The sequence below is a fragment of the Streptomyces subrutilus genome, from assembly GCF_008704535.1.
GTDB classification, from domain to species: Bacteria; Actinomycetota; Actinomycetes; order Streptomycetales; family Streptomycetaceae; genus Streptomyces; species Streptomyces subrutilus.
Window position 1 is genome coordinate 793964 of sequence record NZ_CP023701.1, and the last position, 56734, is coordinate 850697.

The following is a 56734-nucleotide window of genomic DNA, read 5'->3' on the forward strand; positions in this document are numbered from 1 at the left end:
GAAGTACGTCTTGCCGTGCCGGGCGTTGAGGCGGCGGCAGCGGTCGAAGGCGGCCCGCAGCGCGGGGTCGGTGATGGCGGCGGCGTCGAGTTCGCGTCGGGTCATGCGGGGCTGCCTTTCGTCGCTGCGGGCGGGGGGCCGGGGGTGCGGGTGCGGGGCAGGCCGGTGATGCGGGCGGCGGCGAGGCGGCCGGAGATCAGGACGGTGGGGACGCCGACGCCCGGGGTGGTGCCGCAGCCGGCGAGTACGGCGTTGGCCGCGCCGCGGGGGAGGTTGCGGGGGCGGAAGGGGCCGGTCTGCGGGAAGGTGTGGGCGACGGAGAAGGGAGTGCCGGCGGCGTGGCCCTGGCCGGTCCAGTCGGCGGGGGTGACGAGGACCTCGGTGTCGATGGCGTCGCCGAAGCCGGTCAGGCCGCGGCGCTCCAGTTCGCGCACCAGGCTGTCGCGGTAGCGGGGTCCGAGGTCCGTCCAGGAGGCGGCCGACGGTCCGACGGTGGTGTTGGGGCAGGGCGCGAGGACGTAGTGGGTGTGCTTGCCGGGCGGGGCGAGGCCGGGGTCGGTGGCGGTGGGCCGGGTGACCAGGAGGGAGGGGTCGCTCATCAGGCGGCCGGTGCGGGTGAGTTCGTGGAAGGTCTGCTTCCAGGCGGCGCCGAAGGAGATCGTGTGGTGGGCGAGCTCGGGCCAGGTCCGGTCGGTGCCGGCGTGCAGGACGACGGCCGACGGGGAGTGGCGCAGGGCGAGCGGACGGCGCGGCCGGGCACCGAGCAGCCGGTAGGCGACGGGCAGGTCCGGGGTCAGGACGACCGCGTCGCAGGGGATGCGCTGCCGGTCGGTGACGACGGCGGTGATCCGGTCGCCGGTGCGTTCCAGGCGGGTGACGTGCTGCCCGTAGTGGAGGGTGGCGCCGGCGTCGGCCGCCGCCGCGGACAGGGCGGTGGGTACGGCGTGCATGCCGCCTTCGGGGAAGTACACGCCGGCGATGGTGTCCATGTAGGCGATGACGGCGTAGGCGGCGAGGGCGCGGGCCGGGGGAACGCCGGCGTAGAGGGCCTGGAAGGAGAAGACGCGCTGCAGCCGCTCGTCCGTGACGAACCGGCCGATCGCCGGCTGGAGGCGGCCGAAGCCGCCCAGTGCGGCGAGCCGGGCCAGGTCGGGGTGCAGGAGGGAGAGGGGCGAGTCGAAGTCGGCGTCGATGAAGCGGCCCATCTGCGCCCGGTACAGGTCGTGCAGCCACTGCCGCAGGCGCCGGTAGCCGGCCGCCTCGCGGCCTCCGGCGAAGCGTTCGATCTCCGCCTCCATCGCCAGCGCGTCGGTGTGGACGTCGAGGCTGCTGCCGTCCGCGAACCGGGCGTGGTAGGCGGGGTGGAGGGGGTGCAGGGTCAGCAGCTCGGACATCGTGCGGCCGACGGCGGCGAAGGCCTCCTCCAGCAGGTGCGGCATGGTCAGGACGGTGGGGCCGGTGTCGAAGCGGTGGCCGTCGCGGGCGATGAGGCCGGCCCGGCCGCCGGGCAGGGGGTCCCGTTCGACGAGGGTGACGGCGCGACCGGCGCCGAGGAGGTGGAGGGCCGCGGAGAGGCCGGCGAGGCCCGCGCCGACGACCACCACGTGGTCGGTGCGGCCGGTGACGGTCTTCATCGGGCGGCTCCGTGGTGGCCGGCGGGTCCCGTGGCGGAGGTCGTGTGCCGCGGGGGTGAGGCGATCTGTCGCAGCAGTGCGGCCAGACGGCGGGCGGCGGGGCCGTGCAGGTGCGCCGCGGCGAGGTGGCGCTCGGACGCGCGCGTCAGGCGTTCGATGTGCCGTTCGACCTGGGCCGGTGCGCCGGTGGAGTGCAGGGCGTCGCGGATCCGCGTCAGCTCAGGGTCGGAGAGGGCGCTGTTCCCCCGGCGGTTCTGGAGGAGGTCGACGACGTCGGTGGCGCCGGTGGCCCGGGCCCGTGTCTGGGCCAGGGCCAGCAGGTAGGTCGCCTTGCCGGAGCGGATGTCGTCCCCCGAGGGCTTGCCGGTCACCTCCGGGTCGCCGAACGCGCCCAGCAGGTCGTCCCGGAGTTGGAAGGCGATGCCGGCGCAGCGGCCGGCGGCGGTCAGGGCCCGCGTGGTGGGCTCGTCGGCGCCGGCGAGCGTCGCGCCCAGGGCCAGCGGGCGTTCCACGGTGTAGCGGGCCGTCTTCAGGCAGACGGTCCGGATGGCCTGGCCGGCCGAGCGGGAGGAGGTGGCCTGGCCGTGCAGGTCGAGGTACTGGCCCGCGATCATCTCCGTCCGCATGGCCCGCCAGATCCGCAGGACCTCCGTGCGGACGGCGGGGTCGAGGTCGGCTCCGGCGGCGAGGTCGTCCGCCCAGCACAGGGCGAGGTCCCCGGCGAGGACCGCGACCGACTGGGCGAAGGACGACGGGCCGCAGGCGCGCGGGGGTGCGGTCGCCGGGAAACGGAGCGCGATCTGGGCGTGGAAGGAGGGTCTGCCGCGGCGCACCGCGGACTGGTCCATGACGTCGTCGTGGACCAGGGCGCAGCTCTGGATGAGTTCGAGCGCGGCCGCGAGGCGCAGGGCCCCGGCCACGTGGGGGTCGGTGCCGCCGCAGGCGCGTACGGCCCACCACAGGAACCGGGGGCGGATGCGCGAGCCGCCGTCGAGGGTGAAGGCGGCCAGCCGGTCCGCGACGTCGGTGGCGAAGACCGGGTCGAGCGACCGGCTGTACGCGGTGAACTCGGCGAGGCTGCGTTCGAGTTCACCGGTGACGGCGCCCGGCACGTCGGCGTCGACGACGGCTGCGGAGGTGGGTGGTGGGGGGTGCGCGGCCTGCGGTTGTGAGGGTGTGACGAGGTGTCGGGCCACCGACTTCGCGTGCATGCAGACCTCCGTGTCGTGAGGTGGTGCTCGCCACCTGTTCCGCGTTCCGCGGGCCGACGGATGCGCGATGCCGTGCTACCAGCCCGTACGAGCTATGCGTCCCCCGCCGGAGGAGCGGCTCAGACAGGCCGTCGCGCCCGTCCACCCGATGGGTGCATCGGACGGGGTCCTGCCGGGGCGCGTACCGGCCGGCCGCGTGGTTCACCCCGTTCGGGGGCGATAGTCCCGCATCGGGCGGGCAGCAGCGGGGCGGGGGCGCTTCGGACCGCGTCCCCCGCGGCGACGGTCCGTCGGCGCTCCGCACGAGGAAGAGGATGTTCATGTCGCAGGTAGAAGAGTCCATCGAGGTCGACGTCCCCGTCCGCACGGCCTACAACCAGTGGACGCAGTTCGAGACGTTCCCCCGCTTCATGGACGGCGTCGAGAAGATCACTCAGGTCAGCGACACCCTGACCCACTGGGAGACCAGGGTCGCGGGCGTGGAACGCGCGTTCGACGCCGAGATCACCGAGCAGATCCCCGACGAGCGCGTCGCGTGGACCACCGTCGCGGGCGAGGCCAGGCAGGCCGGCGTCGTCACCTTCCACCACCTGGCCGACCACAGGACCAAGGTGATGCTCCAGCTCGACTACGACCCGGAGGGCTTCACCGAGAACGTCGGCGACAAGCTCGGCTTCGTCAAGCGCCGGATCACCGGAGACCTCAAGCGCTTCAAGGAGTACATCGAGTCCCGCGGCGCCGAGACCGGCTCCTGGCGCGGCGCGGTCTGACACCGCCCCCTCGGCCGTGCCCCCGCCGTCGACGGCGGGGGCACGGCCGCGCCGCGGGTCCGTTCAGGTGTCGAGCGCGTGCAGGCCCCGGGTCCAACGGGTGCGCCGCTCGTCGGCGCTCTGCTCCCACCACGGCACGCCGCGTTCGCCGAGCGCCACCTTCGCCGTCTGCACGCGGTCGCGGGCGGCGCGCTCGGCCCGGGAGTCCTCGTGGCGGCGGGCCGCGGCCACGGCGCGCCGGGCCGCCATCAGGTGGCCGCGCAAGCGCTCTCCGACGTCGGCCGGGACGGCCGGATCGGTAGCCCGCCAGCGACGCCCGTGGACGATGACGTGGTGCCCGTCGGCGGTGGTGTCCGGTCCGGGTTTCGAGGTCACGGCGGGCGCCTGCCCACGGCGCCGTCGCCCAATCCTGTGGCTCGGCCGGCATCGCGGACGACGCGGCGGGGGCCGGAACCGGCACCGGCCGCGCACGTTTCGGGCCGCCACCGCGGACAATCGGCCACCCCCGGCCGCAGCGCCCCCGCCCCGGCGGGGCCCCGGGCCCCGGTGAACGGATCGGTGCCCGGCTCGAAGCCGGGCGCGCGGCCGGACGCGCCCCCCGCTCCGCCCGCCTCGTCCTGCGGGCCGGCCGCGCCCGGGTGACCTGCGAACATCCGGAAGGCCAATAGTCCGGCGCCCGCGCTTTCGACTTTCCCCCGCAACCCGATGGCCATTGAATTCACGTCTTTCATTCTCCGTGACGTGTGACGCTGCGGAACTGTGCTTTTCGGAATGGTCCGGTCTAATGCGCGGGCCCGCCGCCGGACGACCCCGGCGGATCAGGGAGGGAGCGTTGACCCTTCAGTAACTTGCCGCTAGTTTCGCTACGTCCGTCGAACAGCTCGAATTCCTGTTCCGGGCCGGCGCGCCCCTCTGCCTTCCTGCTGCTTTCGTATGGCCTAAATCCCCCCTCAGGCAATGCATCGCACATTCGGAGAAATATGACATCGCCAGCGCACGTCCCGGACCTGGTCATCGGATTGACGCCGTTCGGCGAGCCCGACGCACGGCTCGCGGCCGCCGTCACGCGCGGCGGAGGGCTCGGGGTGCTGGACCTCGGGACCGGGGACCGCGCGGCCCGTGAGGCCTGGAGGGACCTGCGCCGGTGGGTGCCGGGCCGCCACGGGGTGCGCGTGGGGCCCCGGTGCCGATTACCCGTGGCCGAGCTCGACCACGGGGGCGGCCTCCCGCACACCGTGGTGCTCGCTGCCGGAGCCCCCTGGCGGCCGGCGGAGCTGCCGGCGGGCGTACGCGTCCTGGCCGAGGTGACCGGCGCGGACGAGGCCCGGACCGCGCTGGACGCCGGCGTCCACGGCCTCGTCGCCCGGGGCAGCGAGTGCGGCGGCCGGATCGGCGAGCTCGGCACGTTCGTCCTGCTCCAGCTGCTGCTGGACATCGCCGGCCCCGACGGCCCGCCCGTGTGGGCCTGCGGGGGCATGGCCCCGGACACGGCCGCCGCCGCCGTGGTCGGCGGAGCCGCGGGGGTGGTGCTCGACACCCAGCTCGCGCTCCTGGCCGAATCGGCGGTCCCGGCGGCCGTCGCCTCCGTCCTGCGCGGGATGGACGGCTCCGAGACCACCGTCCGCGACGGCCACCGGTTCCTGCACCGCCCCACCCCCGGCGCCGGGCCCGCGGACGGCTCCCCCGGCGGGCCGGAGCGGGTCACGGCCCTGCTCGGCGGACGGGATCCGGATGCGCAGCTGCTGCCCGTGGGCCAGGACGGCTTCCTCGCCGCCCGCTTCGCCGACCGCTTCGGCGACGCGGCGGGCGCCGTCCGCGCCGTCACCGACGCGGTGCGCGCCGCCGGGGCGGGGCAGGGCGCGGCGGAGCTCCTGCGTCCGGGGTCGCCCATGAGCCGCGCCCTGGGCACCCGGCTGCCCGTCGCGCAGGGACCCATGACCCGCGTCAGCGACGGCACGGACTTCGCCCGGGCGGTGGCCGGCGGCGGGGCCCTGCCCTTCCTGGCCCTGGCGCTCGCCGGCCGCGACCAGGCCCGCGCCCTGCTGGCCGAGGCGGCCACCGCGCTGGCCGGCCGCCCCTGGGGGGTGGGCGTGCTCGGTTTCGCCCCGGAGGAGACCCGTACCGCCCAGCTGGAGGCCGTACGCGCCCACCGGCCCAGCCACGTGATCATCGCCGGAGGACGGCCCTCGCAGGCGCGGGCCCTGGAGGACGACGGCATCAGGGCCTTCCTGCACGTGCCCTCGCCCGGTCTGCTGCGGCAGTACCTGGAGCAGGGGGCCCGGCGCTTCGTCTTCGAGGGCGCCGAATGCGGCGGCCACGTCGGCCCGCGCAACGGCTTCCCGCTCTGGGCGGCCCAACTGGGGGTGCTCGGCGACTGGGCGGACCAGCACGCGGACGGCGCGGCCGGGATCGAGGTGTTCCTCGCCGGCGGCATCCACGACGCCCGCTCCGCGGCCATGGTCGCCGCCCTCGCCGGCCCGCTCACCGCGCGCGGCGGCGCGGTGGGCGTCCTGATGGGCACCGCCTACCTGTTCACCGAGGAGGCCGTCGCGTGCGGCGCCGTACGGCCCCTCTTCCAGCGGCAGGTCCTCGCCGCCGAGCGGACCGCGCTGCTGCACACCGCCCCCGGCCACGCCACCCGCTGCGTGCCCAGCCCGTTCAGCGACGGGTTCCGCGAGCTGGAGGCCGGGCTGCGCGCCGAGGGCGTCCCGGGGCGCGAGATCTGGGAGCGGTTGGAGCGGCTCAACGTCGGCCGGCTGCGCATCGCCAGCAAGGGCGTCGAACGCACCGCGGCCGGAGTCCTCGCACCGGTGGACGAGGCCCGCCAGTACGCCGAGGGAATGTTCATGGCGGGCGAGGTGGCGGCCCTGCGCACGGCGACCACCACCGTCGCCGCCCTGCACGCGTCCGTCACCGACGAGGCCGCCGACTTCCTCGGCCGGCGCTGCGCGGACCTCCGCGGCCGTCTCGCGGCCGGTGACGGCCGCGAGAGGGCGCCCGGGCCCGCACCGGCTCCGCTGGACGTGGCGATCGTGGGCATGGCCTGCATGTTCCCGCAGGCGCCGGACCTGGCCGCCTTCTGGGCGCACGTGCTCGACGGGCACGACGCCGTCACCGAAGTGCCCCCGGAACGCTGGGACCCGGCCGTGCACTACTCCCCCGAACCGGGGGCGGCCAGCTCCTCCCGGTGGGGCGGCTTCCTGCCCCGGATCCCCTTCGACCCGCTGCGCTACGGCATCCCGCCGGCCTCGCTGGGCAGCATCGAGCCCGTCCAGCTCCTCGCCCTCGAAGCCTCCCGGCGCGCCCTGGAGGACGCCGGGTACGGGGAGGAGGGCCGGGCCTTCGACCGGACGCGGGCGGGCGTCGTCTTCGGCGCCGAGGCGGGCAGCGACCTCTCCAACGCCACCACCCTGCGGGCCGTCCTCCCCTCCTACTACGGGCACGTCCCGGCGGCGTTGGACGAGCAGTTGCCACGGCTCACCGAGGACACCTTTCCCGGCATGCTCGCCAACGTCGTCTCCGGGCGGGTGGCCAACCGCCTCGATCTGCGCGGCGCCAACTACACCGTCGACGCCGCCTGCGCGTCCTCCCTGGCCGCCGTCGACGTGGCCTGCAAGGAGCTGGTGCTCGGCACCAGCGACCTGATGCTGTGCGGGGGCGCCGACCTCCACAACGGCATAGCCGACTACGCCCTGTTCACCTCGGTGCACGCGCTCTCCCCCACCGGCCGCTCCCGGGCCTTCGACGACTCCGCCGACGGCATCGCCCTGGGGGAGGGCGTCGCGTGCGTGGTCCTCAAGCGCCTGGCGGACGCCGAGCGCGACGGCGACCGCGTGTACGGGGTCATCAAGGGGGTCGGCAGTTCCAGCGACGGCCGGTCCCTCGGACTGACCGCCCCGCGACCGGAGGGCCAGCGCGCCGCTCTGGAACGCGCCTACCGCAATGCCGGGGTCTCGCCCGCCCAGGTCGCCCTCGTCGAGGCCCACGGCACCGGCACCGTCGTGGGCGACCGCACCGAACTGCGCGTGCTCACCGACGTGTTCACGCGGGCGGGCGCGGTGAGCGGGGCGTGCGTGCTGGGGTCGGTGAAGTCGCAGATCGGGCACACCAAGTGCGCCGCGGGCCTGGCCGGGCTCATCAAGACCGCGCTCGCCCTGCACACCGGTGTCCGGCCGCCGACGCTGCACCTGGAGCGGCCGGTCTCGGCCTGGAAGGAGGACGAGAGCCCGTTCGTCTTCCACCGGGAGGCGCTGCCGTGGCCCGGCGCGCCCGAGCGGCGGCTCGCGGGCGTGAGCGCCTTCGGCTTCGGCGGCACCAACTTCCACGTCGTCCTCGCCGCGCACGGCGGCGACGCGCCGCCGCCGGTCCACGCCCGGGACCTCTGGCCGGCGGAGCTGTTCGCCTTCCGGGGCACCGGGCCCGCGGCGGCCCGCCGCGCGGCGGCCGACCTGCTCGACCTGGCCGCCGCGGCCGAGGCGGGGACCGTTCCGTGGCGGCTGCGCGACCTGGCCGCCACGGCCTCGCACCGTGCGGGCCGGGCCCGGGGGCGCGTGCAGGCCTCCTTCGTCGCGCACGACACGGCCGAGCTGTGCCTGCGGCTGCGTCACACGCTCGACGCCCTCGACGGCCTCGACGGCCTCGACGCATCCGGGACGGACGGGGCGGACGGGGCGGACGGGTCGGCGCGCGCCGACCGCGCGGACCGTGCGAGCCGGGCGGGCGGTCCGCCGTACGGCGTGCACCTCGCTCCCGCGCCGGACGAGGCCGCCGACGCCGGGCTCACCGCGTTCCTGTTCCCGGGGCAGGGCAGCCAGCGCCCGGGGATGTCGGCGCACCTGTTCACCGCCTTCCCGGAACTGGGCCGCCTGCTGGGGACCGACGGCGGGGCCCGGGTTCCCGGCGCCCTCTACCCGCCCGCCGCGTTCGACGACGCGGCGCGGGAGCGCGCCCGGCAGGCCCTGACCGACACCCGTGCCGCCCAGCCGGCCCTGGGGATCGTCGAACTCGCCGCGTACGACCTGCTGACCCGCGCCGGCGTCCGCCCCGACCTGGCCGCCGGCCACAGCTACGGCGAGCTCGTCGCCCTGTGCGCGGCGGGCGTCCTCGACCCCGGTGCCCTGCCCGGCCTCAGTGCCGAACGCGCGGCGGCCGTCCTCGGCGCGGCGGGCGACGACCCCGGCGCCATGGCCGCCGTCGCCGCCACCCCCGAGGAGATCGAGCGGGCGCTCGGCGGACAGTTGCCGCCGGGCCTGGTCATCGCCAACCACAACGCCCCCCGGCAGAGCGTCCTCTCCGGTCCGACGGCCGCGGTCGAAGCGGCGCTGCCGCCGCTGCGCGAGGCCGGCCACGGCGCGAAGCGGCTGCCGGTCGCCTGTGCCTTCCACAGCCCGCTGCTCGCCGCCGCCGGCCCCGCCTTCCGGCGGGTCCTGGAGCGGCAGCCGCTGCGCGCACCGGAGTTCCCGGTCTGGGCCAATCGCACCGCCCTCCCCTACGGGACCGGTCCCGACGCCGTGCGCGACGAACTCGCGGCACAGATCGGCGCGCCGGTGCGCTTCGCGGCGCAGATCGAGGCGATGTACGAGGCCGGGGCGCGCACCTTCGTCGAGGTGGGGCCCGGCCGCGTCCTGACCCGGCTCGTCGCCGACATCTTGAGCGGGCGCCCGCACCGCGTCGTCGCCTGCGAGCCGCGGGCGGACAGCGGCCTGCCGGGCCTCCTGGACGCGCTGGCCCGGCTCGCCGCGGCCGGGCTGCCGGTGGTGACGGACTGGATGTTCCGGGGCCGGGACGCCGTCGACACCGACCGGACACCCGCACCGCGCCGCCCCGGCTGGACGGTGGACGGACACCTCGTCCGCACCGCCTCCGGCGAGCCGCTCCCCGGCGCCCTCGCGCCGGCCCGACGAGTCGTGGAGACCCCTGTGACAACGGATCCCGGTCAGACGCCGACCGGCGGTGCGACCGACGCCCTCATCGCCGAGTTCCTGCGCACCAGCCGGGACATGGTCGCCGCGCAACGCGACGTCCTGCTCGCCTACTTCGGCGCCGCCCCGGAGCCGAGATCCCTCCCGGGGCACCCGCGGCCGCTCCGGGGACCGGACCCGTTGCCGCAGCTCCCGGCCGCGTCCCCGGCGTACGGCACGCCTGCCGCGCCGGACGCACCTGCCGCTCCCGCACCGGCGCACGGCCCCGAGCCGGTGGCCGCGGCCGGGTCCGACGGGGCCGGGGCGCTCACCGAGGAGGGGGTGCTGCGCGCGGTCCTGGAGCTCATCAGCGAGCGCACCGGCTATCCCCTGGACATGGTGGAGCCCGATCTCGACCTGGAGGCCGACCTCAGCGTCGACTCCATCAAGCGCGCCGAGATCGCCGGGGAACTGGCCCGGCGCCTGGGCGCCCCGGACGGCTCGGCCCCGGCCGTCCTGGACGACGCGGAGCTGGAGGAACTCACCCGCGCCCGGACCGCTTCGGCGATCGCGCGCTGGCTGACGACCCGCGCCGCTCCCCCGGCCGACCCCGCCGGCACCGAATCGCCCGAACCCGACTCCGAACCCGAATCACCCGAAGCCGAATCACCCGGACCCGTGCCCGCAACCGTGGCCCTGTCCGCATCCGCATCCGCATCCGCAGCGAGTGGCGCTCCGGACGCGGGCCCGCTCGTCGCCGCGCCCCGGCGCTTGCGGATGCTGCCGGTGCCGCTGCCCGAACCGGACCCGGTGCCCGCACCGGCAGGGCTCGCCGGTACGCGGTACGCCCTGCTCGGCGACGGCGGCGGCGCCTTCCGCGGCGTCGCGGCGGAGCTGGCGGCCCGGCTGGGGCGCCTCGGCGCCGAAGCGGTCGTCCTCGGGGCCGACCACGCGCCGGGTGAGGCGGACGGCCCCGTGGACGGCGTCGTCGTCCTCGCCGCGCTCGGCGAGGGCGGCAAGCCGTTCCTGCCGGCCGGCTTCACGGTCGTACGGGACGCCCTGCGGCGCGGCCCCCGGCGGCTGGTCCTGGCCCGCGCGGCGACCGGGCTCCGGGCCGCCGGGGTGGACGGACTGGTACGGACCGCCGCCCGCGAGTACCCGGCCGTGAGCGTGCGCTGCGTCGGGCTCGACCTGGGCGCGGCGGCGTCGCCCGCCGACGCCGCGGCCGCGCTGCTGGCCGAACTCCTGGCGGACGGCGCCCCGCCCGTCGTCCTGCGCACCCCCGCCGGGCGGTTCGCTCCCGAGCTGACCGCGGCGCCGCTCGGCGCGCTCGGCAGCACGGGAGCGGGACCCGCGGGCGAGGGCGCCGCCGAGGCGGCCGCGCTGGGCCTGGACCGGGACGGCGTCGTGGTCGTCGTCGGGGGGGCCCGCGGGATCACCGCGCGCTGTGCGGCCGCCCTCGCGGCCGCCTCCCGGTGCCGCATCGAACTCCTCGGCCGCACCCCGGCGCCCACCGGCCCCGAGAGCCCGGAGACCGCCGGCGCCCCCGACCGGGCCGCGCTGCGGGCCGTGCTCGCGGGCACCGGCCGCTACGGCACCCCCGCCGAGGTCGAGCGCGCCGCCGACCTGGTCCTGGGCCGGCGCGAAATCACCGCCACGCTGGACGCGCTGCGCGCGGCGGGCAGCCGGGCCGGCTACCGCAGCGTGGACTGCCGGGACGCGTCCGCCGTGCTGCAGGCGGTCAAGGAGATCCACTCCGAGCACGGCCGTCTCGACGGGGTGGTCCACGCCGCCGGGATCATCGAGGACCGGCTGATGGAGGAGAAGACCGCCGCGTCGTTCGGGCAGGTCTACGGCACCAAGACCGAGGGGGCGGCGGCCCTGCTGTCCGCCGTGGAGCAACTGCCCGAGCTCCCCTCCTTCATCGTGCTGTTCGGCAGCATCGCGGCCGTCCTCGGCAACCGCGGCCAGGCCGACTACGCGGCGGCCAACGACGCCCTGGAAGCCCTCGGCTCCGCGTGGGCCGCACGGACCGGGCGGCGCGCGCTGACCGTCCACTGGGGTCCGTGGGCGCCGTCGGAGGGCCACACCGGGATGGTCGGCCCCGAGCTGGCCCGCCACTACGCACGGCGCGGGGTCACGCTCATCGATCCCGAGGAGGGCGCCCTGGCGCTGCTGCGGGAGCTGGCCTGGGGCGACGAGACGCTCCGCGCGGTCGTCCACACCGCCTCGGAGTGGTGACCGTGCCCCTGCCCGCCCCCGGGGCCGCCGCCCATGCCCCCGTCGCCATCACCGGCATGGCCGTACTGCTGCCCGGCGCCCCCGACCTGGCGACGTACTGGCACAACCTCGCCGCCGGCGTCGACGTGATCCAGGAGGTGCCCGCGGGCCGGTGGGACCGCGACTACTACCACCCGGGCACCGCCTCGGAGCCGGCCGCGGCCGACCGGGTGTACTGCCGGCGCGGCGGCTTCGTCGACGCCATCGCGGAGGTCGACGTCACCCGGTTCGGGATCATGCCGCACTCGGTGCCCGGTACCGAGCCGGACCAGCTGATCGCCCTGCACGTCGCCGCGAGCGCCCTCGCGGACGCGGGCGGACCGGAGCGGCTGCCCGACCGCGACCGGGTCGGGATCGTGCTCGGGCGCGGCGGCTACCTCACCCCGGGACTGGTCCGGCTCGACCAGCGCGTCCGCACGGCGCACCAGCTCGTCCGCACGCTCCGCGACCTCGTCCCCGGCCTGGACGCGGAGCAACTGGAGCGGGTGAGGGCGGCGTTCACCGACCGGCTGGGACCCGGCCGGCCGGAGGACGCCATCGGCCTGGTGCCCAACCTCGCCGCGTCCCGGGTCGCCAACCGCCTCGACCTGCGCGGCCCGGCCTACACTGTCGACGCCGCGTGCGCCTCGTCGCTGCTCGCCGTGGACCAGGCGGTGGCCGCGCTCACCTCGGGCCGCTGCGACGTGATGCTGGCCGGAGGGGTCCACCACTGCCACGACATCACGCTGTGGAGCGTCTTCTCGCAGTTGCGGGCGCTCTCCCCCAGCGAGCGCATCCGGCCCTTCCACCGGGGCGCCGACGGCATCCTGATCGGCGAGGGCACCGGTGTGGTGGTCCTCAAGCGCCTCGCCGACGCCGAGCGCGACGGCGACCGCGTCTACGCCGTGATCCGGGGCACCGGGGTCGGCAGCGACGGCCGGGCCTCGGGGCTGGTCAACCCGGACCCCGCCGGGCAGGCCCGCGCGGTCCGGGCGGCCTGGCGGGCCGCGGGCCTCGATCCCGCCGAGCCGGGCTCCGTCGGACTGCTGGAGGCCCACGGCACCGCCACCCCGGCCGGTGACGCCGCCGAACTGGCCACGCTGCGCGAGGTGTTCGGTCCGCCGACGGCCGGGGCCGGGCCGCTGGACCGGCCGGTGATCGGGTCGGTGAAGTCGATGATCGGGCACGCGATGCCGGCGGCGGGTGTCGCGGGGCTGATCAAGGCCGCGCTCGCCGTCCACCACGGCACGCTGCTGCCCACCCTGCACTGCGAGGACCCGCACCCGGCGCTCGCCGCCACCCGCTTCCGCCCGCTCGCCGGGGCGGCCCCGTGGGTGAGCGGGCCCGGGCAGCCGCGCCGGGCCGCCGTGAACGCGTTCGGCTTCGGCGGCATCAACGCGCACGTCGTCCTCGAACAGGCCCCCGACCGCGGCGTCCCCGCCCCCGCGCCGGCTCCCCCGGCCGCCCGCCGGGCCGCGGTCGTCACGGAGGCCGAGCGGGTGCTGCTCCTCGCCGCGGCGACGCCCGAAGCGCTCGGCGCCCTGCTCGACACGGCCGCCCCGAACGCCGCCGCCCCGGACGCCGGTCCGGCCGCCACCCCGGCCGGGCCCGTGCGTCTGGGCGTCGTCGGCCCCACGCCCAAGCGGCTCGCGCTGGCCCGGCGCGTCATCGCCAAGGGAGAGGCCTGGCACGGGCGCAACGACGTCTGGTTCAGCCCCCGCCCCCTCCTCGACGCCGCGGGCGGGGGCCAGACCGCGTTCCTCTTCCCCGGCCTGGAGGGCGAGTTCGCGCCCCGGGTCGACGACGTCGCCGACCACTTCGGGCTGCCCCGGCCCGCGCTCGCGGCGCCGGACGGCGACGGCCGGGAGCAGGGGCCCGGCGGCGGCCTCGGCCGGCACGGGCTCGGTGTCGTCGCCGTCGGACGGCTGCTGGACGCGGCCCTGCGCCGCATCGGCGTCGTCCCCGACGCGGTCGCCGGGCACAGCGTCGGCGAATGGACCGCGATGGCCGCGGGCGGGCTGTACGAGGAGGCGGCCGTCGACGCCCTCATGGGCGCCCTCGACCCCGCGACGGTCCGCGGCGCCGACCTCGCGTACGCCGCCGTCGGCGCCCACGCGGAGCGGGTCACCCGCTTCCTGACCGACGGCGGCCACCCGTCGGTCGTCCTGTCCCACGACAACGCGCCGAACCAGTCGATGGTCTGCGGGCCGCCCGAGGCGGTGGAGGCGTTCTCGGCGGCGCTGCGCGCCGAGGGGGTCCTGGTACGGGTCCTGCCGTTCCGGTCCGGTTTCCACACCCCGATGCTCGGACCGTACCTCGGGCCCTTCGAGGAGGCCGCCGACCGGATGCGGCTGCGCGCCCCGCACGTCCCCGTCTGGTCGGGGACCACGGCGGCGCCGTTCCCCGCGTCGGAGGCCGCCGTCCGCGCCCTGTTCGTGCGCCACCTCCTCGAACCGGTCCGCTTCCGTGCCCTGACCGAGGCCCTCCACGACGCCGGTTTCCGCGCCTTCGTCCAGGTCGGGCCGGGGCAGCTCGGTTCCCTGGTCGGTGACACGCTGGCCGGGCGCGACCACCTGGTCGTCGCGGCCAACTCCCCGCACCGCGGCGGCCTGGCGCAGCTCCGGCGGGTGGCCACCGCGCTGTGGACGGCCGGGTCGCGCACCGACCCGTCCGTCCTGGACGCACCCGCACCCGGACCCGCACCCCTCCGTCCTCCCGTCCCCGCCTCCGCCTCCGCCCGGGCCCCCGCGTCCGCCCCGCAGCGCGTGCGCCTGGACCTGGGCGGCGCACTGGTCGACCTGCCGGCCGGCGCGGCCGCCCTGGCCGGGCCGCCGCGCGATCCGGCCGCCGCGCTCGCGCCGGCCGCGGCGACCTCCCCGGTGGCGGCCGAACTGGCGGCCCTGCTGCGCGAGACCGCGCAGACGGCCGCGACCCTGATCGCCGCGGCCGGCGCACCCCGGCCGTCCGCCACGGTGCGCGGCCCGGTCCCGCCGGTCCCGCCGACCCCGCCGGAGGCTCCGCGCGCCGACTCCTCCGCCCCCGTCGCCGGCCGGCAGGAGACCGTACGGGTCGGGGTGGACCGGATGCCGTACCTGCTCGACCACTGCTTCTTCCCCCAGCGCGCCGACTGGCCCGACGTCGCCGACCGGTGGCCGGTGGTGCCGGCCACCACCATCGTGGCGCACCTGATGGCGGCGGCCGAGCGGGCCGTACCCGGGAGCGTGGCCGTGGCCGTGCACGACGCCTGCTTCGACCGGTGGCTCACGGCCGCCGAGCCGGTGGACGTACGCGTCACCGTGGCGCCGCGGGGGCCGGACCGGGTCGCCGTGTCCTTCGGCCCCGACGCCCGCGCGGTGGTGGAACTGGCCGACCGCCACCCGCAGCCGCCCCCCGCGCCGGAGCCCGCCGACCCCGCCTCCGAGCGCGTGCCCGCCCACACCGCCGAACAGGTCTACCGCGAGCGGTGGATGTTCCACGGCCCCGCCTACCGGGGCATGGCCCGGCTGGCGGCGATCGGCGACCGGCACGTCCGCGCCACGCTGACCACCCCGCCCGCGCCGGGCGCCCTGCTGGACAACGTGGGGCAGGTGCTCGGCTACTGGATCATGGCGACGCACACCGAGCGCACCGTGGTCTTCCCCGTGCGGATGCGGCACCTGCACTTCTTCGCCCCGCATCCCGGGCCCGGCACACCGGTGGAGTGCCTGGTCCGGATCACTTCGCTCACGGACACGGTGCTCGAAGCGGACGCCGTGCTCAGCGTCGCGGGCCGGGTGTGGGCGCGGTTGACCGGCTGGCAGGACCGGCGCTTCGACAACGATCCCCACACCCGGCCCGTCGAGCGCTTCCCGGAGCGCAACACGCTCTCCGCGCCGCGCCCCGGCGGCTGGTCGCTGGTCTACGAGCGCTGGCCGGACCTGGCCTCGCGGGAGCTGATCATGCGCAACGCGCTGGGCGGCGCCGAGCGCGCCGCGTACGCCGACCGGCCGCCGCGGGGGCGCCGGCAGTGGCTGCTCGGCCGGATCGCGGCCAAGGACGCCGTCCGCCGTCTGCTGTGGGAGTCCGGGGAAGGGCCGCTCTACCCGGCCGAGTTGGCCGTCGGCAACGACGCGTCGGGCCGGCCGTACGTCACCGGGCGCCACGGCCGCGAGCTCCCGCCGCTGGAGGTGTCGGTCGCCCACCGCGCCGAGGCCGGCGTCGCCATCGCCCGACCGCGGCCGCCGGGCGGCGGCGCGGGCGGGCCGGGCATCGACATCGAGGAGATCGCCGAACCTGCCGGGGCGACGGTGGACACGGCGCTCTCGACGGCCGAACGCGAGCTGCTGACGGCCCGGCAGGACGCCACCGGCGAGCCCCGGGCGCTGTGGTTCACCCGTTTCTGGGCGGCGAAGGAGGCCGTGGCCAAGGCCGAGGGCACCGGTTTCGGAGGCCGGCCCCGCGACTTCGAGGTGACCGGTGCGCGGCCGGACCTGCTCACCGTGGCCGTGCGCGGGCCGGGCGCGCGCGGCGGCCCGCAGAGCGCCGCCCGTGCCGCCCGTACGTACCGGGTGCACTGCGAGCGCGTCGCCAATCCGCCCGGGCTGCCGCCGCGCGCGTACGTCGTGGCCTGGACCACCGGCCCGGACCCGGAACAGCCGGGGGCGGGCACCACCCGTGACGAGAGGGACCAGACGTGACCACCACCCGGCCCACCGGATCCGTGCGCGCCGACGAGGCGGCGGTCCTCGCCGACCTGGCCGCCATGATCGAGCAGATCCTCGGGGAGTACGGACTCGACGGCACCGAGATCACGATGGACACCCGCTTCGGCCGCGACCTCGAACTGGAGAGCATCGACCTGGTCACGCTCGCGGGCCTGCTGGAGGAGCGCTACGGCCGCCTGGTCAACTTCGCCGAGTTCGTGGCCTCCATGGAGCTGGAGGAGATCATCGAACTCAGCGCGGGCCGGCTGGTCGAGCACGTCTGCCTGTGCCTCAAGGCCGCGGGACGGGTCTGAGCCATGGCGATCGTCGACACCGGCGGCGTCCGGCTGCACGTCCAGCGCCTGGCCCCCCGGCCCGCCGCCCCCGGAGCGGCCGCGGGCGCCACCGTCGTCCTGCTGCACGGCCTGCTCACCGACAGCCTGGCCAGCTACTACTTCACCGTCGCACCGGCCTTCGCGGCCGCCGGCCTGGACGTGGTCATGTACGACCACCGGGGCCACGGCCGCAGTGGCCGGCCGGACCGCGGCTACACGCTCGGGGCGTTCGTCGACGACCTGGACGCCCTCCTGGACCGGCTCGACGTGCGGATGCCCGTGCACCTGGTGGGCAACTCCTACGGCGGGACGGTCGCCTTCGGCCACGCGCTGCGCCGGCCGGAGCGGGTGGCCAGCATGGTGGTGATCGAGTCGGAACCGGCCACCCCGGCCTGGGCGGCGAAGCTCGCCGGGCTGCTGGAGCGGGTCCGCCACGAGATGAGCGTGAACGAGAGCGCCGCCCTCGACTGGATCGCCGCCCATCACGGCGGCCACACCGCGCGGCTGGCGAAGTCGGCCGGGCGCCTCGTCCGCGACACCACCCTCGCCCGGGACATCCCGGCGAGCGCGGTGCTCGGCGACGACGACATCCGCGCGGTCCACTGCCCGGTCCTCGCCCTGTACGGCGCCGACTCCGACCTGGCCGCGCAGGCACCCCGGATGCGGTCGCTGCTGCCGCACTGCGCGACCGAACTGCTGCCCGGCCACCGGCACTCGGTCCTGGTGGAGGCGCCCGGCCGGGTGCGCGATCTCGTACTGGACTGGGTCGGCCGGCACTCCCGGCCGGCCGCCGCCCTGCGGGGGCGTGCCCGGTGAGCCGCTTCCTGTTCGTGGTGCCGCCGCTGGTCGGCCACGTCAACCCGGCCGTCGGGGTCGCGGCCCGACTCGCCTCCCGGGGCCACCGGGTGGCCTGGGTGGGCGATCCCGCGCTCGTACGCCGCCTCGCCGGGCCGGACGCGGCCGTCCATCCGTCGCCGCCGGGGGCAGGGGCGGGCGCCGCCGCGGGGCCGGGCACCGCCCGGCCCCCGGACGTACGCGGGCCGGAGGCGCTGCGCTTCCTGTGGGAGAGCTTCCTCGTCCCGCTCGCCGAGGCGATGGCCCCCGACGTGCGGCGGGCGGTCGACGCCTTCCGGGCGGACGTGGTCGTCGCCGACCAGCAGGCGCTGGCCGGCGCCCTCGTCGCGGAGGACCTCGGGCTGCCCTGGGCCACCTCGGCGACGACCTCGGCCGAGTTCACCGACGTGCTGGCCGCCATGCCCCGGGTCGCCGCGTGGAACGAGGCGCTGCTGCGCGGTCTGCGCGCCCGGATCGGCGATCCGGCGGGGCGCGGCGACCCCCGCTTCTCCCCGCACCTCGTGCTCGCCTTCACCACGCCTGAGCTGGCGGGTCCGGCGGCGCGGGGCGGCGACCGGGTGCGATGGGTCGGCCCGTCCCTCACCGCCCGCCCCTCGTCCGTCGCCTTCCCGTGGGAGCGGCTCGATCCCGGGCGCTCGCTGGTCCTGGTCACCCTGGGCACCGCCAACACCGACGTGGGGGCGCACTTCCTCGCCCGGGCGGCGCAGGCGTTGCGGGCCCGGGCCGACCGGGTACAGGCCGTCGTCGTCGACCCGGAGGGCACGCTGGGCGGCGCTCCCGGTCCCGGTGGCGGGGACCCGGACGTCATCGCGCTGCCGGCGGTTCCCCAGCTGGAGCTGCTCGCGCGCGCCGACGCCGTCGTCTGTCACGCGGGGCACAACACCGTGTGCGAGGCGCTGTGGCACGGGGTTCCGCTGGTGGTCGCGCCCATCCGCGACGACCAGCCGGTGATCGCCGCGCAGGTGGCCGACGCCGGGGCGGGCGTGCGCGTCCGCTTCGGCCGGGCCGGAGCCGACGCGATCGGCGCGGCCGTCGACACGGTCCTGTACGCACCGCAGCCGCGGGCCGCGGCCCGTACGATCGCGCGGGCCTTCCGCCGGGCCGGGGGCGCCCCGGCCGCCGCGCGGCACCTGGAACGTCTGGCCGAGGGTGGGAAGGACGAGGCATGAGCTCGACATCGCGCGAGGCCCGTACGCTCCGGGTGGCCGCGCTGCGCGCCGCCTACCGGGCGGAGTTGGCCGACGGAACCGACGCCTTCTTCGCGCCGCGCAGCCGTCTGTGCCCCTGGTGCGGCTCGGACCGCATCGCCGGGCACCTGCGCACCACGGACCTGTTCCAGCACAAGCCCGGCACCTTCGTCCTCGACCGCTGCCACGACTGCGGGCACCTCTTCCAGAACCCGCGGCTGAACGAGCGCGGGCTCGCGTTCTACTACCGCGACTTCTACGACGGCCTGGGCGAGGAGCGGCTCGGCGGCGTGTTCGGGGGCCGCACCGCGGCCTACCGCTCCCGGGCCCGGTCGGTGCGGCCGCACCTCGGCGGAGCGGCCGAGTGGCTGGACGTCGGCACCGGCCACGGCCACTTCTGCGAGGGCGCCCGCGCCGTGCTCCCGGCGGTGGCCTTCGACGGGCTCGACCGCTCGGACGGCGCGGAGCTCGCCGAGCGGGCCGGCCGGGTGCGCCGGGGCCACCGGGGCTCGTTCCCCGACCTGGCCGCGCGGCTGCCCGGCTCGTACGACGTGGTGAGCATGTTCCACTACCTGGAGCACTGCGCCGACCCGCTGCGCGAGGTGGAGGCCGCGCGGGCCGTACTGCGGCCGGGCGGGCTGCTGGTGATCGACGTACCGGATCCCGAGAGCCGGTTCGCGCGGCTGCTGGGCCGCTGGTGGCTGCCCTGGCTCCAGCCGCAGCACCTGCACCTGGCGCCGGCGGGCAATCTGCGCCGACGGCTCACCGCGGCCGGGTTCACCGTCCTGGCCGAGGAGCACGCCGAGGCGCACGACCCGGTCGACCTGCTGGCCGCGGCGTGGGTCGCGCTGGACGCGCTGGCCCCGCCCGAGGACCTGCCCTGGCTGGCCGCGCCGCCCGGGGCCGGGCGCGGGGCGCTGCGCGGCGCCGTCCTGCTCGCCGGGGTGCCGCTGCTGCTGGTGGCCGCCGCACTGGACCGGCTGCTCGCGGGGCCGCTCGCCGGCCGGCTGCGGCTCACGAACGCCTACCGTCTGATCGCCCGCCGCGAGCCGGACGGAGCCCCGCGTCCGCCCGGCTGACGGGCCGAGGCCGCCGGGCCGCCCCGGCGAACAGGCGGCCGCCGCGCCCCTCGGGCGCGGGCGGGCTACATCCAGATGGTGGAGGTGGCCACCACGCGCGCCAGGTCGGGCCGTGCGGGATCGCCGTAGCGGACCTCGGACCTCGGGTGGGAGCGGATGAACCGGGCGTCGGCTATGACCACGTGGCGGGGGTCCTTGACCGGGGGCACAAGAGCCGGCTCGCCCCGCGCCCTCCCCACCCCGCGACCGACCCGCGGCCGGAGCCCGCGGCGCACGAGACCCGTCCACGCGGCCACCGCGGGCCGCCGGGGCGCGACCGGTCCGCGGACGGGCACGGCGGGGCACGGGGCGCCGTGCGCCCTGGCCGACACACCACGGATGCCCGCCCCGTGATGCCGTGCACACGGGCCGGAACGGGGTCACGGCCACCAGGCCGCCGCGTGCACCCCGCGGGCCGTCAGCGGCCTTCGAAGGCGAAGGCGACGCCCAGCGCCGCCTCCCGTTGCGCCAGGTCCTCGGCGGTGCCGGCCGTCACCGCGTACCGCCAGGAGCGGCCGTCGGGCGGGGTGTCCGCGTAGAGGATGACGCCCTCGCCGAGGGCGGGATCGAAGGCGAGGCGGTGTTCCCGCAGCCGGTGGAGGGCCTCGTCGAAGCCGAAGGGACTGCGCGACCAGCCCTTGGCCACCGACCAGGCCGGAGCCGGACCGGGCCGCCCCGCCGTCAGCCGCGCGACCATGGCGTGCGGCGTGGTGGTGGCCGTCCGGCGGATGTTGCTCTCGCTCGCGTACGGCACCCCCTCGGCGTCCACCAGCGCGTCGAGCCCGTACGGCCCGGCGTAGCCGTGGTCGGCCAGGTGGCGGCCCAGGGCCGTGCCCCACTGCTCCAGTTCGCCCGCCACGTGCGCGCAGGAGGCGGGCAGCGGGGAGGCGTATCCCGTGAAGGAGCCCCCGACGGTGCGCATCGCCCCGCTGAACAGGGCCCGCGTCCCCCCGGACGCGGTGGTCTCCAACTGGATGCTGACGGACTCGGCCACGTCGAGACACTCCTCCACCACCCAGGTCCCGTCGGGGCCGCCGACCGTGTCGAGGACCAGGGACCGGCCGTCCTCCAGGTCGTCGCGGGACAGGAAGCGCATGCCGTGGCCCCCTGCCGAGCGGTCCGGCTTGACCACGACCCGCTCGACGTCCCGCAGGAGGTCGCGGACCACCCCCTCCGTGCCGGAGCGTCGGCACACCCGCCCGAACGGCAGCCGCATGCCCAGCCGTTCGGCCGTCGCACGGAAGCCGGCCTTGGTGTTCAGCAGCATGGTCGTCTCCAGCGCGTCCGCCGCGGCCTCGACCGTCGGGTACGGGTGGACGGCGAGGCCGAGGTCCCGGGCGAAGGCGATCGCCGACGCGTCCAGCGCCGTCGGCAGCAGTGCCGCACCCCGGTCACCGGCGAGAGCCCGGACGCGCTCCGTCAGCCCGGCCTCGCGCACCGCCCGCGCCAGGGGGACGGCGCCGGCCGGCGGGACGGTGACGACCGCGACCGTCTCCGGGGGCACCCCGGTCAGGTCGTACACGTACCGCAGGAACTCCGGACTCAGGGGCACGGGCGTGACCAGCACGTCCCCGGGCCGCAGCAGCCAGGCCTTGCGCGGGGCCTGCTCGGCCCACCGCGTGAGCACCTGCCCCTCGTCGAGGTCCACCGCCAGGTCCGAGAGGAAGTTGGCGAAGACGACGAACGGGCCCGTTTCACTCACCGCTGCTCCTCTGGTCGCTGCCGCGCCGCCGTCGCGCCCCCGGCGGCACACGCTCGGTGAACGGGGGCGGGTATCGGCGGGAACGGTCGCTCCAGGTTAGCTCCGCGGGCAGCGGAGCCGGTGCGCACGCGGCCGACCCGGCCGGCCGAGGTGGTACGGAGCGCCGTACCGTCCGCGGACGCGGGTGCGGGCGCTCAGTGGCGGCAGGCGGCCACGACGGCGAGCAGGACGAGCGCGACGGCCGCCAGTCCCAGGCATCCGTGCCCCGCGCCCGCACCCCTCCTGCGCGTCTCGACCTGGCCACCGGGCGGAGTACCGGGGTGCCTGCGGGCGTAGTGCTCGATCTGCCGCCGCAGCCCCTCGGGCTCCCCGAGCCAGGGCGTCTTGAAGCTGCACTCGCCGCACCAGTAGCGGTTGGCCACGTCGACTCCTCGCCTGCCGTCGGTGCGCACACCCGGGCACCGACCCCGACGGTGACCTTTGTCATGTTGGCTGTACAGGCCAGGGAACCGGCCATCCGTGACCGGTGGCCGCGGGTAGGCTCACCGCCGTTCGTACTGGTGGGGAGGGGAGACGCCCGGTGACAGACGACCTCGGCACGTTGTTACGCGCGCTGCGCGACGGTGCGGATCTGACGCAGGAACAGGTGGCCGAACGGTCCGGGGTGAGCGTGCGCACCATCCGCCGGCTGGAGAGCGGCCGGTCCACGAACCACCGGATGGGCACGGTGAGCCTGCTCGCGGACGCACTGGACCTCGGAGCGGAGGACCGCCGCCGGCTGGCGGACACCCTCGCCGGACGCGGTCCTCGCGGAGGTGCGCGCACGGGACACTCCGGCGGGCGCGGCCCTCGCCACGGTGCTGACCACCCCGCTCATCGTGATCCTCGCCCGCACCCTGTACAGCGAGACGCCCGGCCGGGATCCCGCCGAACTCCTCGACACCGGCCGGTTCCGCCTCGGTGACGACCAACGCGTACCTCGCGACCAACCCGCCGCTGCAACAACTGAGCACCCTGCTGGACGCGGCCCTGTGCGAGGACCGCCGCTAGGCCGTCTCTTTCGGATCTTGCCGGGCCGGCGACGCCCCGCGGACGGCGGGCCACCACGACGGGCCCCGGTCGGGGCCCGTGGGATGCGGTGCGATCGGGTGCCCTGCCTGACGCGGTCGGGCCGGATCTCGTACGGTCGACCCTCGACCCGGCCTCGGCCGCCGCCCACCCGGGCGGCGGTGTCCACGGCGCACCGGGCGCGAACGCCGCGCGGGCCGGGCGGCGGTGCCGCCCACCGGCTGACGGCCGTGAGGGGCCGTCTACGCCATCTGGTCCGCGAGCGAGGTGGCGAGGGCGGTGAGTTGGTCACGGTCCAGCGAGGAGCGGCCCGGGTCTCCCGCCCCGACCACCATGACCGCGTCGCCCTCACCGTCGAGTCGCAGCCGGACGGCGGCCACGTTGCCGCTGCCGGTGACGACGGGCTCGCCGACCTCGGCACCGGCCATCCGGTCGACGTAGGCGATCAGGTCCTGCGTCGAGGATGCGGACAGGTGCGCGACGAGCGCGGCGAGCGGTGCCACGGCCTGCGGATCGCGGGTCGCCGCGGTGTGCACGACCACCTCCTCCCGGCCTATGTGGAAGACGCAGCTCACCAGGGCGCCGGGGTTCTGTGCCAGGGGCGTGTCCGGTGCGGCCCGCTTGCCCCCCTCGCTGGTGGCGACCGCCGCCCCGGGCGCCTTCACGGACCCCGGCGCGGCCGCGCCGGGAGCGCCCGCCGCCTTCGCCGCCTCGGCCATGTCGTAGGCGAGCGGGCAACTGGCCTGGCCTTCGCGGGGCACGGCGTCCGCGGTCCTGGTCAGCCCGGCCAGGCTCAGTGCCGGTGCGCCGCCGCCCTGGCAGCCGGCCAGCAGGGCCGTCACCGCGGCGACGCCGACCAGCGATCCGTACCGACGCTGTCTCATGTGCCCTCGTTAGCTCTCGTGTCCACGGCTGCCGCCGACGGGGCGGGTGGCGAACGGGCACACAACTCCCGGACCCCGTCATCCTGTTCGCGGCGTCCGTCCCCCGGTCGGCACTGCTCCCGATCCTAGCGGCGGGTGTCCGCCCGCTCTTACCCGCCGCCGAGAACGCGCACTGCGCGGCCTCGGGATCGGCGGGAGGACCGGCGTCAGTCGTCGGCCGGGTCGGGCAGCCGACGGAGTTCGAGCAGGGCCACCGCGATCTTCACCGCGGTCGAGATCGTCAGGGCCTGGAGGAAGGGCATGCCCATCAGCCACAGGGCCACCATCATGACCGTGAGCACCAGGAACGCCGGGAGCAGGTTCGTCCGCCGGATCGCGGTCCGCAGCCGCCCGGCCCTGCTCCGGCGCCGGTCCACCGCTTCGATCAGGCCCACCGCCGCGCCGTCGTCATCGCCCTGCTGCATCGGCTGCCGCCCTTCGCTCGCGTCCGCCACCGTCCCGCGTCTCAGGCGACGAGCCTCGGGCGCGGCAGGTCGGGCTGCCACCGCTGCCCCGGCCCCCGCCGCCGTCCGGGGTACGGATTCACCTCACCGGTCCAGGTGGAGGACGTCCCGGAGGAACCCGTCGGGCCGGTCCGGCGCCGTTCGGCGCCCCCGTACGGCGGGACGGCCGGGGCACGAGCGGTGGCCGCGCCGGGCCCGGCACACGGCGACGCGATCGACGCGGCGCACGGCGGAGGGGCGGTTCAGGGCGTGTCGCCGTCCCAGCGGAAGAGCGCGTCGGGGTCAGTCTCGCACGGGCTGTAGAGCGCCCGGCCGCCGGGCCCGTAGAGGCCCCGGTCGGTGATCAGCAGCACGCCCTCCGCCCGCTCCTCCGCCGACAGGCTGGTGACGTCGAGGAGCTGGCCGTCGAGGGGGCCGCCCGTCAGCATCACGTACGCCCGCCCCGGGGCCGGCCGGACCAGGTGGCCCTCGTCTCCGCAGTACACCCGTGCGTCCGTCGTACTCATCAGCCCGCCCTCTCGCCGTCCCGGAACGTCCAGGAGCGGGTGAACCGCTTCTCCCGTCCCCGCGCGCACGACGCCGGGGGGATCGCGGCCCCGCTTCGAGGGACATTTTCCCTCACTTGTTGCGACGTCGGGACATCAACGGCCATGACCGGCGGCGGGACCGGCGCGTCGCGGGCATCGGGCGACCGTGACGCCGGATGCCGACGTCGCGGACGGGCGTCCCGCGCTCCGTCCGGCCCCTTGCTCGACCTATCGATACTCGATAGATTCTCATCGTTATTCGATGGAGGGATGGGGTCATGGGGAAACTGGCGGTGCGTGCGCTGCGCGCTGTGCTCGTGGTGGTGCTCGCCGGCACCGTGTGCGTACAGGCCTTGATGGTGTGGGCGTTGGCCGCCGACCCGGAGGACGGGTCGCTCCCGCTGACGCCGCTGCGGGTGGTCACGATCCTGGGGCTGGTGGCGGTGCAGGTCGCCGTGGTCTGTGTCGGGCGGCTGGTGGGGATGGTCCGACGCGGGACGGTGTTCTCCCACGCCGCCTTCCGGTACGTGGACGGCGTGATCGGCTCGATCGTGGCGGCTGCCCTCGTGTGGTTCGCGGTGACGGCCCTCAACGCGCCGGGCCAGCGGGACGACCCGGGGGTCACCGTGATCATGGGTGGGGTGGGGGTGGCCATCCTCGGGGTCGCGCTCATCGTGCTGCTGCTGCGGATGCTGCTCATCCAGGCCGTCGCGCGCGACGTCGAAGCGGCGCGGATGCGGGCCGAGCTGGACGAGGTGATCTGATGCCGATCGCCGTCGACATCGACGTGATGCTGGCCAGGCGCAAGATGTCCGTGGGCGAGCTCGCGGACCGGGTGGGGATCACCCCGGCCAACCTGGCGGTGCTCAAGAACGGCCGGGCCAAGGCGGTGCGCTTCGCGACGCTCGCCGCGCTCTGCGAGGTGCTCGACTGCCAGCCGGGCGACCTGCTGCGCTGGGAGCCCGAGGACGCCGCGGGCGGATGACCTGCCCGGCGGCGGGCGGGACGGCGCGGGCCCGACGCGCGGCCGGGGGAATCCGCGACCGCGGTCCGGCGTTCTCGCACGTATGGATGACGCGTCCGGGCACGGTCATGACGCGCGCGGCCCGTCGGGCGGCGCGGGCGCCCGCGCACGCCTCGCGGCCGACCGCGCCGACACCCTCGCGCGGACGGCCGCCCTGGGCCGCGACTTCGACGGGATCGTCGCGGCGAACGCCTTGGTCGCCGTCGACGACGAGCACGACCCCGAGGGGGCCAGCACGGCCTTCGAGCGGGCCCACGTGGCCGCGCTGATGGCGCGGGCCCGCGAGCACCTGGAGGAGCTGGACCGGGCGCTGGAGCGGCTCGAACGGGGCGCGTACGGGCAGTGCGAAGGCTGCGGCGGGACGATTGCGCCCGAGCGGCTGGAGATCCGTCCGGCGGCGACCACCTGCGTACGCTGCGCCGGATCGGGCCGCCGCCGCCCGCGGCGGCCCGCCTGACGCCGGTCAGTGCGCGGCGAGCAGCGCCCCCTCCCATCGGTGCGGGAGCGTGCGACGGCGCGGGCGGACCGCCCCACCCCGCCCACGGCCCGGCCCGGTGTGCGGGCAGCGCTCCTCTTACGGCGCATACCCGCAATGCCCGCGTCGACGTGTGCCGCGGCCTGCCCATCGCGTACGGTCCGCCGGCGGGCGCGGCGGAGGGGACGCACGCGTCCGCCGTCGGGGGGTCCGGCCGTCGGGCTGTCCGGCACTGGAGTGAATCATCGTTTCTCTCCGCCCTCCCGTGACGTTGAGCGACCGACGCCGGCCGTTCCCGGCCCGTCATCCGAACGTCTTCAGGAGTAGACCCATGCGTATGCGCTCCGCGCTCACCGCTTCCGTCCTGGCCGCCGGCATCCTGCTGAGCGGGGCCGGCGCCGCGCTCGCCGACGGCGGAGTCGACCTCGGCCGCTTCTCCGGCGGCCACGCCGGCTTCGCGTCCACCTGTTCGTCCGCCGCCGCCGTCCCGGCCGCGTTCGGCCCGGCCTACACCTCGACCTGCTCGAAGGAGCGCGAGAAGGAGTGGGCGGACTTCGCCCACCTCGGCGCCCGCTGATCCCGGACGCGGCGCCGGACCGGCCGACGGTCACGACTCCGGTCCGGCGCCGCCCTCCTGCTCCTCCCCCACCTCCCCCGGTGCCCCCTCCCACCGCTGACCGCCCGGCCTCCGGCGACTCCGATCTTCATGATCCATTGTCAGTGGCGGGTGACAGGATCGGTACATCGATTCGGAAAGCAGGGGGAGCGCTCATGTCCGGAAGTCAGAATTACATCAACCACGTTGCTCTCGTGTTGGACGCCAGCTCGTCCATGTCGCACCTGAGCGGCAAGGTCGTCGAAGTCGCCGACCAGCAGATCGCCTATCTGGCCCGCCGGTCGCAGGAGCTCGACCAGGAAACCCGCGTCACCGTGTACGTGTTCTCGAACAAGGTGGAGTGCGTCATCTACGACAAGGACGTGCTGCGCATGCCGTCCCTGGGGCACCTGTACCGGACCGGTGGAATGACGGCCCTGCTGGCGGCCACCCTGAAGTCACAGCAGGAGCTGGCGCAGACGGCCCAGCTGTACGGCGACCACAGCTTCCTCACGTTCGTGCTGACCGACGGACAGGAGAACGCGAGTCACCGGTCCCCGGACGCCCCTGCCCGGACCCAGCGCGACCTGGTGCGGGCCGTGGCCACGATGATCGAGACGCAGGCCGACAACTGGACCCTGGCCGTCCTGGTGCCGGACCAGATGGGCAAGCGCGAGGCCATGCAGTGCGGCTTCCCGAAGGACAACATCGCCGTCTGGGACGCCACGAGCACGCAGGGCCTGGAGGAAGCCGGCCAGGTCATCCTGAAGGCCACCGAGAACTTCATGGTGGGCCGCAGCAAGGGAATCCGCGGATCGCGCGCGGTGTTCTCCACCGGCGGGGAGGCGGTCAACATGAAATCCATCGCGGCGGCCGGTCTCACCCCGATCGATCCTTCGACGTACCAACTCGTTCCCGTGGCCCGCGAATCCGGCATCCGGGAATGGGTCGTCGAAAGCGGGCACGATTACCGCACGGGTTGCGCCTTCTACCAGTTGAGCAAGTCGGAGAAGATCCAGGCGCAGAAGCAGATAGCGGTTCTGGAGAAGAAGACGGACCAGGTCTACACGGGACCGGCGGCCCGCGCCCTGCTCGGCCTGCCGGCGACGGAGGCCCGCGTCAAGCCGGACCACAACGACGAGTTCACCATCTTCGTGCAGAGCACCAGCGTGAACCGGAAGCTGGTTCCGCACACGCGGCTCCTGCTGATGGTCTGAGGACCTGCCGGGCGCCGTCGAGGGCCGACCCGAGCGCGGCGTGTGCCTACGGGGTCGCGTCGCGCCGGTCGGGCAGGTGCCAGCGGTACGGGGCGACGAGGCCGTCGATACCGTCCGGTCCCCAGCTCCCGGGTGCGTACGGTCGCACCGCCGGGGGCGCGTCGAGCAGCGGGGCCGCCACCTCCCAGAGCCGTTCGACTCCGTCGGACCGCGTGAACAGGGACTGGTTGCCGCGCATGGCCTCCAGGAGGAGGTGCTCGTACCCCTCCAGGAAGTTCTGCGCGGAGAAGGCGGTGCGGTAGTTGAAGAGCATGTCGCCGTCGGCCAGCCGCATCGACGGCCCCGGTTCCTTGACCAGGAAGCGGGCGGTGATGGAGCCGGGATCGTCGAAGTCGATGACGAGTTCGTTGCTCCGGCCCTCCGCTGCGGCCCGGGTTTCGAGCGGGAACATCCGCAGCACCGGCTCGCGCAGGCCGAGCGTGACCATGTGCCGTCCCTCGGCCAGCGCCTTCCCCGTCCGCAGCTGGAACGGCACCCCCGACCAGCGCCAGTTGTCGATCGCGACCCGGAGCGCCACGAACGTCTCCGTGTCCGACGCCGGGTCCACGCCCTGCTCGTCGCGGTAGCCGCCGTACTGGCCGCGGACGACGTGCGCGGGGTCCAGCGCGCGCATGCTGTGGAAGACCTTGACCTGCTCGTCGCGCAGCGGCCCCGCCTCCAGGGCGACCGGCGGTTCCATGGCGATGAACCCGAGCAGCTGGAACAGGTGGGTGACGACCATGTCGCGGAAGGTTCCGGTGCCCTCGAAGAAGCGGGCGCGGCCCTGGATGTCGATGTGTTCGGGCACGTCGATCTGTACGTGGCTGATGTGGTCGCGGTTCCAGAGCGGCTCGAAGAGCCCGTTGGCGAAGCGGAGCGCCAGGACGTTGTCGACGGCTTCCTTGCCGAGGAAGTGGTCGATCCGGAACACCCGTGCCTCGTCGAAGACGGCGTGGATGGCGGCGTTGAGCGCGCGGGCGGACGCGAGGTCGGTACCGAAGGGCTTCTCGACGATGACCTTGCCGTCCGCGGCGAGGCCCGTGGCCCCGAGCAGGTCGATCACGGAGGTGAACGCGACGGGGGGCACGGCGAGGTGGAACAACCGGCGCGGCGTGCCGCCGAGGGCGGTCTCGGCCTCGCGCACCGCTGCCATCAGGGGTTCCGCCGCCCCCGTGTCGGCCGCGCCGAAGGACAGACCGGCCGCGAACGCCTCCCAGGCCGGGCCCTCGGGCCGCGAGCGCCCGAATTCCGCCACGGCCTGCTGGGCGTGGGTCCGGAATTCCTGGTCGGTGAGGGCCTCCGCCGCCGGCGCGGAGCCGACGATGCGGTAGCGCCGCGGCATCAGCCCGGCGCGCGCCAGGTGGAACAGCCCGGGCAGCAGCTTGCGCCGGGCCAGGTCGCCCGTGGCGCCGAACAGCACGACGACGTGGTCGGCCGGGACGTCGGAAGGCCGGGCGGGCTCGGAAGACCGGGCGGGCCCGGGAGACCGGTCAGGCTCGGGAGACTGGGCGGGCTGGACCATCGGGCATCCTCATTCGTCCGCGCCTGAGCGCTGCACCGGCACGGCCCGGGCCCCGTGCCGTCTCCGCCACCATGACGTCGGCCGTGCGTCCTCAGGCCCCACTCTGCGCGCCCCCGGCCGATCCGGCACCCCGGGCCCGTCCGAACCGGTCGCACGCGTCGGCCGGGCGCGGTGATCCCGGCATGCCGTGGCGGCCGGCCACCGCCGTTCGCGTCGAAGGCCGCCGCGTCCACGACACCGCCTCGCCCGCCTCCGCCGACGGGCGGAGGCGGGCCGGAGCGGCGCTCCGCACCCTGGCCGGCCGCTGGTGGAGCGGGCAGGGCCGGGTGGACGGCCGGGCGTCAGCCGGGGCCCGTCGTGTCACTCCGTGGGGCGGGGGGTGAGCCCGTCTCAGTTGCCGATGCCGGAGCTGCCGACGCCGGAGTTGCCGATGCCGTGGCTGCCGATACCCGTGTTCCCGAGGCCCGCGTTGCCCAGGCCCCAGTTGGCGATGCCGGCATTGCCCACGCCGGCGTTGAAGGCGCCCGCGTTGCCCACCCCGCCGTTGAAGGCCCCCGAATTGCCCACGCCGCCGTTGCCGACGCCCGAGCTGCCCACGCCGCCGTGCCCCGTCCCCAGGCCGTCGGCGCTGGCCGCGCCGGCGCCGCAGAGGGCCAGTACTGCCGCAGCGCCGCATGCGGTCGTCACCCGGAGAAGTGTTGTTCGCATAGCCACATACCTCCTGTTTCGGGAATCTTTGCCCGCTATCTCTAACACGCCACCCTCGGAGATATAGGCATATATGCCTCCTATTGCCGTGTCGCTCCGTTATCCCGCCGAACCCGGGGCGAACCAGCTGTCCGCGGCCCGCACGGCCCACCGGGTTCGTGGGCCGCGTCGTCGGAGGTCGTGGACGACGCCGCGAATGCGCGGGCGAACCGGCGTGCCGTGGAGGAGGGAACGTCGTTGACCAGGCTGGGCATATCGGGCCCTCGTTCTCCGCTCAAGAAAGGGACTCACGATGCGTGCTGTCCGCCCCGCCGCCGTCGCTCTCCTCGGCCTCGCCGTCACCCTGACCGCCCTCACCGGCGCGGCCCACGCCTCGCAGGGCCCGTTCGGCTGGACCGGTGCCCAGGACAAGCCGTTCTTCGTCGAGGACATCCCCGACGGGAAGTGCTTCACGATGAGCGAGGAGTCGCGCGGGGCCCACAACGGGACCAAGACCCCCGTGACGGTCTTCGCCGGTAAGGACTGCAAGGGCAAGGCCCTGCGCCTGGCCCCCGGCCAGAAGGCACCGCGCAACGCCACCTTCTCCAGCCTCCGCTTCGGGAACTGATCCCGGACACCCGGACACCCCGGTGTGGGGGGGGCGGCGGCGGCCGGCTGCCGCCCCGACCGTGCCGGGCCGTTCCCGGCCTCGAACCGAGGCCTACGCGGGTGGGGTTCCCGGCACGCGCCGGTGCGGGAGCGCGAGCGCGTGCACGGGCCCTGTGGTCACGGCACCGACCACGCGGGTGCGCAGGTACGTGACCGGATCCTGCGCGAGCTGCACGTCTTCACCTGCCCGATCGACCCCGGACCCCCGCCACGGTGGCCGCCGGTCTCCCGAGACGTGCGGGGGCGACGGACTCGCCGGAGGCCCGTACGGGGCCTCCGGCGAGGTGCGGCCGGGTCAGCGCGTGGAGGCGGCGCGGCGCATGCGGGCGGCGAGCAGGAGGCCCGCGCCGGCGACGAGTGCGGTGCCCGCCCCGCCGGCGATCAACCCGGCGTCGCCCGCGCCGGTGGTGGCGAGGGGGGAACCGCTCCCGCCCTGGGGGGTGGCGGTGTTGGTGCCGGAGCCCGAGCCGGTGGCGGGGTTGGCTCCCGTGCCGGAGCCGGTGCCGGAACCGGAGTTGTCCTGGTCCTGCTGGTCCTTGCCCTTGTCCTTGTCCTTGTCGTTCTCCTGCTGGGTCTTCTGGTCCTTGGCGCGCGCCTCGTGCTGTCCGGTCTTCAGGAACTCGCTGCGGTCGGCGGCGGTGCCTGCCAGCGCGGCGCGGCCGGCCTTGACCAGTTCCGGCCCCCCGCCGTCGATGATCTTCGTGATCGAGACACGGTTGTCCTGGTCGCGCAGCTCGTACTGGGTGACCTGGAGGAAGTGGCGCAGCTCGGCCGGGGTCGGGGAACCGCCGAGGAGTCTGCCGATCGCCTCGCTCAGGATGGGGCCGTCCCAGCCCTCGTCGATGCGGGAGAGCTCGACCCGGTCGTCGGAGGCCTGGGCGAGGTACTGTCCGGTCGCCAGGAAGACGACGCGGTCGGCGGGGGTGCCCTTGAGGGCCGCCTTGCCCGCTTCCCTCACTCGCGGGCCGCCCGCGCCGATCAGCCGGGCGATGTCGACCCTGTTGTCGTCGTCGCGCAGCTCGTGCTGGGTGACCTCGTAGAAGTGGCGCAGCTGCTCCAGGTTCCCCTTGTCGTGCCCGAGGACCTGGTTGATGCCTTCCTTGAGTCCGGGGCCGGCACCGTGCAGGAGACGGGAGATCAGCACCCGGTAGTCGTCGAGCCTGATCCTGTGCTGGTCGGTCTCGATGAACTTGCGCATGGCCGCGGGGCCGTCGGCGATGGCCTTGTGGCCGGCTTCCTTCATGTACGCGCTGGCCGTCGGTTCGGCGATGATCGCGAGGATGGCCTTGCGGTCCTGCTCGGCCTGGTCCTCGTCCGGCCGGCCGTCCGCCGCCCGGTCGGGCGTGGTCGGAGCGGTCTGAGGAGTGGACGTGCCGGCCGCGTCGGCGGCGAAGGCCGGCGACGCGATGAGGACGGCCGGAGCCAGAGCGGCGGTGGTGACCGCTGCGGCGATACGGGACAACTTCACTGAAAAACCCCCTGGGAAATGTTCTTGCGGGGTACGAGACTCGTCAACCGCGCCAATGGTTGTACGGCACATCGAGCACGCCGATCCGGTCGCGGCCGGTCAGGCCAGCCCGGCGGCGAGGGCGCGGCGGATGGCGTCGACGCGGTCCCGGAAGTCGGCCTTGGCGAAGAGGTTGTTGATGTGGGTCTTGACGGTGGCCTCGCTGATGAAGAGCGTCTCGGCGATGGCGCGGTTCGGGAGGCCCCGGGCGATGAGGGTGAGGACCTCGCGTTCGCGGCGGGTGAGGTCCGCGGGGAGGGGCCGCTCCGGGGCGGGGCGGGGGGTCCGGGCGGCGGCGAGGAGCCGGGCCTGAACGTCGCGGTCGAGGACGGACTGCCCGGCCGCGGCCGCCCGGATGGCACGAGCGATGTCCTCGCGTCCCGCGTTCTTCGTCAGGTAGCCGCGGGCCCCCGCGTTGAGTGCGGCCAGGATGGAGTCGTCGTCGGCGAAGGTGGTCAGGACGACCACGGCCACCTGCGGATGCGACGCGCTCAGCCGGCGGGTCGCCTCGGTCCCGTCCATCACCGGCATCCTCAGGTCCATGAGGACGACGTCGACGGGGTGGGCGTCCGCGGCGGCCAGCGCCCCGGCCCCGTCCGCCGCCGTCGCGACGACGTCGATGTCGGGGGCCAGTGCGAGGACGGCGGCGAGCGGTTCGCGGACGGCCGCCTGGTCGTCGACCACGATCACCCTGACGGGTCCGGGGCCGGTCCCTGGCGTGCTCATCCCGGGATCACCGCCTCCACCCGCCAGCCGCCCCGGTCGGCGCCGGTGGCGACCGGCCCGGTGGTGACGGTGCCTTCCAGCAGGGCGACGCGTTCCCGCATGCCGATGAGTCCCATCCCGCTCCCCCAGCCCTCCGTCGCCCGCTCGGTGGCGGGCCCGTTGACGATCATCAGCGTGGTCGACCCGGCAGCGTACTCCAGCCGCGCGCCGACCTCGGCGCCCGGGGCGTGCCGGGCGGCGTTGGTCAGGGACTCCTGGGCGATCCGCAGCAGCCCCTGGGTCACCTGCGCCGGCAGCTCGCGCACGGTTCCGGTGACGGTGAGGGCATTGCGGTGGCCGGACGATTCGAGCATCGCCGCCAGGCTCTCCACCAGGGGCAGCGCGTCTTCGCGCAGGGCGTGGACGGTCCACTGGGCTTGCCGCAGGCTGTCCTTGACCAGGCCGTGCGCGGTGCCGGTGGCCTGCCGCACCTTGTCCAGGTCTCCGGTGTCGAGCAGCGCGTCGACCAGTTCCAGTTGCATGTTCACCCCGGCCAGCGCGTGGGCCAGGACGTCGTGGATGTCCCGGGCGATCCGGCCCCGCTCGGTCAGGACGGCGGTCCGGGCTTCGGCCCGGGCGGCGGCCTCGGAGGCCTCGGCCGCCGCGATCACGGCCCGGGTGGCCTGGTTGCGGCTGCGGCGGGCCATTCCGGCGAGGACCGGGGCGCCGACGGCGAATCCCACGATCAGGGACGCGGCGTCCCGCTCCGGCCCGCTCCCGAGGTAGAGCGCGCCCCCGCACAGGAGGCTGCAGGCCGCGGCGAGGGCCAGGGCCGGCCGGGTGTCGAGCCGGTACCCGGACCAGCCGGTGAGGAAGAAGGCGAAGAGGTAGGCCGTGCCGGCGTCGGCGACGCCCATCAGAGCGGCCGCCGCGAGGACGCCCGCCACCATCCAGCCGGCGGAGAACCGTCCGGGGAAGAGCAGCCGCACGGCCATCAGCGCGCAGTTCACCAGCAGGAGGAGGGCCACGGCCAGCCCCCGGCCGGTGGTGTCCAGGGGGCGGATGGTCACGACCCCGGCGACGATGACCCCGACCGTCAGCGCCCACTGCGTAGGGGTGGCCCGCCCGCCGGCCCGGCCGGCCGCGTCGGCGGGGCGGCCGGACCGCACTGCTGGCATGACGCGAACATACCGCACGGTCAACGCACCCGGTCGGCGGCCTTCGGCAGGACGGCCACCCCGGAGACGTCCGGGCCCGGCAGCGTCCGGCTCCGTACGAAGATCGTGGCCAGCCGCGTGACCACCTCGGTCAGGGCCATCAGCAGCAGCGCCGCCACCCAGGCCTGCGCACCGGTGATCCGGTGGTCCAGGCTGAACCGTGCCACGTCGTCCGCACCCCCGTGCTGCACCCACTGCTGGAAGCCGAGGCGGGCGCCCATCCCGATCACCCAGAGGGCCGCGGACACCAGGCCGGCCTTGATGAGGACCTGCCCGCCGGCGACGCGAATCCGGGTGAAGACCCCGCCCGCGACGCCGAGCACGGCGCCCACTGCCATGAGGGTCGCGATCAGCACGAGGTCGTTGCCGTCGGTGGGCACCGTGTCGAGGTACTCGTACCCCACGAAGGAGACGATGCCGAGGGGGATCAGGTACGACCTGGGTCCCAGGGGTCCTTCGCGGAGCTGGCGGAAGACGATCAGGATGAGGGCGAGATCGATGAGCCATTCGGTCGTTGTCATGCCCCACAGCCTGCTCTGACCAGGCACGACGCGCGTGGACCCGTGGGTGGAGAGACGGGTGGAGAAATCGGCGGGTCACCGGGCCGGATTCACCGGGCGAAGGAGGGCCACCACCGCCCGGGCGGCACGCGCACCACCCGCGCACCGTGCCTACCGCGGGACGTCCATGTGGAGGCGGATGGTGGTGCCCTGGTCGGGGGCGGAGCGGATCTCGACCAGGTCGCAGAGCTGGTGCGCGAGCCAGAGGCCGCGGCCGCCCAGTTGGTCGGGGGCGGGCCGGGTGCGGCCGGCCATGACGTCGGGGATGTAGCCGCCGTCCCGGAACTCGCAGAGGAACGTCGCGGCCTGGGTCCAGGTGCGCAGGGTCCCGTGGCCGCCGCCGTGGCGGATGCTGTTCGTCGCGATCTCGGTGACGGCGACGGCGAGCCTCGACAGCTGTTCCCGGGTGATGCCGGCGTCGGAGGCGCACTGGGACACCTTCGAGCGGATGGCGCTCAGGTCGCCGTCCGTGAAGCTGAGCTCCTGGTACGGGTCGCACGGGTCGGCGAGGGCCTCGAAGGGATAGGTGTCGGCGGTGAGGAAGCCGTCGTTGCGCTCCTGCTGTCCGTCCCGGCGGATCAGCGGGTGGCAGCGGGACAGGGAGCGCAGGGCGTCCTGGTCCTCGTCGGCCGCGTCGTAGGGGCACAGCATCGACCAGGCCGGGCTGCGCGCGAAGGCGCGGTTCAGGAGCCATTCGTGGTGGCGCAGTTCGGAGAGGTGGGCGGCGCTGCGCGCCTGGCGCCAGGCGGTCTCGCCGATACCCCGTACGGGCCTGTCCCCTTCGCCCCGCTCGGTCATCCAGGCCGTCCAGGCGGCGATGTGCCGGCCGGGGTTCGGGCCGGCGGTCGTCGTGTCGACGAAGGTGACGGCCGGCTCGTGGGCCAGGACGCCGCGCAGCAGCGAGGTCTTGTCCGAGGGGACGGCGACGACCACCGCCTCGTCCGCCTGCAGGGCCTCGTGGATGAAGCCGAGCGTCCCGGACAGGAACTGGGCGTCCCCTCGGTAGGGGTACAGCTCGTGGCGGAACCGGCCCGACGGCTCCGGGTGGAGGCCGGCGCTCATTCGGCCATCACCACCGGCACGTCGGGGCTCGCGTAGCCCGCGAGCTCCCAGCACAGGCGCACCGTCTCGTTGGCGCCCTCCACGACGATCCGGCGGTCGGGCAGGTGGCGGGCCGCGTCGACGAGCGCGTGCATCCCCGCGGCGTCGATCAGTTCGAGGGTGTCGAATCCGAGCCGCACCGTGACGGCGCGCCGTACCGCGGCGCGGAGCGCGGCGTTGAAGGCCACCGCGCACTCCGAGTCGACCACTCCGTCCACGCTCCACCTGTCGGCGCCCGTGCTGAAGATCCGGAAGGCCGGGCGCTCAGCCCGTGTGCCCATCTCGTGCGGATGCACGCACGCCGCCTGCTCCAGGGTGGACGCGTCCCACTGGGACGGCCGGAACGCGCACACCACGATCGCGCCGCTCTCCGAGGCGAACGCGTCGAGCTTCAGCTCCCGCGCCAGCAGCTCCTCGACGCCGCCGGGCGCGGTCACCGGCGTCCGCTCGGCGAGGACGCGTACCGAACGGAAGCCCTCGCGCACGGCGGTACGGGCTTCCCGGCGCACCGCGGCCAGCATGGCGTCCGGATCCATCAGGTCCGGAAGGTCGAGGATCACCGAGGGGGTGTGGCGGGCACTGCGGTGGATCCCCTCGGAGGCACCGGTGGATCCGATCACGACGACCTTGTCCCCGTAGAGCGCCCCGTCGGCCACGTAGGCCCGCGCGTCGGCGGAGAACGCGGCAGTAGGGTCCATCAGCCAGCAGACGTGGTCGCCCAGCTCGACGTCGTCCAAAGTCGCCAAAGCCCGCACTGCTCTCACCTCGCCCCCTTCCGAACGTCCTCCCGGCCCACGGGTACAGCACGATACCGGCGCCCGGCCGCCGGACGGCGACACCCCGGCGGGAGCCGGTCCGGCCGCGGGCGGGTCGTGTTCCGCCTCTGCCCCGTGCCCGCGGCGCCACGCACCCGCCGGCGCCGGGAACGGGCGACGGCCCGCGGTGGCAGGCCCGCCGGGGGCCTCGGCGGAGTACCGTGGAAAGGGCCGGGGACAGCGCGCCCCGGCGCACCGTCGAGGATCGGAAGCCCGGCGTGAACCATCCCGACACGGACCTCGACCCCGACCCGGTGGGCCTCATCGGCCGGGTCACCGTATCGATCCCGGCCGACGGGCCGGGCGAGGTGCTCGTGCCCCTGCGCGGCGGGAGCGAGGCCTTCGCGGCCTGGTCGGCGGCGCCCGTCGCGCTGCACACCCAGGTCGTGGTCACCGACCGCTCGTCGGCGCGGTCGGTGACGGTGGAGCCGCTGAACCCGCTGTGACACGACGTGGCACCCGTCGTAACACGTCGTGGTGCGTCTTCCCTTCCTGACACACCGTTCCGCCGTCCCCGCCCGGGTAGACCCTCCGAGGCCGGCCCCATCGGATCACGAGGGCCTCTCATGTTGTTCTGGCACGTACCCGCGCCCAACGAGGCGCTGCTCATCTCCGGCTCGAAGCGCCGGGCGGGTGACGCACAGTTCCGTATCGTGACCGGGCACGGCTGCTGGGTCATGCCCGTCAAACAGAAGGCCAGCCTGCTCTCGCTGTCCCTGCGGGAGGCGGAGATCGCCGAGGAGTGCGTGACGCAGCAGGGCATCCGCATCGCCGTCCGGGCGGTCGCCGTGTTCAAGGTCGGCGACGACCAGACCTCCATCGCCAACGCCGCCCGCCGCTTCCTCGACGAGCAGACCGGCATGGAGCAGTTGGTGGGCCGGATCTTCGCGGGCCACCTCCGCTCGATCATCGGCGGGCTCACCGTCGAAGAGATCATCAGGGAGCGGGACCGGGTCGCCCAGGAGATCAAGGAGGGCAGCCACTCGGAGATGGAGAAGCTCGGCATCGTCGTCGACGCGCTCCAGATCCAGGAGATCGGCGACGTCTCCGGCTACATCACCAACCTCGCGGCGCCGCACGCCGCGGCCGTGGCCAGCACCGCCCGCATCGCCCAGGCCAAGTCCGACCAGGAGGCCACGGAGCGCGAGCAGCAGGCGGCCGCCCTCAAGGCCCAGTACGAGCGGGACACCGCGATCAAGCGGGCGGGCTTCCTCGCCGAGACCGAGCAGAGCAACGCCCTGGCCGCACAGGCCGGGCCGCTGTCCCAGGCCCGTGCCTCGCAGGAGGTCATCGAAGCCCAGACCGCGCTGGCCGAGCGGCAGGCGGGACTGGCCGCCCAGCGGCTGGAGGCGGAGGTACGGCGCCCCGCCGACGCGGAGGCGTACCGTCAGCGCACCCTCGCCGAGGCCGGCCGGGACCGGACCCTTTTCGAGGCGGACGGCCGCGCGTACACCGAGAGGACCGTCGCCCAGGCGCACGCCGACGCGAACGACCTCCTGGCGGCCTCGCTGCGGCACGGCAACCAGGAGCTCATCGCGGCCAGTCGGGTCGTCGAGCAGTTGCCCGCCCTGGCCGAGGCGGCGGCCAAGGGCATGGCCGACGCTCAGATCACGGTCCTCAACGGGGCCGAGGGTCTGGGCCAGGTGGTGTCCGGGATCGTGGGCCAGGGCCTCGGCATCCTCGACGTCCTGCGGAAGAAGGCGGTCGGCACACCGCAGGCCGGGACCGCGGACGTCCCGTCGGCCCTGGTCAACCTGGACCAGCACCCGGCCGCCCCGCGGAGCTGAACCCGCCGCCCGGCGGTGGTGGTCAGGGGGTGTGGAAGCGGACCTCGGGGGCGTCGGGGGTCGGGCCGTCGAGGATCGCGGGCCGGGTCCGGACCGTCGGTGCGTGCGGGTCAGGATCCGGCCGGACCAAGCGCGTACAGCCGGGGGAGGTTGACGACGATCGCCTCCTGCGTGCTGCGGGCGATGACGACCACGGCCTCCTCGGCGGGGTCCGGGTTCTCCTCCCGGTGCGGCACGAACGGCGGGACGAAGACGTAGTCGCCGGGCGAGGTGCGCAGCCGTACCTCCTCGGCCGGTTCGCTCGTGTCGTCGAGGAACACGAACTCGGGGTGTCCGCTGACCACGTAGATGGCGGTCTCGGACTCTCCGTGGTGGTGGTCGGAGGAAGCGGTCGAAGGGGCCACGTGGGTCTGGCCCATCCACAGCTTCTCGGAGCCGACGGTGTTTCCGCTGACGGCGGCGAACCTCCGCATCCCGCCGCTCTGGGCGGTGTCGCCGTCCAGGGAGCCGGCGCGCACGTGGTGCAGTCGGGCGCGCAGCGGGGTCGTCGGGCGGTCCGGCGCGTCGGGGAGGTGGGGGTGGAATCCCTCGCCAGGAATGGTCAGCGGGTCGCTCATGGCCGGGACGCTAGAGGGGCACCGGAAAGGATGTCAAGAGGTGTCCATTGCCGTTCACCTGCGGCAATGTTCCCGCAATGAGCCTCGGGGAGCAGCCGAAGCCCTTCGGCGCGGCGATGTGTCGGGCATGATGGGCGGATGCATATCTCCGCGAAGGCGGACTACGCCACGCGCGCTCTCCTGGAGCTCGCCTGTGAGCCGACCCGCCCGCTGACCTGCGAGGCCATCGCCTCCTCGCAGCAGATCCCGTTCCGCTTCCTGAAGTCCGTGGTGGGCGAGCTGCGGAAGGCCGGGCTGGTGCGCAGCCAGCGCGGCTGCGAGGGCGGGTACTGGCTCGGCCGGCCCGCCGACGAGATCACCCTGTTGGACGTGGCGCGCGCCGTGGACGGCGAGTTGATCTCGCTGCGCGGCGAGCCGCTGGACGGGCTGGCCTACCCCGGTCCCGCGGCGGGGCTGCCCGAGGTGTGGCGGCGGGTCGAGGCGGACGCGGCGGCGGTGCTGGGCCGGGCGACGCTGGCCTCGCTGGTGCCGGCGGGAGCGGCCCGGCTGGCCCGCGAGGGGGCCGCGTGACGGCCCCGCCGGGCGCCCCCGGACCGCAGGCCCCGGCCCGCGCGCCGGGTGGGCCGCCGGCGCTCGAAGTCGTCGAGTACACCGATCCGTTGTGCCCGTGGGCGTGGGGTTCCGAGCCGGTCTTCCGCAGGTTGCGGACGGCACTGGGCGACCGGGTCCGCTGGCGGCGGGTGTTCTGCATCCTCTTCGACGAGGACGACGACCCGGCCCCCGATCCGGCGGCCGAGACCGCCTGGTACGCGCGCTACGTCGAGGACGTCACCGCGCACACGGGGGCGCCCCGCGCCGTGCGGCTCGACCGGGTGGCGGCCAGCTCGTGGCCGGCCTCGCTCGTCGCCAAGGCCGCGCAGCGGCAGGGCCCCGAGGTGGCCGAGCGGGTGCTGCGGCGGCTGCGGGAGAGCGTCTTCGTGCTCGGCAAGCCGGCGGACACCGTCGAGCTGGCCCTGGCCGCGGCGGCGGGCGTACCCGGCCTGGACGCCCGGCGGTTGTCCGTGGACACCGCCTCGGACGCGGTGCGCCTGCAGGTGGGCGCCGACCGCGCGGAGGCGCGCCGCCCGGTGCCCGAGGTGCTGTCCGTACGGGGTGGCTCGCCGCATCCCGGGGCCGCCAAGGAGACCGGGAGCGGGCACCGGTACGCCCTGCCGACGCTGCTGCTGCGCTCTCCCGCGGGGTACCGGGCGGTGCCGGGATGGCGTTCGTTCGAGGCGTACGCCGCGGCCGTTGCGGAGCTGGCCCCGGGGCTGCCGGCGTTGGGTGAACGACTCACTCCCGCACGGGCGTTGGAGCGTCACCGGAGTCTGACCGAGCCGGAGCGGCGGATGCTGGCGCAGGGCCCGTGGCCGCCGCCGCGGGCGGTCGCGGTGGCCACCGGCAACGGCCCCGTATGGCTGCACCCCGAGGAGGCCGCCGTGCACCCGGCCGGCCGCCACGGCCGTTCCGACATGCTCTGACAGACCTCTGACCAGCGGCGGAATCGTCCCGCCCCATGAGACACCAATTGGTGTCCATTGACAGCCGCCGACGGCTGCCCCCAGGATGTGCCCCATGCTTACGACGCACCCCGGTGTGGTGTGCCGCTACGTGGACCTGCGGCGCACGTCCAGCGCCCTCTGTCGCTGACCCACCGCCGACGCCGGCCCACGAGCGCCTGACCGCTCCCGGCCTGTACGGCGCCCCCTCCCGCCGACGCGGGCCGAGCCGCGCCCGTTCCCTCCGGACGCCGCGCTCCGCGCACCGGCGCACCCCCTTCCTCCGCCCACCGGCTCGACACCGGCCCGCGTCCGCGGTCCGGGTCCACGCCGTCTTCCGGCAGCACGGTGCGCCTGTCCGCGCCCCGAGTCCGCGACACCAGCCGCGACACCGGTCATAGCCCCAGCCGTTCGCCCTGCCCGCCGGCCCGCGTCGATGCCGCGCGGGGTGGCCCGGCCGCGCCTCCCGCACCCCTCCCCCTCCCCCGCCGCGCCCCGCCCCGGCCGGGACCAAGTCCAAGGAACGATAGAGATGTCCGCACGCCTCACGCCCCTCAGTCCCGGACCGGACGCCCCGCCGGTGCGCCGGACCTCCCGGCCGCGCCTCGCGGTGCTCGCGACCGCCCTCGTCGCCGTCCTCACCCCCGCCCTCGGCGCCTGCGCCACAGACGCCGCCTCCGCAAGCGGCGGGGCGGGCCCGGGCGGTGGCGGCACGCTGAAGTGGACCTCCTCGTACTTCCCGGCCCACTGGGACCCGGTCGTCTCCGGCAGCGGCGCACAGTTCCGCGAACTGGCCCTGGTGTACGCCTCGTTGACACGTACCGACGAGAGCGGCAAGGCCGTCCCCGACCTCGCCGAGAGCTGGGAGTACAACGAGAAGGGCGATCAGGTCACCTTCCACCTGCGTCCCGGTCTGAAGTTCAGCGACGGCGAGCCGGTGGACGGCGCGGCCGTCAAGGACGCCGTCGAGCGGGCCAAGAAGCAGAAGAACTCGGCGCTCTTCGGCGACCTGACGTCGATCGGTTCGGTGGACGCCAACGGTCTCGACGCGGTGCTCCACCTCACCCAGGTCGACCACCAGATACCGCAGCTGCTCGGCCAGCGCGTCCTGCAGATCGCCAGCCCGAAGGCGGCCGCCTCCCCCGAGAAGCTGGACCAGAACCCGGTGGGCGCGGGTCCGTTCACCATCACGCAGCTGGTGCCGGGCACCAAGGCGGTCCTGAAGAAGAACCCGGCGTACTGGGACGCGAAGAACATCCACATCGACAACGTCGAGCTCACCTCGGCCCCCGACGCCTCCACCGTCGTCAACGGCCTGCAGACCGGTGTGTACAACTTCGCCGACATCAAGCCCAGCCAGGCGGACGCGGCCGAGAAGGCCGGCCTTGACGTCTTCGTGCAGCCGGGCTTCAACGCCTCCAACATCAGCCTCAACATCAACAAGGCGCCCTTCGACAACGAGAAGGTCGTCGACGCCGTGCGCTACGCGGTCAACCGCCAGGAGTTCGTCGACAAGCTCACCTTCGGCTACGGCTCCGTGACCAACCAGCCCTTCCCCAAGGGCTACGTCGCCTACGACCCGGAGTCCGAGAACACCCACCCCTACGACCCGGTGAAGGCCCGGCAGCTCCTCGCCGAGGCGGGCCACAAGCCCGGTGACATCAAGCTCAACCTGGTCATCCCCGCCGAGGACCCGCAGGCCGAGATCGTCCAGTCCCAGCTGGCCAAGGTCGGCATCACCGTCACCATCAAGATCGACAAGAACTGGTCCACCCCCTTCTTCGCCAAGGACCTGGCCTTCTCGCTGTACGGCACCACCGGCCGCGACTCGGCGGCGCAGACCCTCACCGCCCACTTCGGCCCCAACGGCCCGCTCAACCTCAGCTCGCCCTACGAGCCGGCCGGCTTCGAGGCGGCCATCGCGAAGGTCCGCCAGACCCCGCTGGACGCGCCCGACTACCCGAAGGTCCTGCAGGCGGCGACCCGGGCCGGGCTGGAGAGCAGGGCACTGGTCTTCACCTACTCCTCGCCGAACCTCATCGCCAAGAGCAAGGCGATCTCGGGCCTGCCCAAGAACCCGGCCCACATCGACTGGACCGGCGTCACCATCTCCGGCAACTGACCCCCGTCCACCACAGAGAGGAGGCAACCCCGTGCCCACGACTGCGCTCCCCGCCCCGGCCGCCCCCCGTCGCGGGGTCGCCGCGACCCGGCTGCGGCACGCGGCGGGCCGCGTCCTGGCCGCCCTCGCCCGGTCTGCCGCGATCTTCGTACCCGTCTTCCTCGTCGCGACGTTCGTGACGTTCTCGCTGCGCTCGATGAGCGGGCTCAGCCCGGCCCGGATCCAGCTGGGCGAGGAGGCGACCCCCGAGGCGATCCACCGGGTGGAGGCCCAGTGGGGACTCGACAAGCCGTTCCTGGTGCAGTACTGGGACTGGTTCGGCGGGGTCCTGCAGGGCCGGCTCGGCACCAGCTGGGCCAACGGCGCCGACATCTCCACGCTCATCGGCCTCGGCCTGGGGGTGAGCCTCTCGATCGCGACGTTCGCGCTGCTCATCGGCGTCACGGCCGGATTCCTCCTCGGCACCGCCGCGGCGCTGCGGCGCACGACCTGGATCGACCGCGCGATCACCGGCTTCGTCACCCTGATCTCGGTGATGCCGGCCTTCGTCGTCGGGATCGTGCTGGTGGCCGTCCTCGCCGTCGGGCTGAACCTCTTCCCCTCGGCCGGCTACGTGCCCGCCGAGCAGGGGTTCGGACCGTGGCTCTCGCACATCACCCTCCCGGCCGTCGCGCTCAGCTTCGACGTCGTCGCCGACGTCGCCCGCCAGCTGCGGGGCAGTCTCGTCGCCGCCTACCGGGAGAACTACGTGACGGGCGCGGTGGTCAGAGGGCTGAGCCCGCGCCGGATCTTCTTCGGGCACGTGCTGCGCAACGGCCTCGGACCGGTGCTCGCCACCCTGGGCCTGAAGTTCCCCGCCCTCGTCGGCGCCTCCGTCGTCACGGAGTGGATCTTCGGCCTGCAGGGGTTCGGCCGGTTCGCCAACGACTCCGCGCAGGCCGGTGACGTACCGGCCGTGCAGGGCGTCCTCGTGGTGTCGATCGTCCTGGTCGTCACCTTCAACCTCATCGTCAACCTGGTGCTGGCCCGCGTGACGCCGGCCGCCCAACGGGGGGTGTGACCATGGTGCGTCGCGTTCTCGCGCTCGCCTCCGGACGGACCGCCGTCGCCGTCCTCGCCCTGATCGTGCTGCTCGCGCTCCTCGGCCCGCTGCTCGCTCCGCAGGATCCGCTGGCCACCGGCGACCACCCGCTCGCCCCCGCCTCGGCCGCCCACTGGCTGGGCACGGACTACCTCGGCCGGGACGTGCTGAGCCGTCTCCTGGACGGCTCCCGCGTCAGCGTGCTCGGTTCGCTCGAAGTCGCCCTGACGGCGCTGGCCGTCGGAGCGGTCCCCGGGATCCTGTCCGTCTACCTCGGCCGGGGTTTCGAGTGGCTGACCCTGCGGCTGGCCGACACCCTCGTCGCGCTGCCGTTCCTGCTCTTCGCCGTCGCGGTGATCGCCCTGCTGGGCAACGGCCTCACACAGGCCATGCTCGTCACCGGCACCCTGGTCTCGCCCCTCTTCTACCGGGTGGCCCGGGCCGCCACCCTCGCCGTCGCCCGCTCGCAGTACGTGGAAGCCGCGCTCATCTCCGGTGCCTCGATCGGCTGGATCGTGCGCCGGCACGTTTGGGCGAAGGTGCTCCCCCCGATCGCGGTCGCGCTGGCGCAGACGATCGGAGTGGGCTTCATCATCGTCTCCAGCCTGACCTTCCTCGGCATCGGCATCCAGCCCCCGGAACCCACCTGGGGCGGCCTGCTCGCCTCGGACCTCGGCTACCTGAGCCACCAGCCCTGGGCCCCGCTCGCCCCCGCCCTGCTGATCATGGTCACCGTCTGGGCCGCCAATCTGCTCGCCGACGCGATCCGCGACGTCTCCGGCGAGGCGGGCCACGCCCTGGCCAACACCCGCAAGGCCCGCGCCAACCGCCGCGGCCCTTCCCACCCCTCCGACCCCTCCCACCCCTCCGACCCTTCCGCATCCGATCCCGTCCCCGCCGGAGGCGCGCGATGACGACGCTGTCCCACGAAACCGTCCCCGGACCCCTCCCGGACGCCTCGCCCGGCAACGCACCGGGCGACGAGACCGGTGCGGCAGGTGCGGCCGGTCCCACCGCCCCGCCGGTGCTCTCCGTCCGAGACGTCCGCATCACCGATCACGTCACCGGGCGCGAGATCGTCCACGGGGTGAGCTTCGACCTGGTCCCCGGCCGGACGGTCGGCATCGTCGGCGAGTCCGGCAGCGGCAAGACCCTCACCTGCCGGGCCGCCCTCGGCATCCTGCCCCCGCACTTCGAGATCACCGGCGGGTCGGTCGAGATCTCCGGCACCGACATCGCCGCCCTGACACCGCGGCAGTGGACCTCGCTGCGCGGCGCCACGATCAGCGCGGTCTTCCAGGACCCCGCCTCCTACCTGAACCCGTCCCTCCGCGTGGGCCCGCAGATCGCCGAGGTCCTGCGGGTCAAGAAGGGGCTGGGGCGGCGCGAGGCCCGCCGGCGGACCGTCGAACTGCTGCGGGCGGTGCACCTGCGCGATCCGGAACTGGTCTACCGCCAGTACACGTACGAGCTGTCGGGCGGCATGCTCCAGCGGGTGCTGATCGCGGCCGCCATCTGCGCGGAGCCGAGGATCCTCATCGCCGACGAGGCCACCACCGCCCTCGACGTCACCGTCCAGGCCGAGATCCTGGACCTCCTCGCCGACCTGCGCGAGAGCGCCGGCCTGGCCCTCGTGGTCGTCTCCCACGACCTGGCCGTCGTCGCCCAGCTCTGCGACGAGGTCCTGGTCATGCGCCGCGGCCACGTGGTGGAGCAGGGTCCGACGCGGACGGTGCTCCACCATCCGCGGCACGAGTACACCCGGCTGCTCATCGCCGAGCACGAGCAGTACGGCCTCGACACGTTCCTCGCACCCCGGGAGGCGTCGTGACCGCCGCACCCGCACCGCACCCGGCCGACGCCGCCCCGCGTCCGGCCGAGCCGGTCCTCGAAGTCACCGGCCTCGACGTGCACTACGGTCCGCGGCGCCGACGCCGACGCGCGCTGCACGCGGTGTCGTTGAGCGTCTCCCCCGGCGAGACCCTCGGCATCATCGGGGAGACCGGATCCGGCAAGTCCACCCTCGCCCGCGCCGTCCTGGGCCTGGTGCGCGCCTCGGCCGGCTCGATCCGCGTCGGCGGCGAGGAGGTCACCGCCCACGACCAGCGCCAGTGGCGGGCCCTGCGCCGGCGCGGCATCGTCCAGTACGTCTTCCAGGACCCGCTGCGCAGCCTCGACCCCGACCTCACCGTCGCGCAGTCCCTGGCCGAGCCGCTGCTCGTGCGGGGTGTCGCGCCCGGGGAGGCCGCCGCGCGGGTCCGCTCGTTCCTGGCCCGCGTGCACCTGTCCGAGGAGTTGCTCGGACGGCTGCCCGGGGAGCTGTCCGGCGGTCAGCGCCAGCGCGTGGCGGTGGCCCGCGCCCTGGTCACGGACCCTCGGCTGGTCATCCTCGACGAGCCGGTCAGCGCCCTGGACTCCGCCAACCGGGTCCAGGTGCTGGAGATCCTCAAGGAACTGCGGGCCGCCGGGATGGCCCTCGTCTTCATCTCCCACGACCTCGGCTCCGTCGCGGGCACCGCCGACCGCATCGCGGTGCTCTACCGGGGCGAGCTCGTCGAGAGCGGCGCCACCCGTGACGTGGTCACGGCCCCGCGCCACCCCTACACCCGCCTGCTCCTGGGCTCCGCGCCGACCCTGCGCTCCGCACCGGCGGACCGGGCCGAACGCGAAGCCCTGCGCACGCTCCTGCACACCTGATCCGGCCGGGTCCGCCAGCCCCACGCGTCCCCCGCACCCCATGCGTCCCCCGCACTCCATGCATTCCACGGCAGACAGGAACCACGATGTCCCGCACGATCCACCTCGCACTGCACCCCTACGGCGTCGGAGGCCCCGGCCAGCACGGCCTGTGGAAGGACCCGCGCATCGCGAAGAACTCCAGCATCGACATCAACTACTACATCGCTCAGGCCAAGGCGGCCGAACACGCCCTGTTCGACGCCCTGTTCGTGGTCGACAGCCAGTTCATCAACGCCACCTACCCGGCGCACTACCTCAACCGGCTCGAACCGCTCACCCTGCTGTCCGCGGTCGCCACCCACACCCGGCACATCGGGCTGGTCGGCACGGCGAGTTCGACGTACAACTCGCCGTTCAACCTCGCCCGCCGGTTCGCCTCCCTCGACCACATCAGCGGAGGCCGCGCCGGCTGGAACGTCGTGACGAGCTTCGACACCGGCACGTCGAAGAACTTCGGGCTCGACGAACACCTCGACTACACGACGCGGTACGGCCGCGCCCTGGAGTTCGTCCGGGTCGCCCGCGGCCTGTGGGACTCCTACGAGGACGACGCCTTCCCGGCCGACCCGGAGCGGGGCCTCTTCCTCGATCCCGCCAAGCTGCACGCGCTGGACCACCACGGCGAGCACTTCCACGTGGCGGGACCCCTCAACCTCTCGCGCTCCCCCCAGGGCCAGCCGGTGATCTTCCAGGCCGGCGTCTCGGAGGAGGGCCGCGACCTCGCCGCGCAGGTCGCCGAGGGCATCTACGCGCCCGGCGGCTCCCTGGAGCAGGCACGGGCGTACTACACGGACATCAAGACGCGCACCGCGGCGTACGGCCGCGACCCCGACCACATCAAGATCTTCATCCACGGCGGGCCGGTCGTCGCCGCCACCGACGAGGCGGCACGGCGCCGGGAGCGGGAGATCTTCGAGGAGGACGACGACTTCGGCCGCAACCTGGCCCTGCTCGGCCGGGCCTTCGGCGCGTACGACTTCAGCGTGCACGATCTCGACGCGCCCTTCCCCGACGTCGTGCACCTCGCCGAGAAGGGCGGCCGGACGGGCGCCGCCAAGCTCATCGAGCGGGCCCGCAGCGAGAACCTCACGCTCCGTCAAGTGGGTTCGCTGGTCAACGAGTTCCACCGCTCCCCCTTCGTCGGTGCGCCGGAGACCGTCGCCGACACCATCGAGAGGTGGTTCGAGGCCGGCACCTTCGACGGCATCAACCTCGCCTTCCGCACCAACGACGACCTCGAACTCTTCGTGGACGGCGTGGTCCCCCTGCTGCAGAAGCGCGGCCTGTTCCGCACCGAGTACCGGGCCGACACCCTGCGCGGCAACCTCGGCCTGCCGGTCCCGGCCAACCGCCACACCCGCGCGCCCCAGCTCCTGAACGGCTGAGGACGGAACCATGACCGAACTTCCGTCGACGGGTGGGCGCGACGTCCACACCGTCCGGTTCCCGATCGCCACCCCGCCGGCCGCGGTCGACGTGCTCATCGTCGGCGCGGGCCCCGTCGGACTCTCCGCGGCCGTCGAACTGACCGCCCGCGGTGTCCGGGTCGCCGTCGTCGACCGCGCCCGCACCGCGACCCTGGTACGGGCCGGCGCCATGGGCCACACCCCCCGCGTGGTGGAGCACTTCCGGCGCTGGGGGCTGCTGCGGCGCATCCGCGCGGCATGGACCTACCCGCCCGAATGGAACCGGGGCATCCGGCTGGTCACCTCGCTCGCCGGCCACGAACTGGCCCCCGTACCGGGCCCGTCGTTCAGCGGCGGTGCCCGGCCCGGAGGGCAGGAGGCGCTGCGACGGCCGCAGACCGTGCTCCAGCAGGTGTTCCTCGACCGCCTCCGGGAGCAGGACGTGAGCGTGGCCGGCGGCTGGGAGCTGCGCACGCTGGACGAGGACGCCGACGGGGTCCTCGCCCGGGTCGCCGACGTCGACTCGGGCGAGGAGCGCGGCATCCGCGCGGCGTACGTCCTGGGCACCGACGGCGCCTCCAGCACCACCCGGCACCTGGCCGGCATCGGCCGCGAGGGAGCGCACGCCGCCGAGAAGCGGCTGCGCCTGATCGTGCGGACCGGTGACCTCTCCGACCGGGTCGGGGCCGCGCCCAGCGGTACCAACATCGTCGTCAACGCGAAGGCGTCCGGTTTCCTGGCCGCCGTCAGCACCCGCGAATGGCGGGTGTACGCCGGGCCCTACCCGCTCGCGTACGAGCCCGGCGAGGAGGAGCTGTTGGATGTGGGCCGGGCAGCCTTCGGCTTCGACCCGGGCCTGGAGCTCGTCTCGGCCACCACCTTCTACGACGCGACCCGGATAGCCGGCACGTTCCGCCGCGGCCGGATCCTGCTCGCCGGTGACGCGGCCCACGTGCGCACGCCGGGGGGCAACCTGGGCGAGGGCTTCGGTGACGTGGTCAACCTGGGCTGGAAGCTGGCCGCGGTCCTGGCCGGCCACGCCCCCGACACCCTCCTCGACTCCTACGACGAGGAGCGCCGCCCGCACAACCGGCGGGTCGCGGACCACGCGCTGGAGCGCTCCCGGCGGGGGCGGGCGACCCTCGCCGAGATCCGCCGGGGCGGCATCCCCGACGACGCGGACCACGGTCCCGAGGCCGACCGCCGCCGGGCCGAGATCGGCGAACGGCTGCGCGGGGACCGCCTCGACGCGGCGGGCGTCACCTTCGACGAGCGGTACGACCGCTCGTCGGTGATCTGGTACGAACCGGACCAGCTCGACTCCGAACCCCGCTGGCGCGCGGACCACTACGAGGACGACCCCCGGCCGGGCCACCGCGCACCGGAGGGCCGCGTCGACCCGTACGGCAGCACGCTCCACGACCGCATCGGCGATTCCTTCGCGCTGCTCGTCCTCGGCGAGGACCGGGCCGTCGAGCGCGAGTTCGCCGCCCGGGCCGCACAGCGGGGACTGCCCTTCACCGTGATCCACCTGACCGACCCCGGGGCCCGCGCCGTGTACGGCGCAGGCCACGTCCTCGTACGCCCCGACCAGCACGTCGCCTGGCGCGGAACGGTGCTCCCGGAGGGCGGCGCCGCCGCCGTCCTGGACCGCGTGCTGGGCCACGGCGCCCCCGCGGCCGCATCCCGCGGCCCGCTCGCCGCGGGCGGGGCCCGCACTCCGAAGGGCGGCCGCCCGTGACCAGCGGAACGCAGCGCTTGAGACTCGGTTTCCTCACCCACGTCCAGGGCCGCGGCGACGACCCCGGCCGCACCTACCGCAACGCCCAGGAGCTCTTCGTCGCCGCCGACGAACTCGGCTTCGACGTGGGCTGGGTCGCCCAGCACCACGTCGCCCTCGGCGGGGGCGGCCTGTCCTCGCCCTGGACCTTCCTGGCCCACGCGGCGGCCAGGACCCGCCGGATCCGGCTCGGTACGGCCGTCACGGTGCTCCCGCTGGAGGATCCGGTCCGCCTCGCCGAGGACGTGTCCAGCGTCGACGCGCTGAGCGGCGGCCGGGTCGAGATCGGCGTCGGCAGCGGGTCGGGCGAGGTGGAGTACGCCGCCTTCGGCAAGGACTACGCCCGTCGACGCGAGCTGACCAGCGAGAACCTCGGGGTGCTGCGCAGCGCCCTGGCCAACCGGGAGGTGCGCACACCCGGCTTCCGCATCCAGCCGGCCGCCGGTGACTTCGGCGACCGGATCTGGCAGGGCGTCTTCAGCGCCGAGGGCGCGCGGCACGCCGCGGCCGGCGGCTCCCACCTGCTGCTCAACCGGGCGGCGTACGGGTACGACGCCTCGACGGACGAGGTGCAGCGGCCCTGGGCGGACGCCTACCTCGATGCCTGGGACCGGCCGCACCGTCCCCGGATCGGCCTGTCGCGCTTCGTGTTCCCGGCCGCCGACAAGCGGACCGCGCTCCGGCAGATCGGGGACGACGTGCACCGGGCGGCACTGCGCATGGCCGAGAGCGGCGCGTTCCCGAAGGGCCTGGACACCGACGAGGCGCTGCGCCGCTTCCACGCGTTCCACGGCCATCCCGACGAGATCGTCGAGGCCCTGCTGCGGGAGAAGGTGCTGCCGGTGGCCACCGACCTGATCACCCAGTTCAACCCGGCCGTTCCGGACCACGACGCCACGCTGCGCGCCCTCGAACTCATCGCGACGCAGGTGGCGCCGGCCCTGGGCTGGAAGCCCGAGGCGGCCATCGCCCACTCCCACTCCACCGACACCTCACCCGACACCGCGCCCGCAGGAGTACGAGCATGACCCAGCACACCGAAGCCGTCGACACCGCCGCGCGCATCGAGGACGGCGAGAACACCGAGCACGACGCTCACACCGACCACCGCGCCCCCCGGGGCCTCCTCACGCGCGGCACGGTCGTCGTGGTGCCCGGCCGGGGTGAGAGCCGGGCGACCTACGCCCGGTTCGGCAGGCGGCTCGCGGCCGACGCCTACCGCGTGCGGGTCGTCGACCCGCCGCGGACCGACGCCGAGGCGCCGGCCGGGTCGTGGGACGCGTTCGGCGCCCGGCTGGCGCGGGCCGTCGAGGACACCGCGGCCGACGGCGGCGTGGCGCGCCCGCTGATCCTGGTGGGGGCCGACTCCGGCGCGGCGGCCCTGGCGGCGCTGCTCGGCCGGGAGCCGGAGGCCCTGCGGCCGGACGGGGTCGTCCTCGCGGGGCTGCCGGGGGCCGCCGCCGGCTCCGCGGACACCTGGGACGCCGAACTCGACGTGCGCACCGCGTGCCCCACCCACCGGGGCGTGCTGAGCGACGACGCGCAGGTGCGGCGCGGTTCGCTCAACGAACCGCTGCCCCGGGCCCTGCTCGACGCCGCGTACGAAGGCGCCGTCGCCGCCCCGACGCTGCTGCTCGTCGGAGACGCGGACCCGCTCGCGGACCGCGAGGGCCTGACCCGCCTCGCCACGTCACTGCCCGGCTCCCGGCTTTCGCTGGTCCGCGGCGCCCACCACGACGTCCTCAACGACGTGCAGCACCGGTCCGTGGCGGCGGAGGTCGTCACGTTCCTGGAGACCGTACGGGGCGGCCTGGTCCCGTCGGTCGTGGTGGAGTCGAGCAGTTGGTGACCCGCGCGTTCGGCGCGCCGCGTCCGACCGGTGCCCGCCACCGGTGCGCACGGCCGCGGCTGCGCCACCCCGGGGCCGGGACCCGGCCCCGCACCACCAGCCGAAGGGAACCGGCATGACCCTCTCCACCGACCACCTCACCCACCCCTCCGCGGCCCCCGCGGCCGACGTGATACTCCGCCGCACCCTGCGCCGGCACGCGGCCGGGGTCACGGTGATCACCGTCCCCGGGCCCGCGGGGTTCACGGCCACCTCGTTCACGTCCGTATCCCTCGAACCGGCGCTGGTGAGCTTCTACCTGGACCTCGGCGCCTCCACGGCCGGCGCCGTGCACCGGGCGGACCGGTTCGCGGTCCACCTGCTCGGGACCGGCAACACCGATCTGGCCCGGCAGTTCGCGCGCAGCGGCATCGACCGCTTCGACGGGGTCGACTGGGCTCCGGAAGCCGACGGGCTGCCGCTCCTGGACGGCGTCCCGGCCTGGCTGACCGCACGCACCACCCTGCGCCAGCGCATCGGCGACCACCTGCTGGTCGTCGGCGAGGTGGAGTCCGGCACGGTCGAGGAGGACGCCGTCGCGCTGGTCCACCACGACGGGGCCTTCGGCGCGGCCCGCCGGCTCCCGTCCTAGACCGACCGCCCGGCGCCGACGCACCCGCCCCGGCCGCCGCGACGAGCCGCAGCGGCGGGTGCGGCCCTCTGCGCACTCGTACGGGGAGGTGCGGGTAGGCCGGTGAGGGGACGGCCAAGCGGTGGGCGGCGCACGGATCCCGCGCCGGTGACCAGGCCGTTCGGCGCAGTCGGGCGCACGGCCGCGGACCGGGGGCGGGCGGTGGGGAGGCCGGTCGCCGACGGGACACCGGGGGTGTTCGGTGCTTCCCTTCCGGTGTGAGCCGCCTCGGTTCCCGACCGCGTGGAACCGCGGTCCGCCCGTCGCGCCGGACCTTCCGGGCTCACCCTCCTCCCGACTGGGGTACTCCCATGAAGCTCTACCGGATCGCCGTCGTGTCCCTCGCCACCGGTGCCCTCCTGACCGGCGGCACCGCCGTGGCCTGGGCCGCGGCCGGCTCCCCCGTCCCGGTGTCCGTCGCGGCACCGGCCGGTCGCGCACCGGCCGACGCGGCGGCCTGCGCGGCCTCGACCACGGCGGCCGCGACGTCGGCGGCCAACGCCGCCGCTGCCGCCGACGTGGCCAAGTCCGACGCGGCGACGGCCGCTGCCGCCACCAAGGCGGTCGCCGCCGCCGTCGCCGCGGGTGAACCCCTGACCGCCCTCGGTGCTGCGGCCGCGACCGCGACCGCGGCGAGCGACGCGGCCCTCACCTCCGCCACCGCGAGCGCGGCCGCCACCGTCACCGCGGCCACCGCGACCGAGGCGGCCGTCGCCGCATGCGCCGTGACACCGTGACGCGCCGCGTCCACACGGCCCCCGCGACACGATGACGCTCACCACTTCGCCCGTCAGCGGCAACGCGCCCGACAACTGCGTCGGCAGCGTCCCGTCCGTCCCGGGCTGCGTGGCCTGACTCCCCCGGCGGGGCACCCGGCTCGGGCCGGGTGCCCCGCCGTCGCGGTCAGCGGGCGGACCTCTCGACCGCGGCCGGGGTGACGGGAGTGAAGAAGTTCACGAGGTTGCCGTCGGGGTCGCGGAAGAGCAGGGCTCGGTTGCCCCAGGGCATCGTGGTGGGCTCGTTGACGAAGTCCTCCACGAAGCCGCTCAGGTTCCGGTGCACGCCGTCCACGTCGTCGACGCGGAACTCCACGATGACGCTGTGGTTGTCGGCCGGGCGGGCGGAGCCGGGTGCGAACAGCGGCACGGTGCGGGTGCCGGCGACGGCGAGGGTGGCCGAGGCGGTCCTCAGCTCGGCGAAGTCCTCGGTGAACCAGCTCGCCCGCACGCCGGTGGCGCGCTCGTAGAAGGCGACGAGGCGGGCGACGTCGCCCGTGATGATGCGGACCGAGACGAAATCCATGGTGTTCTCCTGCCGGATGGGCGTAGCGAAGCTCTCGATCGCACGCTACGAGCGATACCGGACGGAATCCGCCCGGTATGCGCGAGACACTTCCGGCATGCCCTCACCGAACGACCGGCCGCCCGGCCGACCCACCACCCGTGTGCTCACCCTGCTGGAACTGCTGCAGTCCGGTGGTGTCCGGACCGTGGCCGAGCTGGCCGACCGCCTCGGGGTCGACGAGCGGACGGTGCGCCGGTACGTCGGCCACCTGCTCGACCTCGACGTGCCCGTCGAGTCCGTCCGCGGCCGCTACGGCGGCTACCGGCTCGCGCCCGGCTACCGCGTGCCCCCGCTCATGCTGAGCGACGACGAGGCGCTGGCCGTCCTGCTCGGCCTGGTCGCGGGGCAGCGCGCGGGCCTGATGACGGCCGCGGGCACGGCGGGCGAGACGGCGGCGGCCAAGATCCGGCGGGTGCTGCCCGAGCGGCTCGGCCGCAGGCTGGACGCCCTGCTGGCCTCGCTCGCCTTCACCGCGCCGCCCGTCGAGACGGCGGCGCCGCAGAACACGGTCCTGCTCGCGATCGCGGACGCCGTGCGCCACCACCGCCCGGTCTCGATCCGGTACACCGCCGCCGACGGCCGTTCCGGCGAGCGCACGCTGCACCCGTACGGACTCGTGGCCCACTCCGGCAGGTGGTACGTGACGGGCGCCGATCCCGCGATCGGCGAGAACCGCACGTTCCGCCTGGACCGCATCGCCGGTGCCCGGACGCTGCCCGGCGTGTTCGAGCCGCCCGCCGGGTTCGACCCCGCCGAGCACCTGCTGACGGGGCTCGCGACCGCTCCGTACCGCCACGAGGTGACCGTGCGCGTCCAGGCCACGGCCGAGCAGGTCCGCGCCCGGCTTCCCGCCGGCATCGCGATCGTGCGGGAGGGCCCGTCCGGGAGCGGTGCGGGATGGTCCCGGGTCGACCTGCGGGCGGAGCGGCTCGACTGGCTGCCGGCGGTAATGGCCTCGCTCGACCGGCCGTTCCTCATCGAACGGCCGGACGAACTCCGGGGTCTCGTCGAGGCGTTCGCGAGCGGCCTGGCCGACTCCGCCCGGCGCCGGCCGCCTCCCGCGTGACGGTCGCGCGGGCGCGCCCGGGCCGGCCAGGACTCCGGCCGGCACGGCTCATCCGGCCCGGTGGTCGCTGCCGGGCGCGAGCTCGCGCACCGCGTCGGCGACCGCCCGGAAGTCCTTGCGCAGGATCTTCGAGTGGTTGCTCGCGACCTTGGCGCTGATCCGGATGTGGGGGTTGCGGGCGAGCACCGGGTCCAGGTTGGAGCGGATCTGCTCCATCAGCTCCGGGTCGCCGCCCAGGTTGCCGCCGGTGGCGAGCACGTACCGGGTGGGTACGTCCACCCGGTCGAGGACCGGGCCGAGGGCGGCGGGCGCACAGAGCTCGTTGCTCTCGATGTTGATCTCGGCGTGCTGCTCGGCGCTCATGCGGGCGGCCAGGCCGAGGGGGCGGGCGAGGGGGAACAGCGGGCTCAGCCGCCGGAACAGCCTGCGGATCTGCGCCCGGGCGGCGTCGTCGAGCCACTCGTGCGGCAGGGCGCCGTCCACGGACACGGCACCCGCGGCGCGGCCCTGGTTCCGGGCCGCCCAGTGCACGGCGATCATCGCGCCGTAGGACCAGCCCACCAGGATCGGCCGGTGCACGCTCCGGGCGGTGAGGACGGCGTCGAGGTCGCGGAGGCACGCCTCGAAGGAGTAGTCCGTGGCGCGCCGGGACGTGCCGCGGGCCCGCTCGTCGTAGGTGATGTGCCGGTAGCCGGGGCCGAGGTCGGCGATGACGCGCCGCCAGTGAGACTGGTCCGCGTACGAGCCGTTGAGGTAGACCACGGGCCGGCCGGGGCCGCCGGTGTCGGTCACGGCGAGCGCGGTGTCGTCGATCGGCACCATTCCGGTCCAGGCGGCGGGGGTGAGGGCCATGGTTCGTCTTCTTCCGGTGTAGGAGGTGCGTCGGGGCGGGGGCTGGATCGATGTGGCCGACCGTGGTGCGGCGCAGGATGTGGCCACGGGCCGCGGACGGGCTGCGTCGCGTCGCGCGTCAGAAGCTGCGGGCGGTGGTCTCGAAGGTCTGCACGGTGTGCTCCCGGCTACTGGTCGCTTCCGCTTTCTGACAGTTGAAACGCTACGTTGCATTCAAAGATCCTTCAATACAATCGTTGCGTAGAATCGCCATCTGTGCAGGCCAGGCGCGATTAATCGTTGCGATGGATCAGAAGCTAACGCAACGTCAGTCCATCGTTCGTTGCAACAAGATGAGAGTGAACGCAAGCGGGCGCCGGGTGGGCCCGGGGGCCGGGCGGGTGGCGAGTTCCGGCGTAGCCCTTGACCCGTATGGTCCAGACCAATAGTTTCCGGCATGCACCGCGCACGCGCTCACGCCCCGTCCCCCGCATCCGCAAAGGAAGCCCATGCGCCGCAGCATGCTCGGCCGGCTGGCCGTCGCCGCCTGCTCCCTCTCCCTGCTGACCGCCTTCGCGCCCGCCGCCGAGGCGGGCAGTGCGGGCAGTGGCGGATCGGGAGGCCACGACCGCTCGTACAAGAAGGTCGGCTACTTCACCCAGTGGGGCGTCTACGGACGGGACTTCCAGGTCAAGGACCTGGAGACGAACGGCAGCGCCGGCAAGCTCACCCACATCAACTACGCCTTCGGCAACGTCAGCGCCGACGGCAAGTGCTTCACCGGCAACGTCCCCGGCGAGGCCGACGCCTGGGCCGACTACGCCCGCCCCCTCGACGCGGCCGGCTCCGTCGACGGCGTGGCCGACACCTGGGACCAGCCGCTCGCCGGCAACTTCAACCAGCTGCGCGAACTCAAGGCCAAGCACCCCGGCCTCAAGGTGCTGATCTCGCTGGGCGGTTGGAGCTGGTCCACGCACTTCTCGGACGCCGCGCTCACCCCGGCCTCCCGCAAGGCCTTCGTCTCCTCCTGCATCGACCTGTACATCAAGGGCAACCTGCCGCAGGACGGGACCCGGGGCGGCGCAGGTGCGGCCGCCGGCCTCTTCGACGGCATCGACCTCGACTGGGAGTGGCCC

The 56734-nt window shown here is 74.9% G+C and carries 51 protein-coding genes (2 of these 51 cut by a window edge); 31 read left to right on the top strand and 20 right to left on the bottom strand.

Features of this window, described 5'->3' with window-relative positions; all coding sequences use genetic code 11:
• The 3 genes in view from CP968_RS03445 to CP968_RS03455 are tightly spaced (each overlapping or abutting the next) and all read right to left on the bottom strand, a layout consistent with a single transcriptional unit that may run on beyond the window.
• Nucleotides 1–105, bottom strand: partial view of a phytoene/squalene synthase family protein gene (locus CP968_RS03445; RefSeq protein WP_150516572.1) — the start only. Its footprint begins 864 nt before the window's first position; 105 of the gene's 969 nt are visible here — the first part of the coding sequence; its start codon is at nt 103–105; the stop codon falls past the left edge of the window.
• On the bottom strand, nt 102–1634 hold the full coding sequence (gene crtI / locus CP968_RS03450) for a phytoene desaturase family protein (RefSeq protein WP_150516573.1): 1533 nt from the start codon (nt 1632–1634) through the stop codon (nt 102–104). The genes CP968_RS03445 and crtI overlap by 4 nt, the downstream gene beginning before the upstream one ends.
• A complete protein-coding gene (locus CP968_RS03455) occupies nt 1631–2845 on the bottom strand; it encodes a polyprenyl synthetase family protein (RefSeq protein ID WP_150516574.1) in 1215 nt (404 codons plus the stop codon). The genes crtI and CP968_RS03455 overlap by 4 nt, the downstream gene beginning before the upstream one ends.
• A 320-nt stretch (nt 2846–3165) precedes the next feature.
• Between CP968_RS03455 and CP968_RS03460 the strand changes: the two genes are divergently transcribed.
• Nucleotides 3166–3615, top strand: a complete 450-nt coding sequence (locus CP968_RS03460) for an SRPBCC family protein (protein ID WP_150516575.1) — start codon at nt 3166–3168, stop codon at nt 3613–3615.
• A 63-nt stretch (nt 3616–3678) separates the two neighbouring features.
• Here CP968_RS03460 and CP968_RS03465 read toward each other — a convergent pair whose 3' ends face one another.
• Complete coding sequence (locus CP968_RS03465) at nt 3679–3990, bottom strand: hypothetical protein (RefSeq protein WP_150516576.1); 312 nt, start codon at nt 3988–3990, stop codon at nt 3679–3681.
• A gap of 605 nt (nt 3991–4595) precedes the next feature.
• On the opposite strand from CP968_RS03465, the gene CP968_RS03470 reads away from it, so the two are divergent.
• From CP968_RS03470 to CP968_RS03495, 6 genes are read left to right on the top strand one after another with little or no spacing between them, the layout of a single operon-like run.
• Nucleotides 4596–11756: a type I polyketide synthase gene (locus CP968_RS03470; protein WP_150516577.1), complete on the top strand. Its 7161-nt coding sequence runs from the start codon at nt 4596–4598 to the stop codon at nt 11754–11756.
• A complete protein-coding gene (locus tag CP968_RS03475; protein WP_373303980.1) occupies nt 11753–16450 on the top strand; it encodes a beta-ketoacyl synthase N-terminal-like domain-containing protein in 4698 nt (1565 codons plus the stop codon). Before CP968_RS03470 ends, CP968_RS03475 begins: the two co-directional genes overlap by 4 nt.
• The gene (locus CP968_RS03480) at nt 16447–16770 is read left to right on the top strand and encodes an acyl carrier protein (protein WP_150516578.1); all 324 of its coding nucleotides are present in this window, start codon (nt 16447–16449) and stop codon (nt 16768–16770) included. The genes CP968_RS03475 and CP968_RS03480 overlap by 4 nt, the downstream gene beginning before the upstream one ends.
• 3 nt (nt 16771–16773) lie before the next feature.
• Nucleotides 16774–17607 carry an alpha/beta fold hydrolase gene (locus tag CP968_RS03485; RefSeq protein WP_150516579.1) on the top strand — a complete coding sequence of 278 codons (834 nt, stop codon included), beginning with the start codon at nt 16774–16776 and terminating at the stop codon, nt 17605–17607.
• Complete coding sequence (locus tag CP968_RS03490) at nt 17604–18815, top strand: glycosyltransferase (RefSeq protein ID WP_150516580.1); 1212 nt, start codon at nt 17604–17606, stop codon at nt 18813–18815. Before CP968_RS03485 ends, CP968_RS03490 begins: the two co-directional genes overlap by 4 nt.
• On the top strand, nt 18812–19912 hold the full coding sequence (locus CP968_RS03495) for a class I SAM-dependent methyltransferase (RefSeq protein WP_189828804.1): 1101 nt from the start codon (nt 18812–18814) through the stop codon (nt 19910–19912). Before CP968_RS03490 ends, CP968_RS03495 begins: the two co-directional genes overlap by 4 nt.
• Before the next feature lie 457 nt (nt 19913–20369).
• On the opposite strand, the gene CP968_RS03500 is transcribed toward CP968_RS03495, so the two are convergent.
• A complete protein-coding gene (locus tag CP968_RS03500) occupies nt 20370–21653 on the bottom strand; it encodes a preATP grasp domain-containing protein (RefSeq protein WP_150516581.1) in 1284 nt (427 codons plus the stop codon).
• Between the two features lie 194 nt (nt 21654–21847).
• On the bottom strand, nt 21848–22075 hold the full coding sequence (locus CP968_RS03505) for a hypothetical protein (protein ID WP_150516582.1): 228 nt from the start codon (nt 22073–22075) through the stop codon (nt 21848–21850).
• A gap of 158 nt (nt 22076–22233) precedes the next feature.
• Between CP968_RS03505 and CP968_RS34615 the strand changes: the two genes are divergently transcribed.
• Nucleotides 22234–22617, top strand: coding sequence for a helix-turn-helix transcriptional regulator (locus tag CP968_RS34615; protein ID WP_268253227.1), 384 nt, complete (start codon nt 22234–22236; stop codon nt 22615–22617).
• Nucleotides 22618–22963: 346 nt separating this feature from the next.
• On the opposite strand, the gene CP968_RS03520 is transcribed toward CP968_RS34615, so the two are convergent.
• The 3 genes from CP968_RS03520 to CP968_RS03530 form a co-directional block, all read right to left on the bottom strand.
• Nucleotides 22964–23605, bottom strand: a complete 642-nt coding sequence (locus tag CP968_RS03520) for a hypothetical protein (RefSeq protein ID WP_150516584.1) — start codon at nt 23603–23605, stop codon at nt 22964–22966.
• 206 nt (nt 23606–23811) lie between these two features.
• Nucleotides 23812–24069 (bottom strand): hypothetical protein, encoded by a 258-nt coding sequence (locus tag CP968_RS03525; RefSeq protein ID WP_150516585.1) that lies wholly within the window; start codon nt 24067–24069, stop codon nt 23812–23814.
• Between the two features lie 281 nt (nt 24070–24350).
• On the bottom strand, nt 24351–24614 hold the full coding sequence (locus CP968_RS03530) for a hypothetical protein (RefSeq protein ID WP_150516586.1): 264 nt from the start codon (nt 24612–24614) through the stop codon (nt 24351–24353).
• A 299-nt stretch (nt 24615–24913) separates the two neighbouring features.
• On the opposite strand from CP968_RS03530, the gene CP968_RS03535 reads away from it, so the two are divergent.
• From CP968_RS03535 to CP968_RS03555, 5 genes are all read left to right on the top strand, one after another.
• A complete protein-coding gene (locus CP968_RS03535) occupies nt 24914–25399 on the top strand; it encodes a DUF2975 domain-containing protein (protein WP_150516587.1) in 486 nt (161 codons plus the stop codon).
• On the top strand, nt 25399–25620 hold the full coding sequence (locus tag CP968_RS03540) for a helix-turn-helix domain-containing protein (RefSeq protein ID WP_150516588.1): 222 nt from the start codon (nt 25399–25401) through the stop codon (nt 25618–25620). The genes CP968_RS03535 and CP968_RS03540 overlap by 1 nt, the downstream gene beginning before the upstream one ends.
• 82 nt (nt 25621–25702) lie before the next feature.
• Nucleotides 25703–26116: a TraR/DksA family transcriptional regulator gene (locus CP968_RS03545; RefSeq protein WP_150516589.1), complete on the top strand. Its 414-nt coding sequence runs from the start codon at nt 25703–25705 to the stop codon at nt 26114–26116.
• A 349-nt stretch (nt 26117–26465) separates the two neighbouring features.
• Nucleotides 26466–26711 carry a hypothetical protein gene (locus tag CP968_RS03550; RefSeq protein WP_229885841.1) on the top strand — a complete coding sequence of 82 codons (246 nt, stop codon included), beginning with the start codon at nt 26466–26468 and terminating at the stop codon, nt 26709–26711.
• Nucleotides 26712–26905: 194 nt separating this feature from the next.
• Nucleotides 26906–27946, top strand: coding sequence for a vWA domain-containing protein (locus CP968_RS03555; RefSeq protein ID WP_150516590.1), 1041 nt, complete (start codon nt 26906–26908; stop codon nt 27944–27946).
• Between the two features lie 46 nt (nt 27947–27992).
• On the opposite strand, the gene zwf is transcribed toward CP968_RS03555, so the two are convergent.
• Together zwf and CP968_RS03565 are read right to left on the bottom strand one after the other, a co-directional pair.
• Nucleotides 27993–29507 carry a glucose-6-phosphate dehydrogenase gene (zwf, locus tag CP968_RS03560; protein WP_150516591.1) on the bottom strand — a complete coding sequence of 505 codons (1515 nt, stop codon included), beginning with the start codon at nt 29505–29507 and terminating at the stop codon, nt 27993–27995.
• Between the two features lie 390 nt (nt 29508–29897).
• Nucleotides 29898–30194, bottom strand: coding sequence for a hypothetical protein (locus tag CP968_RS03565; RefSeq protein WP_229885842.1), 297 nt, complete (start codon nt 30192–30194; stop codon nt 29898–29900).
• 313 nt (nt 30195–30507) lie between these two features.
• Here CP968_RS03565 and CP968_RS03570 point away from each other — a divergent pair, with 313 nt between their 5' ends.
• Nucleotides 30508–30822 (top strand): hypothetical protein, encoded by a 315-nt coding sequence (locus tag CP968_RS03570; protein ID WP_150516593.1) that lies wholly within the window; start codon nt 30508–30510, stop codon nt 30820–30822.
• A 336-nt stretch (nt 30823–31158) separates the two neighbouring features.
• Here the strand turns inward: CP968_RS03570 and CP968_RS03575 are convergent, their stop codons facing one another.
• The 6 genes from CP968_RS03575 to CP968_RS03600 form a co-directional block, all read right to left on the bottom strand.
• A complete protein-coding gene (locus CP968_RS03575; protein WP_150516594.1) occupies nt 31159–32331 on the bottom strand; it encodes an ALF repeat-containing protein in 1173 nt (390 codons plus the stop codon).
• A 99-nt stretch (nt 32332–32430) separates the two neighbouring features.
• Nucleotides 32431–33096, bottom strand: a complete 666-nt coding sequence (locus tag CP968_RS03580) for a response regulator (protein ID WP_150516595.1) — start codon at nt 33094–33096, stop codon at nt 32431–32433.
• Nucleotides 33093–34253 carry a sensor histidine kinase gene (locus CP968_RS03585; protein ID WP_150516596.1) on the bottom strand — a complete coding sequence of 387 codons (1161 nt, stop codon included), beginning with the start codon at nt 34251–34253 and terminating at the stop codon, nt 33093–33095. The genes CP968_RS03580 and CP968_RS03585 overlap by 4 nt, the downstream gene beginning before the upstream one ends.
• A 20-nt stretch (nt 34254–34273) precedes the next feature.
• Nucleotides 34274–34813: a hypothetical protein gene (locus CP968_RS03590; protein WP_150516597.1), complete on the bottom strand. Its 540-nt coding sequence runs from the start codon at nt 34811–34813 to the stop codon at nt 34274–34276.
• Nucleotides 34814–34963: 150 nt separating this feature from the next.
• Nucleotides 34964–35914 carry a sensor histidine kinase gene (locus tag CP968_RS03595; RefSeq protein ID WP_150516598.1) on the bottom strand — a complete coding sequence of 317 codons (951 nt, stop codon included), beginning with the start codon at nt 35912–35914 and terminating at the stop codon, nt 34964–34966.
• Nucleotides 35911–36717 carry an MEDS domain-containing protein gene (locus tag CP968_RS03600; protein ID WP_150516599.1) on the bottom strand — a complete coding sequence of 269 codons (807 nt, stop codon included), beginning with the start codon at nt 36715–36717 and terminating at the stop codon, nt 35911–35913. Before CP968_RS03600 ends, CP968_RS03595 begins: the two co-directional genes overlap by 4 nt.
• Before the next feature lie 269 nt (nt 36718–36986).
• Here CP968_RS03600 and CP968_RS03605 point away from each other — a divergent pair, with 269 nt between their 5' ends.
• Both CP968_RS03605 and CP968_RS03610 read left to right on the top strand, forming a co-directional pair.
• Nucleotides 36987–37214, top strand: coding sequence for a hypothetical protein (locus CP968_RS03605; protein WP_150516600.1), 228 nt, complete (start codon nt 36987–36989; stop codon nt 37212–37214).
• 120 nt (nt 37215–37334) lie between these two features.
• On the top strand, nt 37335–38555 hold the full coding sequence (locus CP968_RS03610; RefSeq protein ID WP_150516601.1) for an SPFH domain-containing protein: 1221 nt from the start codon (nt 37335–37337) through the stop codon (nt 38553–38555).
• A gap of 110 nt (nt 38556–38665) precedes the next feature.
• Here CP968_RS03610 and CP968_RS03615 read toward each other — a convergent pair whose 3' ends face one another.
• A complete protein-coding gene (locus CP968_RS03615) occupies nt 38666–39172 on the bottom strand; it encodes a cupin domain-containing protein (RefSeq protein ID WP_150516602.1) in 507 nt (168 codons plus the stop codon).
• Nucleotides 39173–39310: 138 nt separating this feature from the next.
• Here CP968_RS03615 and CP968_RS03620 point away from each other — a divergent pair, with 138 nt between their 5' ends.
• The 13 genes from CP968_RS03620 (at nt 39311) to CP968_RS03680 (ending at nt 53094) form a co-directional block, all read left to right on the top strand.
• Complete coding sequence (locus CP968_RS03620) at nt 39311–39742, top strand: RrF2 family transcriptional regulator (RefSeq protein WP_150516603.1); 432 nt, start codon at nt 39311–39313, stop codon at nt 39740–39742.
• Complete coding sequence (locus CP968_RS03625; RefSeq protein ID WP_150516604.1) at nt 39739–40692, top strand: DsbA family oxidoreductase; 954 nt, start codon at nt 39739–39741, stop codon at nt 40690–40692. Before CP968_RS03620 ends, CP968_RS03625 begins: the two co-directional genes overlap by 4 nt.
• A gap of 550 nt (nt 40693–41242) precedes the next feature.
• A complete protein-coding gene (locus tag CP968_RS03630) occupies nt 41243–42832 on the top strand; it encodes an ABC transporter substrate-binding protein (protein ID WP_150516605.1) in 1590 nt (529 codons plus the stop codon).
• Between the two features lie 31 nt (nt 42833–42863).
• Nucleotides 42864–43892 carry an ABC transporter permease gene (locus tag CP968_RS03635; RefSeq protein WP_150516606.1) on the top strand — a complete coding sequence of 343 codons (1029 nt, stop codon included), beginning with the start codon at nt 42864–42866 and terminating at the stop codon, nt 43890–43892.
• A gap of 2 nt (nt 43893–43894) precedes the next feature.
• Nucleotides 43895–44827: an ABC transporter permease gene (locus CP968_RS03640; protein ID WP_150516607.1), complete on the top strand. Its 933-nt coding sequence runs from the start codon at nt 43895–43897 to the stop codon at nt 44825–44827.
• Entirely contained in the window at nt 44824–45744 is a 921-nt protein-coding gene (locus tag CP968_RS03645; RefSeq protein WP_150516608.1) for an ABC transporter ATP-binding protein, read from the top strand. The genes CP968_RS03640 and CP968_RS03645 overlap by 4 nt, the downstream gene beginning before the upstream one ends.
• The gene (locus CP968_RS03650) at nt 45741–46610 is read left to right on the top strand and encodes an ABC transporter ATP-binding protein (protein ID WP_150516609.1); all 870 of its coding nucleotides are present in this window, start codon (nt 45741–45743) and stop codon (nt 46608–46610) included. Before CP968_RS03645 ends, CP968_RS03650 begins: the two co-directional genes overlap by 4 nt.
• A gap of 86 nt (nt 46611–46696) precedes the next feature.
• Nucleotides 46697–48037, top strand: a complete 1341-nt coding sequence (locus tag CP968_RS03655; protein ID WP_150516610.1) for an NtaA/DmoA family FMN-dependent monooxygenase — start codon at nt 46697–46699, stop codon at nt 48035–48037.
• Nucleotides 48038–48047: 10 nt separating this feature from the next.
• Entirely contained in the window at nt 48048–49799 is a 1752-nt protein-coding gene (locus tag CP968_RS03660; RefSeq protein ID WP_150516611.1) for an FAD-dependent oxidoreductase, read from the top strand.
• Between the two features lie 17 nt (nt 49800–49816).
• Nucleotides 49817–50866: an LLM class flavin-dependent oxidoreductase gene (locus CP968_RS03665; RefSeq protein ID WP_229885844.1), complete on the top strand. Its 1050-nt coding sequence runs from the start codon at nt 49817–49819 to the stop codon at nt 50864–50866.
• Nucleotides 50863–51687, top strand: a complete 825-nt coding sequence (locus tag CP968_RS03670) for an alpha/beta hydrolase (protein ID WP_229885846.1) — start codon at nt 50863–50865, stop codon at nt 51685–51687. Before CP968_RS03665 ends, CP968_RS03670 begins: the two co-directional genes overlap by 4 nt.
• 115 nt (nt 51688–51802) lie before the next feature.
• Nucleotides 51803–52318 carry a flavin reductase family protein gene (locus tag CP968_RS03675; protein ID WP_150516613.1) on the top strand — a complete coding sequence of 172 codons (516 nt, stop codon included), beginning with the start codon at nt 51803–51805 and terminating at the stop codon, nt 52316–52318.
• A gap of 350 nt (nt 52319–52668) precedes the next feature.
• Nucleotides 52669–53094, top strand: a complete 426-nt coding sequence (locus CP968_RS03680) for a hypothetical protein (RefSeq protein ID WP_150516614.1) — start codon at nt 52669–52671, stop codon at nt 53092–53094.
• A gap of 166 nt (nt 53095–53260) precedes the next feature.
• Here CP968_RS03680 and CP968_RS03685 read toward each other — a convergent pair whose 3' ends face one another.
• Nucleotides 53261–53659, bottom strand: a complete 399-nt coding sequence (locus CP968_RS03685) for a VOC family protein (RefSeq protein ID WP_150516615.1) — start codon at nt 53657–53659, stop codon at nt 53261–53263.
• A 97-nt stretch (nt 53660–53756) separates the two neighbouring features.
• On the opposite strand from CP968_RS03685, the gene CP968_RS03690 reads away from it, so the two are divergent.
• Nucleotides 53757–54767 carry a helix-turn-helix transcriptional regulator gene (locus CP968_RS03690; RefSeq protein WP_150516616.1) on the top strand — a complete coding sequence of 337 codons (1011 nt, stop codon included), beginning with the start codon at nt 53757–53759 and terminating at the stop codon, nt 54765–54767.
• Nucleotides 54768–54815: 48 nt separating this feature from the next.
• On the opposite strand, the gene CP968_RS03695 is transcribed toward CP968_RS03690, so the two are convergent.
• Complete coding sequence (locus tag CP968_RS03695; protein WP_208835973.1) at nt 54816–55619, bottom strand: alpha/beta fold hydrolase; 804 nt, start codon at nt 55617–55619, stop codon at nt 54816–54818.
• 488 nt (nt 55620–56107) lie between these two features.
• Between CP968_RS03695 and CP968_RS03700 the strand changes: the two genes are divergently transcribed.
• A protein-coding gene (locus CP968_RS03700; protein ID WP_150516617.1) for a glycoside hydrolase family 18 protein crosses the window boundary here: on the top strand, nt 56108–56734 show its start. The gene runs 717 nt beyond the window's last position; only the first 627 of its 1344 coding nucleotides appear in the window; the start codon lies at nt 56108–56110; its stop codon lies off the right edge, out of view.

What these genes read in the sequence shown, in the direction of transcription:
- CP968_RS03690 (WP_150516616.1), top strand. Translation starts at nt 53,757, where the DNA reads ATGCCCTCACCGAACGACCGGCCGCCCGGCCGACCCACCACCCGTGTG.
- CP968_RS03470 (WP_150516577.1), top strand. Translation starts at nt 4,596, where the DNA reads ATGACATCGCCAGCGCACGTCCCGGACCTGGTCATCGGATTGACGCCG.
- CP968_RS03525 (WP_150516585.1), bottom strand. Translation starts at nt 24,069, where the DNA reads ATGCAGCAGGGCGATGACGACGGCGCGGCGGTGGGCCTGATCGAAGCG.
- CP968_RS03610 (WP_150516601.1), top strand. Translation starts at nt 37,335, where the DNA reads ATGTTGTTCTGGCACGTACCCGCGCCCAACGAGGCGCTGCTCATCTCC.
- CP968_RS03680 (WP_150516614.1), top strand. Translation starts at nt 52,669, where the DNA reads ATGAAGCTCTACCGGATCGCCGTCGTGTCCCTCGCCACCGGTGCCCTC.
- CP968_RS03555 (WP_150516590.1), top strand. Translation starts at nt 26,906, where the DNA reads ATGTCCGGAAGTCAGAATTACATCAACCACGTTGCTCTCGTGTTGGAC.
- CP968_RS03620 (WP_150516603.1), top strand. Translation starts at nt 39,311, where the DNA reads ATGCATATCTCCGCGAAGGCGGACTACGCCACGCGCGCTCTCCTGGAG.
- CP968_RS03485 (WP_150516579.1), top strand. Translation starts at nt 16,774, where the DNA reads ATGGCGATCGTCGACACCGGCGGCGTCCGGCTGCACGTCCAGCGCCTG.
- CP968_RS03615 (WP_150516602.1), bottom strand. Translation starts at nt 39,172, where the DNA reads ATGAGCGACCCGCTGACCATTCCTGGCGAGGGATTCCACCCCCACCTC.
- crtI (WP_150516573.1), bottom strand. Translation starts at nt 1,634, where the DNA reads ATGAAGACCGTCACCGGCCGCACCGACCACGTGGTGGTCGTCGGCGCG.
- CP968_RS03645 (WP_150516608.1), top strand. Translation starts at nt 44,824, where the DNA reads ATGACGACGCTGTCCCACGAAACCGTCCCCGGACCCCTCCCGGACGCC.
- CP968_RS03540 (WP_150516588.1), top strand. Translation starts at nt 25,399, where the DNA reads ATGCCGATCGCCGTCGACATCGACGTGATGCTGGCCAGGCGCAAGATG.
- CP968_RS03630 (WP_150516605.1), top strand. Translation starts at nt 41,243, where the DNA reads ATGTCCGCACGCCTCACGCCCCTCAGTCCCGGACCGGACGCCCCGCCG.
- CP968_RS03685 (WP_150516615.1), bottom strand. Translation starts at nt 53,659, where the DNA reads ATGGATTTCGTCTCGGTCCGCATCATCACGGGCGACGTCGCCCGCCTC.
- CP968_RS03595 (WP_150516598.1), bottom strand. Translation starts at nt 35,914, where the DNA reads ATGAGCGCCGGCCTCCACCCGGAGCCGTCGGGCCGGTTCCGCCACGAG.
- CP968_RS03640 (WP_150516607.1), top strand. Translation starts at nt 43,895, where the DNA reads ATGGTGCGTCGCGTTCTCGCGCTCGCCTCCGGACGGACCGCCGTCGCC.
- CP968_RS03570 (WP_150516593.1), top strand. Translation starts at nt 30,508, where the DNA reads ATGCGTGCTGTCCGCCCCGCCGCCGTCGCTCTCCTCGGCCTCGCCGTC.
- CP968_RS03585 (WP_150516596.1), bottom strand. Translation starts at nt 34,253, where the DNA reads ATGCCAGCAGTGCGGTCCGGCCGCCCCGCCGACGCGGCCGGCCGGGCC.
- CP968_RS03670 (WP_229885846.1), top strand. Translation starts at nt 50,863, where the DNA reads ATGACCCAGCACACCGAAGCCGTCGACACCGCCGCGCGCATCGAGGAC.
- CP968_RS03530 (WP_150516586.1), bottom strand. Translation starts at nt 24,614, where the DNA reads ATGAGTACGACGGACGCACGGGTGTACTGCGGAGACGAGGGCCACCTG.
- zwf (WP_150516591.1), bottom strand. Translation starts at nt 29,507, where the DNA reads ATGGTCCAGCCCGCCCAGTCTCCCGAGCCTGACCGGTCTCCCGGGCCC.
- CP968_RS03580 (WP_150516595.1), bottom strand. Translation starts at nt 33,096, where the DNA reads ATGAGCACGCCAGGGACCGGCCCCGGACCCGTCAGGGTGATCGTGGTC.
- CP968_RS03655 (WP_150516610.1), top strand. Translation starts at nt 46,697, where the DNA reads ATGTCCCGCACGATCCACCTCGCACTGCACCCCTACGGCGTCGGAGGC.
- CP968_RS03535 (WP_150516587.1), top strand. Translation starts at nt 24,914, where the DNA reads ATGGGGAAACTGGCGGTGCGTGCGCTGCGCGCTGTGCTCGTGGTGGTG.
- CP968_RS03545 (WP_150516589.1), top strand. Translation starts at nt 25,703, where the DNA reads ATGGATGACGCGTCCGGGCACGGTCATGACGCGCGCGGCCCGTCGGGC.
- CP968_RS03455 (WP_150516574.1), bottom strand. Translation starts at nt 2,845, where the DNA reads ATGCACGCGAAGTCGGTGGCCCGACACCTCGTCACACCCTCACAACCG.
- CP968_RS03675 (WP_150516613.1), top strand. Translation starts at nt 51,803, where the DNA reads ATGACCCTCTCCACCGACCACCTCACCCACCCCTCCGCGGCCCCCGCG.
- CP968_RS03590 (WP_150516597.1), bottom strand. Translation starts at nt 34,813, where the DNA reads ATGACAACGACCGAATGGCTCATCGATCTCGCCCTCATCCTGATCGTC.
- CP968_RS03495 (WP_189828804.1), top strand. Translation starts at nt 18,812, where the DNA reads ATGAGCTCGACATCGCGCGAGGCCCGTACGCTCCGGGTGGCCGCGCTG.
- CP968_RS03695 (WP_208835973.1), bottom strand. Translation starts at nt 55,619, where the DNA reads ATGGCCCTCACCCCCGCCGCCTGGACCGGAATGGTGCCGATCGACGAC.
- CP968_RS03660 (WP_150516611.1), top strand. Translation starts at nt 48,048, where the DNA reads ATGACCGAACTTCCGTCGACGGGTGGGCGCGACGTCCACACCGTCCGG.
- CP968_RS03550 (WP_229885841.1), top strand. Translation starts at nt 26,466, where the DNA reads ATGCGTATGCGCTCCGCGCTCACCGCTTCCGTCCTGGCCGCCGGCATC.
- CP968_RS03520 (WP_150516584.1), bottom strand. Translation starts at nt 23,605, where the DNA reads ATGAGACAGCGTCGGTACGGATCGCTGGTCGGCGTCGCCGCGGTGACG.
- CP968_RS03460 (WP_150516575.1), top strand. Translation starts at nt 3,166, where the DNA reads ATGTCGCAGGTAGAAGAGTCCATCGAGGTCGACGTCCCCGTCCGCACG.